Below are 57671 nucleotides of genomic sequence, written 5' to 3'. Positions count from 1 at the left end.
CAGCCACCCGCTTACGAAGACTTCGATCGTCCCAATGCGCTGGCTGGCCATCATCTGATCGACGTCGCCGCTTCGGCGTTGAGCCGGATTACCCGCAGCAAGGCAGCGGGCTCGCATTACTCGGCGTCGGGCGCGTTCCCGTTCGTCGCGGGCGTCGATGGTACGGGGCGTCTCGAAGACGGCCAACGTGTCTATTTCTTCGCCCCGCAAGCGCCGTTTGGCGCGCTGGCGGAACGCAGCCTCGTGCCCGAGGCAAACTGCATTCCGCTCCCCGATGCGATCGACGACGTCACAGCGGCCGCTATCGCGATTCCGGGCATGTCGTCCTGGGCCGCACTGACCGAGCGCGCCAGGTTTGTGCAAGGCGAGACGGTGCTGGTCAACGGCGCAACGGGTGCCTCCGGGCGACTTGCTGTGCAGATCGCGAAGCATCTCGGCGCCGGAAGAATCATCGCGACAGGCCGTAATCCGGCCAGCCTCGAATCGCTCAAACGTGCCGGTGCCGATTTCACGATCTCGCTAGAGCAGGACGAAAACAGCCTGAGCCGCGCCTTCGAATCACATTTTCGCCAAGGGGTGGACGTCGTATTGGATTACCTGTGGGGACCCAGCGCACGGTCATTGTTGATCGCTGCGGCAAAAGCATCGGCTGATGCTTATCCGGTTCGCTTTGTCCAGATCGGCGCGATTAGCGGTGCCGATATCCAGTTACCGGCGGCCGTGCTGCGCGCGACCGCGATCACCCTGCTGGGCAGCGGAATTGGCAGCGTGACTTTGCCTCGTCTCCTGCATGCGGTAAAAGAAGTGTTCAATGCAACGGTACCCGCCGGACTTCAGATTGCAACGGAGGCCGTGCCGCTTTCCGATCTGAACCTGCATTGGGGCAGCAGCGATAGCCAGGTCCGCACTGTCTTCACGCTCCGGTAGTTCCAGTTGTCGTTGCCGCGTCTCGATGCCCGAAGCAGACTACACTTGCCGTAAGCAAGGCAGACTACGGGCCACAGAGACCGGAGGAGACAAGATGGACCTGTTCATGTCGATGGAAGCGTTCGTGCGGGCCGCGGAAGCACAGAGCTTTGCCGGTGCCGCGCGCCAGCTGGGCGTCGCCAAATCGGTGGTGACCTCGCGCGTCAAGCAGCTCGAAGACCATTTCGGCGTGCCGCTCTTTCATCGTTCAACGCGCGCGGTACGCCTGTCGGAACTCGGCGAGACTTACTACCGTGAGTGCGCCGAGCTGGTCAACAAGGTCCACGATCTGTCCGGACGCTCGCGCGGCGATCCGCAGGCGCTCGCCGGCACGCTCAATATCCATGTTCTACCGGGCTTCGCGCTTGGGCATTTTTCGCAAACACTGATCGAATTCCGCGCCGCTTACCCACGCGTCGAGTTCGTCGTGACCGTCAATGACCGGGTGATCGATCCCGTACAGGAGGGCTTTGATCTGGCCTTGCAGATCTATCCGCCGGCGTCCAATTTGCTGGTGGAGCGGCGTCTCTTTCCCGTGCGTGGCGTGCTGTGCGCGGCGCCCGGTTATCTGAAGGAAGAGCCGGTGATCGAGACGCCGCTCGACCTGTTGCGGCACGATTTCGCCCGTTATTCGTACTACCCATGGGGCGACAAGTGGCCGCTGATGCGCGGCAACGAGTGCTTCGAAATCGCGCTGAATCCGGTACTTAAAACCAATAGCGTGCACCTGCTGCTCGAGTTCGCGCGGGCCGGTGCGGGCGTCGTCTATTTGCCGACGATGGTCGCCGCGGCCGATCTGCTCGAACGGCGCCTTGAACGCGTGCTGCCGGAGTACGCGGCGCCGCCGTTGTGGCTGTCGGCGGTCTATCCTGCCTCGCACCGCTCGACCACCAAGGTCAAGGCTTTCGTCGACTTCCTGCGCGCCCGCTATCTGCGCGAACCGCAGTGGGACAAGGCGCTCGGCATTTCACCGCCGGACGACGAGACCAAAAGCGTCGGCGAGGAGCTGGCCGAAGACTGAGAACCCCCGCAGAACCCGCGGGTTCTCCACCAGGTAGTTTCCCTGGCGCGATTTTGAAGCACCCATGGTTCGCGTTTCCCGACCCTCAGATCATTGCTGTTGCGCCTGCCGCCACTTAATCTTCGATCCAAGCAACGCATTCGCGGATTCGTAGATCAACTGGAGGCAGACATGCAAGAGACCTGGTTCGGTAGCCTGGACAATTTCCGCAAAGGCTCCATCGAAATCATCACGGGCAAACCGGAGCACTACGCGATGTCGAACGTATTCGACGTCGCAAGCCGCGCAGAGCCCTACGAGAAAGTCGTCGTCGGCAAGAATCTCAAGTACGTGATCGAGACACTGCGCGCGGAGGGTTCGTCGCCGTGGTTTGCTGCGTCGCACGATGAATTCGCGGTCGTGCTCGACGGCGAGATCGACATCTTTTTCATCAAGCCGTCGGACGGCCCGCTGGTCGACGCGCAGACCGAAGGCAGCGTGCGGCTCGAAGGCCAACCGTCGGGCCAGTCGATGGGTTATGTGCGGCTGCGTCGCGGTCATCAGGCCCTGCTGCCTGCGGGCGCCGCGTATCGCTTCGAAGCGAGGACGAAAGGCGTGCTGCTCGTGCAGACGATCCTCGGGCGCTATTCGGTCGAGAAGTGGGCCGACATCTGCATCCACTGATTCCCTCTACCGATCGATCCTCTACTGGAGCCCATCATGGACAAAGCCAGCACCCTGCAAAACGTCACCGCGAGCGAGGCAGACGCGGTGAGCGGTTATCGCACGTTCCGTCTCGGCGATTTCGAATTTAGCCGAGATGCTTATTTCGCCACCGTCAAATGGCCCGCGAAAGGCCAGATCCGCTCGCACCAGATGCATGCCGACGACTTCCTGCGCGCCATGATGCGCGACGTGGCGTGGGGTTTCTTCTACGGCTGGGTCAACTTCGACGAAGTGATCGGCACCCGCAATCACTACGGCAAGGTCGACATGTATGCCGGTGCGTACAACGCGAGTTTCAAGGAAGCCGGCGTCGATCATATGCAGCAGTTCGACACGCCGCTCATCATGGCCACGTTCAAGGCGATTCTGCGGGACTGGGTCAACGAAGGCTTCGATCCGTTCGCCGCGCCTGAAGAAACCGGCTCCGCGTTCGGCACGAAACATGGCGACAACATCTCCGCGATCGAGCGCACGCGGATCGCCACGAAGCGTATGCCCGGCCTCGAAGGCGATTCGCCATTGCGTGACGACTTGCCGGTCAATCGCCAGTTCGCCGATGTGGTTCAGGATGAACCCGAGATTCATGCAGAGCCAGGATTTGAGAGCGCGTTGCATGCGTTCAGCCTCTTCAAGTACCTGTCTCGCTCAGACGTGACGTGGAATCCGTCGGTCACGTCGGTCTGCCAGCAGAGCCTGTTCTGCCCGACCACCGAGGAATTCGTGCTGCCGGTGTTTCATGGCAACGACCGCGTCGAGTGGTTTCTGCAACTGTCCGACCAGATCATCTGGGACGTCGCCGATAAAGACAGCGGCGAGCCGCGTGCACGCATCACGATGAACGCGGGCGATATCGCCGCGATGCCGGCCGACATCCGCCACAAGGGCTATTCGCAGAAACGTTCGATGCTGCTGGTGTGGGAGAACGCCACGCCCGATCTGCCGAAGCGCTACGAAAGCGGTGAATTGCCGCCGTATCCGATCCAGATCTAACTCTCAGACATCCCCTCCGATCGTCGATCGAACGGCGCCAGACCGCTGGCGCCGCGGGGATTGTCACGTCCAAAGTTTTACTTGCGCGGGATTGACATGCAAACGCAACTCTTCATCGGCGGCCGCTTCGTGCCGGCTGCAAACGGCGAAACGCTCGCCTCCCTTAATCCGCACGACAACTCGGTGATTGCCGAAGTCGCGATGGCCGGACCCGCCGATGTCGACCGCGCCGTGGCGGCTGCGAAGGCGGCGTTTCCGAAGTGGAGCAATCTCGCCGCGATGGAGCGGGGGCGTTTGCTGCTCAAACTCGCCGACGCAATCGAAGCAAACGCCGATGCACTGGCGCGCCTCGAATCGCTCGATACTGGGCACCCGATTCGCGACACACGCAATCTCGATGTACCGCGCACGGCAGCGACGTTCCGCTATTTCGGCGGCATGGCCGACAAGTTCGAAGGCTCGGTAATTCCGGTCGAGCAGGGTTTTCTGAACTACATGACGCGCGAGCCGGTCGGCATTGTCGGGCAAGTGGTGCCGTGGAATTTTCCGCTGATGTTCACGAGTTGGAAGATGGCGCCGGCGCTTGCGGCAGGCAATTGCGTGATCATGAAGCCCGCTGAACTCACGCCGCTCTCGAGTCTCGCCATCGCCGAACTGATGGCGGAGGTTGGATTTCCAGAGGGTGTCGTCAATATCTTGCCGGGCCTCGGTCATGTGGCAGGTCAGTACATCGCCGAGCATCCGGAGATCAGCAAGGTCGCCTTCACCGGTTCGACTGCGATCGGCCGCAAGATCGTGCAGGCGTCGAGCGGCAATCTGAAGAAGGTCCAGCTCGAACTCGGCGGCAAAGGCGCGAACATCGTATTCGGCGACGCGAATATCGGTGCCGTTGTGCAAGGTTCCGCGTTCGCGATTTTCCATAATCAGGGGCAGGCGTGTATCGCCGGCTCGCGGATGATCGTGCACGAATCGATCGCCGACGAAGTGCTGGAAAAGTTCGTCGCGTTGAGCCGTACGATCCGGATCGGCAATCCGCTCGATCCCCTGACCGAAATGGGTCCGCTCACCTCGCGTCAGCATCGCGACCGCGTGCTGTCGTTCGTCGACGTCGCACGTGAACAGGGTGGCCGCGTGCTGGCGGGCGGCAAGGCGCCGGACGATGCCACGTTGGCGAATGGTTGTTATGTCGAGCCGACCATTGTCGAAGCGAAGCCGGAGCATCGCGTGTCGCAGGAAGAAGTGTTCGGTCCGTTCATGACGGTCACCACATTCCGCACAGACGAAGAAGCACTCGCGATCGCGAACGGCACCGAATACGGTCTCGGCGCGGGTCTCTGGACACGCGACCTGCAACGCGCGCATCTCGTGGCGCGCGAGATTCGCGCCGGCATGGTGTGGATCAACTGCTACAAGCGCGTGAGCCCCGCGTCTCCGTTCGGCGGTGTCGGCGCGAGCGGCTATGGACGCGAGATGGGTTTTGAAGCGATGCGCGAATACACGCAGCCCAAGTCGGTCTGGGTCAACGTGGATGCGCAGATTCCGCCTTACTACCCGCGCTGAACCGCCATGGAATCGTTCGTCTATAACGGCCTGCCGTCACGCGTGATTTTCGGTGTGGGCAGTCTCGACCAGCTCGATCGAGAGATCGGCTTGCTCGGCGCCATGCGCGCGATCGTGCTGTCCACGCCACAGCAGCGTGCCCAGGCCGAAGCGTTGGCGGCAGGTCTTGGCTCGCGGGCGACAGGCGTCTACGCCGAAGCGGTGATGCACGTGCCAATCGAAACCGCCCGCGCGGCCCGCGATTTTGCCGCGCAGGTCGGCGCCGATTGCGCGATCGCGATAGGCGGCGGTTCGACGACCGGACTCGGCAAGGCGATCGCGCTCGAAACCTCGCTGCCGATCATCGCGATTCCGACCACTTATGCAGGCTCCGAAATGACGCCGATCTACGGCCTCACCGAGGACGGCATCAAGAAAACCGGCCGCGATCTGCGGGTATTGCCGAGAACGGTGATCTACGACCCGTCGTTGACCACGTCGCTGCCGCCCGCGTTATCGCTGACGAGCGGCATCAATGCAATCGCCCACGCGGCCGAGGGGCTCTACGCGCAGGACACGAACCCGATCATTGCGCTGATGGCGGAAGAGGGTATCCGCGCGCTTGGTCAAGGTCTGCCTCGGGTGATGCTGAAACCGGACGATCTCGCCGCACGCGGCGACTGCCTCTATGGTGCATGGCTGTGCGGCGCCGTGCTCGGCAGCGTTGGCATGGCGCTGCATCACAAGCTGTGCCATACGCTCGGCGGCACGTTCAATCTGCCGCACGCGGAAACGCACACGATCGTGTTGCCGCACGTGCTCGCCTATAACCGTGAGGCCGCACCGGGGGCGATGAAGCGTATCGCACACGCGCTGCATGCCGACGACGCCGCGCAAGGTGTATTCGACCTCGCACGCGACAACGGTGCGCCTACCGCGTTGAAAGACATTGGTGTAAGCGCAAGCGATCTCGACCTCGCGCTCGATCTCGCGTTGAAGAACCCGTACTGGAATCCGCGGCCGGTTGAACGAACGCCGCTACGCGCGCTGCTGGAAGCTGCGTTCGAAGGCAGACGGCCTGATTAGCACGAACGCCCCCACTCATACAAAAAAATTCAGGAGACAACCATGGACGCATATTCCTTCGATGCGAAGCGCCGCCGCTTCGTCACACTCGCCGCGGGTGGCGCGCTCGCCGCGTCAACCTCGGCGTTCTCGCCGCTCGTCTTCGCCGCCGGCCCGCGCACGCTGAAAATCGGCTACGTGTCGCCGCAAACCGGCCCGCTCGCGCCGTTCGGTGAAGCCGACCGCTTCACGATCCAGCAGATGCAGACGACGCTGAAAAACGGCATCGTGATCGGCGGCAAAACCTATCCGGTGTCGATCGTCGTCAAGGACAGCCAGTCGAATCCGAATCGCGCCGGCGAAGTCGCCAACGATCTGATCCTGAAGGACAAGGTCGACATCATGCTCGTCTCCGGTACACCCGAGACCGCGAATCCGGTGAGCGATGCGTGCGAGCTGAACGAGATGCCCTGCGTGTCGACGGTCGTGCCGTGGCAGCCCTGGTTCTTCGGCAGAAAGGGCGATCCGAAGAAAGGCTTCCGCTTTACCTATCACTTCTTCTGGGGGCTCGAGGATGTGATCACCGTCTACACCGGCATGTGGCAAGCGGTGCAGACCAATCACAGTGTTGGCGGTCTGTTTCCGAACGATGGCGACGGCAACGCCTGGGGCGATGCGAAGCTTGGCTTTCCGCCAGTGCTCGCGCAGAAAGGCTTCACGCTGAAGGATCCTGGTCGCTTCCAGAGCATGACGCAGGACTTCTCCGCGCAGATTTCGTCGTTCAAGCAGGCGAATGCGCAGATCGTGACCGGTGTCGTGATTCCGCCCGATGCGAAGAACTTCCTCGTGCAGGCGCGTCAGCAAGGACTGAAGCCCAAAGTCATTTCGATCGGCAAGGCACTGCTGTTTCCCACTTCGATCGAAGCGCTCGGCGATCTCGGCGATGGCCTCTCCACCGAGGTGTGGTGGTCGCCTTCGCATCCGTTCAAGTCGTCGTTGACGGGACAAAGCGCGCGGCAAGTCTCGGACGACTACGAGCGCATCACGTCGAAACAATGGACGCAGCCGATCGGTTTCGCGCATGCGTTGTTCGAAATCGCCGTCGATTCGCTAAAGCGCGCGAAAGACATCGACTCGAATGAAGCGATCCGCGACGCAGTGGCAGCGACGAAGCTCGATACGCTGGTCGGTCATGTCGCATGGGGCAGCGGACCGGTGAAGAACGTCGCGAAGACGCCGTTGGTAGGCGGCCAATGGGTGAAGGGACAAAAGCATCGCTTCGATCTCGCCATCGTCAACAACCAGCTCGCGCCGAACGTGCCGCTATCCGGCCCGCTCAAGCTGATCGCGTGAATGTATAGCGGAGAGCGGTGATGAACCCAGTTCTAAGATTGACCGGCGTGTCGAAGCGTTATGGCGCGCTACAGGTGACCGACGACATCAGCTTCGCGGTCGAACGCGGCGAGACATACGGCATTCTCGGCCCGAACGGCGCCGGCAAGACCACGCTGTTCAACCTCGTTAGCGGTGACGTGCGGCCCGATCAGGGCAGCGTCGAATTCGACGGCGCGGACGTGAACCACTTATCGCCACATCGCCGATGCGCGGCGGGGATCGGCCGCTCGTATCAGGTGCCGCGGCCGTTCGGCGGCATGACGGTATTCGAAAACCTGCTGGTCGGCGCGACCTTCGGTGGCGAACTGGCCGAGCACGCGGCCTACGACGTCTGCATGGATGTGCTCGAACGCACGGGGCTCAAAGCGCGCGCCAACCAGTTGGCCGGCACGCTGGGGCTGTTGGATCGCAAGCGCCTCGAACTGGCCCGCGCATTGGCCACGCAGCCGCAGTTGTTGCTGCTGGATGAAATTGCAGGCGGCCTGACCGAACCCGAAACGCACGAACTCGTCGACGAGATTCGCCGCGTGAAAGAAGCGGGCGTGACGATCGTGTGGATCGAACACGTCGTACATGCATTGCTCGCGGTGGCCGACAGGCTGCTCGTCATCAACTTCGGCAAACGGCTTGCTGAAGGCCTGCCCGGCGCCGTGATGGACGACCCCGAAGTGCGGCGCGTGTACCTCGGACTGGAGGCGTGACCATGTCGGCATTACTGGAGACTCGCGCGCTGAGCGCGTTTTACGGCGACTTCCAGGCGCTGTTCGGCATCGACGTGACAGTCGCACCCGGCGAGGTGATCGCGCTGATCGGCTCCAACGGCGCGGGCAAGTCGACCTTTCTGAAATCGGTGGCGGGGCTGCTGCGCCCCCGTTCCGCCGGGCAGATCCTGTATCGCGGCGAGCCGATTGGCGGCGCTGCTGCGGCGAGCATTGTCGGCAAGGGCATTGCGCTGGTGCCGGAAGGGCGGCGTCTGTTTGCGAGCCTGAGCGTCGAAGAAAACCTGCTGCTCGGCGCATTTTCCAAACGGCCCGGCCGCTGGAACCTGCAAAGCGTCTACTCGCTGTTTCCGGCCTTGCGCGAGCGCCGTCACCATGCGGCCACGGCCTTGTCGGGCGGTCAGCAGCAGATGGTCGCGATCGGCCGCGCGCTGATGAGCAATCCCGATCTGTTGATGTGCGACGAACTTTCGCTCGGCCTCGCGCCGGTGATCGTGCGCGAGATCTATGCGGCGTTGCCCGCGATTGTCGCAGACGGCATGAGTGCAATCGTCGTCGAGCAGGACGTGCAACTGGCGCGCCGCGTGTCGTCGCGTTTCTATTGCTTCCAGGAAGGACGCGTGTCGCTGGCGGGCGTGTCGGCCGAGGTGTCGGACGAGGCCATCACACAGGCATATTTTGGAGCGGTCGCATGAACACGTTCATCAATATCGTCGTACAGGGCGTGCTGCTCGGCGCGCTGTATGGGCTCTTCGCGATGGGGCAATCGCTCGTATTCGGCGTGATGCGGCTCACCAACACCGCGCACGGTGATTTCATCGTGCTGCTGGTGTTCGTGCTGTTCGCCCTGACGAACTACGCGCATCTGCCACTCGCCGTGTCGCTGGTGCTGCTGCTCGTGATTGCGTTTGGTGCGGGTTACGCGGTGCAGTACACGATCCTCAATCGGGTGAGCAGCCGCGATCCGCTGCCTTCGCTGATCGTCACGTTCGGCTTGTCGATCGTGATCCAGAACGTATTGCAACAGGTGTTCTCCGCCGATCCGCGTTCGATCGCAACCGGCAGCTTCGAATCGAAGAGCCTCACGCTCGCGGGCGGTATCACGCTGGGCTATTTGCCGCTCGTCACTTTGGTCGTCACCACCGCTTTGGCTTTCGCCATGCAGTGGTTGTTCGGCCGCACGTCACTTGGCCGCGCGTTTCGCGCCACCTCGGATGACCGCGAGATCGTGCAACTAATGGGCGTCTCCTATCGCCGCACTTATGCACTCGCGATGGGCATCGCGTTCGTGCTGATCGCAGTCGCTGCCGCGCTGTATTCGATGCGCACCGCGGTGTCGCCGACCGATGGCCCGGCATTGCTGCTGTACGCGTTCGAAGCCGTGATCATCGGCGGGATGGGCTCGTTCTGGGGCACCTTCGTCGGCGGCATGGCGCTTGGAATTGCGCAGCAGGTGGGTTTTTACTTCGATCCCGGCTGGGGTATCTGGCTCGGCCACGTGGTGTTTCTCGGCGTGCTGGTGGCCCGGCCGCAGGGCTTGCTGCCCAAAACCGCATAGAGGCTCGATATGACGATGATGCATATGAACCGGCCCGCAGGGGGCTTCGAAGTGCGGCGCGCGACGCGTGCGAGCCGCGTGGCGATGATCGTGCTGCTGATCGTCGCGCTGGCGGTGGCGAGCGCGCCATGGTGGGCCGGGCGCGATGCGATGCGCGACTTCGTGCAGCTCGCGTCGTATCTGGTGTTCGCGTTGATGTGGAATCTGCTGGCGGGCTATGGCGGGATGGTGTCGATCGGGCAGCAGGCGTTCTTCGGCATCGGCGGCTATGGGATGCTGATTCTCGCCAACTACTGCGGGATCTCGCCGTTCGTCGCTGTGCCGATCGCGGCGGCAATCGCAACGGTCATCGCAATTCCTGTATCGATGGTGGCGTTCCGGCTCGAAGGCGGTTACTTCGCGATCGGCACGTGGGTGATCGCCGAAGTGTTCCGGCTGACGGTGGCGAACGTCTCGGTGCTGGGCGGTGGTTCGGGCACCAGCCTCACCGCGTTGCAGGACGTGCCGCGTGCGCTGCGTGAATCGCTGACGCTTTGGCTCGCGCTCGTTATCGTCGCGGCCGCGATCGGTCTGCTGTATCTGTTTCTGCGTTCCAAAGCCGGTCTCGCATTGACCGCGATGCGCGACAACGCCGTGGCGGCCAGCAGTCAGGGTGTCGACGTGAAGCGTGCACGCTTGCTCGTCTATCTGGTATCCGCGTGCGGTACAGCGTTGGCCGGTGGCCTGTATTTCGTCGGCAACCTGCGTATCTCGCCGGACGCGGCGTTCTCGGTGAACTGGACCGCGTTCGGCATTTTCATCGTGATGATCGGCGGCCTGGGCACGCTCGAAGGGCCGATTGTCGGCGCGCTGATTTTCTTTGTGCTCAACCAGTTCCTCTCCGACTTCGGCACCTGGTATCTGATCGGGCTCGGTGCGCTGGCGATCGTTGTGACGATGTTCTTCCCGCAAGGGCTGTGGGGCTTCGTATCGCGCCGCTACGGACTGCAATTGTTCCCCGTGGGACGCCGCGTTGTATTCGTCGATGCCGGCGCTTCTCAACAAGATTCACAGCAAGCTTCGCCGCGCGATGCATCGCCCGATTCCGTCGAAGCGCCGTCGGCTCCCCATCGCGCATGAGGTCGACAATGAACGACGAAACCATTCACCCCTTGACGCAGAACGTGCTCAGGACGTTTGCCGACTGCACCGATCCTCGACTCAAGCAGATCATGACCGCGCTGGTCAAGCATCTGCATGCATTTGCCAGCGAGGTTGAACTGACTGGCGAGGAGTGGCGCCGCGGCATTGAATTCCTGACGGCGACCGGCAACAAGTGCAGCGGCATTCGCCAGGAGTTCATCCTGCTGTCGGACACGCTCGGCCTGTCGATCATGGTCGACGCGATCAATCACGAGCGCGCAGGCGACACGACCGAGAGCAGCCTGCTCGGTCCGTTCTACCGCGAGGGCGCGAAGGATGAGGCCTTCGGCGCCAACATCGCGCGCACCGAAGGCGAGCCGACGCTGATCCACGGCCGTCTCGTCGACGAACGTGGCGCACCAGTGCCCGGCGCATTGATCGAGGTGTGGGAAACGGCCAATAACGGCATGTACGAAGGCCAGGATCCTGATCAGCCCGAGAGCAACCTGCGCGGCAAATTCCGTTCTGGACCGAACGGCGAATACGCATTCAGAACTATCAAACCAACCAGCTATCCGATTCCGACCGATGGCCCGGTCGGACAGATGTTGCTCGCGACCGGACGTCATCCGATGCGGCCCGCGCATATCCACTTCCTGATCGAGGCACCCGGCTACGAGACGCTCACCACCGCGTTGTATTCCGCTGGTGATCCGTATGTCGACTCCGACGCGGTATTCGGCGCGAAGCCTTCGCTCGTAATCGACTACGTGCCGAACCACAGCGCTTCGGCCGCGAAGGAATGGGACTTGCCGAGCCCGTTCTTCGAAGTCCAGCGCGACTTCGTGATGAGTCGACGACTCGCGTGAGGAGGGCAGGTCATGAATGCCGCAAGTCCCGAACCCCATGCGGGCTTTCTGTGCGCGCTCGACGATATCCCGGACGGCGGCGCGCTGGAAGTTGCCGCTGAGCAAGCCGGTGCCCCTGGCATCGTCGTGGTGCGCCGGGGTGATGACGCCTGGGCCTATCGCAACGTCTGCCCGCACTTTTCGATTCCGCTGAACTACGAGCCGAACACGTTCTGGGCTTACGACGCCGAATTGCTGATGTGCGCGCATCACAGCGCGATGTTCCGTTTCGAAGACGGTCAGTGCATCGACGGTCCGTGTCAGGGGGCGGCGCTCACGCGCGTTGCCATTCGTATCGAGCAGCGAAATATATTCAACAACGATGGAAGGGGACAAGCATGAACAAGACGAAGACGAAGCGCTTTTCGCTAGCAGGCTGCACGGTCGCGTTGATGGCGCCGGGTTTCGCAGGCGCGCAAAGCAGCGTGACACTGCAAGGCGTGATCGATGCGGGCGTCACCTATGTGAACAACCAGCATGGCGGCGCCGCGACGCTGTTCGACAGCGGCGTGCTGTCGCCGGATTTGCTGACCTTTAAAGGCAGTGAGGATCTGGGCGGCGGCAATAAGGCGATCTTCGAACTCACGTCGCAGTTCGATCTGGGCAGCGGCGCGACGATCCCCGGCGCAGGACAGCTTTTCAATCGCACAGCCCTGGTGGGACTCACCAACGACCGCTTCGGCTCGCTGACCTTCGGCAATCAGTATGACTTCATGTTCGAGACGCTGACGCTCGGACTGTATGACGGCGCGTTCCTGTTCGGCGGTATCTACGATTTTCGTCAGGGGCCGTTTACTGCGTTGGGCGTGCCGAACAATCCGACCGGTTCGTTCGACTTTGACCGGATGGCGGGCGCAACGCGTGTGGGGAACTCGGTCAAGTATCGCAGCCCGGATATATCGGGCTTCACTTTCGGCGCGCTCTTTGGCTTTGGTGGCGTTCCGGGTTCGTTCTCGGAAGACTCCACCATGAGCTTCGGTGCGAACTATGCGAACGGTCCGTTCGGCATCGGCGCGGCGTATGTCGAAGTGAAATATCCGCAACTGGGCGACGGTCACGACGGTATCCGCAATTTCGGGGTCGGCGCGCACTATAACTTCGGCAGCGTTCTGGCCATGCTGCTGTACACAAACACGAAGAATACGGCGAGTGGTGCGAAGATCGACGTGTACAAGGGCAGTGCGGCGTGGACGATCTCCGGGGCATGGACCCTCGGCCTCGACTATGCGTATATGAAAGGCAACGACGTGCTGCTGGACAACAAGGCGCAGCAGATCACCACGGCGCTGCAATACAGTTTCTCGAAGCGCACCACTGGCTATATTGAAGCGATGTATCAGCGAGCGGGCGGCGATGCGGCGGTGACGCGGGCGTGGATCAACGGTTTGTTGCAACCGGACGGTGCGGCGAGCAACCGGTCGCAGACGCTTGCACGCATTGGCTTGCGCACGAGCTTCTGAGGATGCGGCGGTTGTTTTTCAAGCAGACGTGTCATGTGGCTTCTGCGAAGCATTCATTGCCAATGCTGCTCTCAGAACAACTGTCTCTGCCCCGACACCAAGGTCGTAAAATCATCGCGCAATAACGGCAGAATCGCGTCGGCGACCGGTTGCAACTGCCGGGTCAGATAGTGTTCGTAGTCGATCGCCGAGCGCAAGGTTTCGAGCGGTTCTGGTCCGGCGGTTGTCATCACATAGCTGATCCAGCCGCCGTCCTGGTATTGCAGCGGACGCCCCTGTTGCCGGTTGAACTCGTCGGCCACACGAGCCGCGCGCACATGGGGCGGAACGTTGCGCTCGTAGTCGCCGAGCGAGCGGCGTAGCCGCTTGCGGTACACGAGTTGATCGTCCAGTTTTCCTGCCAGCGTATCGCGCACGTAGTCGCGCACATAGTCCTGATACGGCTGTTGCCTGAAGATTCGCCCGTAGAGTTCCTGCTGGAACTGCTGGGCGAGCGGCGTCCAATCAGTCCGCACCGTTTCGAGCCCTTTGTAGACGATCTCCTCGCCACCGTCCGGCAAGATAGTCAGCCCGGCATAGCGCTTCTTGCTGCCTTCCTCGGCGCCGCGAATCGTCGGCATGAAGAAGCGCTTGTAGTGCCGCTCGAATTGCAACTCGAGCGCGCTCTCGAGGCCGAAACGTTTCTGCAGATTCTGCCGCCACTGCGCGTTGATATGTTCGACAAGCGCCCGGCCGATGCGACTCGCTTCTTCCTCGCTATGCGCGTGCTTCAACCACACGAAGGTCGAATCCGTGTCGCCGTAAATAACCTCGTAGCCTTGCGCCTGAATGAGCTCACGCGTGGTGTGCATGATTTCATGGCCGCGCATGGTGATCGATGACGCAAGGCGCGGGTCGAAGAACCGGCAGCCTGTGGAGCCGAGCACGCCGTAGAAGGCGTTCATGATGATCTTCAACGCCTGCGAAAGCGGCTTGTTGTTCTCGCGCTTGGCGGTTTCGCGCCCCTGCCACACCTGGCCGACAATCGACGGCAAACAATGGCGGGTGCGCGAGAAGCGTGCGCCGAGAAAACCCGGCACCGATTGATCGTCGCCAGGATTGAGCATGCCTTCCACGAGACCCAGCGGGTCGATCAGAAAGGTGCGAATGATCGACGGGTACAGGCTTTTGTAGTCGAGCACCAGGACCGAGTCGTAGAGGCCGGGCCGCGAATCCATCACGAAGCCACCGGGGCTCGCGGCACCGGCTACGTCACCGAGATTCGGTGCAACGTAGCCTTGCCGATGCATCCGCGGCATGTACAGATGCGTGAACGCCGCGACAGATCCGCCGCTTCGATCCGCGGGCAGGCCGGTGACCGTCGCGCGCTCCAGCAAAAACGGTAGCAACTCGGTCTTCGCAAAGATGCGCGTGACCAGTTCGCAGTCTTTCAGGTTGTACTGCGCGAGTGCAGGTTTGTCCTCATCGAAGCGACGCTGGATTTCATCCATGCGCTGATACGGATTGTCGATCGACTTGCCTTCGCCCAACACCGTGCGCGAAACGTATTCGAGGCTGAACGAAGGGAAAGTCCACGTGGCGGAGCGCAGCGCTTCGATACCGTCGATGATCAATCTTCCCGCAGCGCCCGCGAAGAAATGGTTCTGCTTATGGCCATGCTCGCGCCATTCCATGACCGCGCCGCCGCGGCCGAGCCGTAATGGCACGCGATATTGTTCGGCATGCTGCTGCAGCACACGCAAATCGAACTGCACGAGGTTCCAGCCGATGATCGCGTCGGGGTCGTGCCGTTCCAGCCACGCGTTCAGTTTTTCGAGCAACTGCGCGCGGGTTTCGCAGTATTCGAGGTCGAAGTGGACGCCGCTCGCATCGCCGTTCGGCGGCCCCAGCATATAGACCTGGCGCTGCCCGCAACCTTCGAGCGCGATCGAATAGAGTTCGGCGTGCGCGCTGGTTTCGATATCGAGCGACACCAGCTTCAATGACGGCCGGTAGTTCGTGGCCGGCTTCAATTCGCCGTTCAGAAGCGGGCCGCCATGCTGTGCGTCGCCGGCGAACCACACCGGCGCGGTAATGAAGCGCTCCATCATGTAGCGCTCGGGCGGGAAGATGTCGGCCTCGTAGACATCGACGCCGCCTTGTTTCAGGCGTTTTTCGAAACCCGTTAATTGCCGGTATTGCGGGCAATAAAGCCCCATCACCGGCCGATGCTGGAAGTCGCACAGTTCGAGCGGGCGCAGATCGAGCGGCGCTTCGCGGCGCAGGATGGTTTCCGCTCGCTCGCGGTGGTCGGCCGGAATGAAGGCTACCGAAGGCTGAGGACGCAGGCGCACGTGACGGGGCCCGCCGTCTGTTGCCAGCCAGAAATCTACCTCCGTGCCGGCGGGGGTATCCCGCCAGTGTCGGGTCAAAATGAAACCCTGTTCAAGCTCAGTCAAACTTCCACCTCTAAACGGGCGTCATCGCCTGGCTCGATTTTACCGTTATGCGCTTTGGGCCGCGCCTCCGCCTTTTCGTGGCAGCGACGGGGGCGTTTCGTTCGCGCGACACGTCTGGATGCAGACCCGCCGCGTAGTCTGTATCATCGTTTGGCAGCGATTCCTTCGGCGCAAACCATGCGCCGGTCAAGTCTACTAAGAACGGAGTGAGCGATATGACGTTGAGCAAACTTGTTGTCGTGGTCGCGGTAGCTGCAACCAGCTTTGGTGCACAGGCGCAAGTCGCCGGCACGCAACCTTTGAGCGTCACGGTCGAACAGTCCAATGCGCTGCTGAGCGGCTGGAGCGTGAAGAAGAGCATTCTCGGTAAGGCCGTCTACAACGACCAGAACGAGAAGATTGGTTCGATCCGCGATCTGGTGGTCGCTCCCGACGGCTCGCTGTCTGCTGCCATCGTCTCCGCAGGTGGATTTCTCGGCGTGGCGTCGCATGACGTAGCGGTGCCGATCGCTGCGCTGGATATTCGCGGCGGGAATTTCTATCTGGCCGGCGCGACCAAAGATGCCTTGAAGGCGACGCCGGAGTTTCAGTACAACAAGGTTCAGGCGCCGCCGAAGCCTAAAAAGCTGACTGGCCAGTAATGCGTTAAGCCGGCGGATTCAGCGGCGGGGCTGCACCAGGCGGCTTCTGAATCACCCGGCAAAAGAAAACGGCGCTTGCGGCGCAGAACGGTAGCTGAATCCAAACCGTTTCACGCTTGCGGCGCCGTTTTTGCATTCAATTCGGCCCCCGTCGGGCCGCTGCTCACGCTTCCAACGCGAGCGTGGCGAACGTGCCCAGCCAGTGTTCGCCCATATAGTCGCCCGCCACATGCGGCAGGGCGCTTAGAAGATGCCGCTCGGCCGAATCGAACAGGGCAGTCCGACGCACGTCGCCGGCGGGCAGTGCGCGCGCCAGCGACCGCTGGCACCATGCACGGCTCAGATTCAAACCGTCCAGGTGCGCGATCTTGCCGTCGGTACGGTCGGTTACTGTGACGGGTTCGAACAGCGTGGCGGGTTTTTTCGCGCCGAGATCGGGCAGAAAGCGTCTGAACCATTCGACGAATTGCGCGGGCGGCAACACGCGCCGCATCAATTCCGCTTCCATCAGCGAAGGCGACAAAAACTCATCGCCGGCGGGCTCCCAGGCCTGACAGGCGACATCGTTCAGGAACCAGCGCTCCGCCGTATTTACCAGCAACGCCTCCAGCGATTCACGCGAAGTCTGCCGCGCGAAATCTAGCGTGAGCGCAAGTGCGAATGCCATATTGAAGTGCGTGCCGACGCGCAACGGGTAGGTCGCTTTCGGCAGAAATTCTTCGAAGCGGCTAACAAAAGTCGCGGTAAGCGGCGCAAAGACCTTGGACCAGCGCGCGGCCTCCGAGAGCTTCAACGAATGAAGTTGCGCGCTCAGCGCGAGCAGCCATGCCCATCCATACGGACGCTCGAAACCGCGATTGTGCGGCAGGTCGAGATACGCCAGTTCGCCAGCCACATTCGCTTCGGTGAAATGCTCGTCGACCACCGCAACGATGCGCGCTGCTTCAGGCAGATCGGGAAAACGGTCGAGCAGATGCAGGATCAACCAGTAGCCGTGCACGCATGAATGCCAGTCGTAGCTGCCGTAAAAAATCGGATGCAGGGCGCGCGGACCTTGCACGTCTTGCGGGCCGGCAAGCGAGTGGGTCAGCTTGTTCGGATACTCGCGCGTGAGGTGGGCGAGCGCGAGATTGGCGAATTTGGACGCGAATTCGGGCGTGAGTTGGACAGTCATCGGCGCCTCCTCAAAAGCGGAATGCAATAAGTACGACAGTATGATATTGACGACCGACAATAGTAAAGCAGCCGGTCGCCGCGCCCGGATCGGGCCATTCGGGCCATTCCGGCTTTTCAGTTCCAGCAGCGCGGCCGGCGCGATATTGAAGTTCGGCGCCGTCGGCGCCATCAAAGTGCCGCAAAAGCCGCACAGTACGCCGATCTATCCAGAAAATGAATACAGGCCATTCCAACATTTAATTTGTGGATATATCGGCGGTCCGATATGGTTCAACGATCCATTCCACACAAGACCATGCGGCGCAACGAACGCAACCCGATCAGGGCGCGCTGGATGCGTGCTTGAGTCCTGATTTGCAGAGGCCAGAACCATGTTCGACCGCGTATTCGTCAATGCCGTAGACGCCGACGGCAACCCGCTCAACCTCGCCGTGCGTGAGGGGCGCCTTGCGGCCATCGGTCCGGAACGTCCCGCGATCGGCGGCGCGGAAGTCGTCGATCTGGCCGGGCACCTGGTGTTGCCCGGTTTCGTCGACGGGCATATTCACCTCGATAAAAGCTTCGTTGGCGATCGCTGGCGTCCTCATCGTCATGTCACAAGCCTGCGCGAGCGGCTCGCTATCGAAAAGCAGGAACTGGCAAGCGCCGGGCCGATCGTCGAGCGCGCCGACGCGCTGATCCGCCAGGCTGCGTCGTTCGGCACCATTGCGATGCGCAGCCATGTCGACGTCGACGCGACGACGGGTCTAACCAATCTGCATGCCGTGATGGAAGCGCGCGAGAAATGGCGTGGCGTGGTGGATATCGAACTCGTCGCGTTCCCGCAGGCGGGCGTCGTGTCGTGTCCGGGGACGGCGGAGGTGCTCGATGCGGCAGCCCGTGAGGGTGCGCAGGTGGTGGGCGGAATCGATCCGACAACGCTGGATGGCGACGCCGATGGCCAGCTCGATATTGTCTTCGGCATTGCTGAAAAGCGTGGCGTGAAAATCGATATTCACCTGCATGAGCCTGAGCAGCAGGGGATCGATCAACTGCATCGCATTGCCTCGCGTACCCGTGCAGCGGGGTTGAACGGCCGGGTTTCGGTGAGCCACGCCTACGGGCTCGGCGACGTCGCACCCGAGGTGGTGGATCGTATCGCCGCCGCGCTTGCAGAAGCCGGTGTATCGATCATGACGAATGCGCCGGGCGACCGCGCGTTCCCGCCGATCCTGCAATTGCGCGCAGCCGGAGTGCGTGTGTTCACCGGTAATGACAACATTCAGGACGCGTGGTGGCCGTACGGCAACGGCGATATGTTGCAACGGGCCATGCTGGTTGGTTATCGCTCAGGTTTTTATACGGATGAAGAACTGGGCGTTGGGCTTCGCATGGCGACGGAAGCAGGCGCTGCGGTGCTGGGGAAAGGTGACTACGGATTGAAGGTCGGCAATGAGGCGACCTTTGTCGTCGTGAAAGCGCCGAATGCGGCCGCTGCCGTTGCTGCAGTACCGGCAGAACGTGCCATTGTTCGAAGCGGGCAATTCTGGGGCGATTCGTCCCGCTTGTTGTTTAAGGTCACGTCGGCAGGCGTGGGCTCTGTCGGCTGAGGTTGAAGTTGTTGTCGGGCACCGAGCCGGTGTCTGGAGCGGCTTGCGTCGTCGCAAGCCGCTCCACCCTCAATAATGGCTACCTCGCCACAATGTAGGCGGCGTTTCCAGCAAATGACGCAGCCCTGCGCGGTCGAACGCTTGATCCGCGGCCACCTGCACGCGCTCCAGAATGTCCCCTTCGTCGACCGACAACACCCGGTAGTTCTCCATCAGGACTTTGCCGCCGACCATCGTCATGCACACGTCGCCGGCATTCGCGAAGCAGGTGACGCGATGAACAGGCATATTCATCGGCATGAGGTGCGGCTTGAACAGGTCGACCAGAATGATGTCGGCCTGCTTGCCCACTTCGAGCGAACCGAGCTCGTGGTCAAGCGACAACGCCTTGGCGGCATCGATCGTGACCATTTCGAGCACCTTGCCGTGCGGCAGGACGTCCGGGTCACGAAAATGTCGACGGTGGTAATGCATGCATTGCCACATGTGGCGGAACATGTCGTAGCCTCGATCGGGCGCCGCGCCATCCGAGCCGATCGCCACCGTCACGCCGGCATCGATGAGTTCCGGAACCGGGCAACGTCCGATGATCGACATGATCGCGCTTGGGTTGTGCACGATCGAGGCGCCGGTTTCAACGCACGCCGCGATATCCTCGGAGGTGAGATCGATGGCATGCGACATGAACGACTTCGCGTTCAGCAGTCCCAGCTCGCGATGCGCGAAATCGAGCGAACCGGCGCGATGGCCGTCCTGCGTCAGACTTAGACCGCGCTCGCGGGCCAGCGCCGTGTAGCGCTCGGCCTGAAGCCGGACGCTGCGTTCGTGTGCCGCGTGCTCGGGATAGTGCTGCGGAGCGTAGACGGGCAGCGTCAACGCAATCTGGATACGGCCGTTGGCATCGCCATGGCATGCGTCGATGATCTCTTTGCAAACCTCATACATCTGCGCGAAATCGACGTCGCGCGTCACGCTGCCGTTCGCGCCGTGCCGGGTGTAAGCGCGTGGTTCGGGTGGCCGCGACGGACCGACCGCGACGATCGAACGTGTGCCCGTTTTAACCACCGCGTCGCAGTGACGCCGCGCGTACACGGGGTCGTCGACGCGCATGATCGAGTCCCCGCCGCCGAGCAGCGATACACCCGTTGTCACGCCCGCCTTGAGGCGCTCCAGCGCCGCAAGATGCGATTCCATTTCCCAGAACGTTTCGTCCGAGGCGCGCGTATAGATCGCCTCGCACGCCGCCGACCACGCATCGCCGTTCGCGCCGCCAATCGTCCTCAACATCGCGTGCCCGGCATGGGCGTGTGCATCGATCAGGCCTGGCAGCACCGCTTTGCGGCGCGCGTCGATTACGCGGTCTGCCTGGTATTGCTGCGCAAGCTCGCTTGTCTCGCCGACGGCGACGATGCGGTCCCCTTTGATGGCCACTGCGCCATCTTCGATAACGCGGCGTGTGGCATCGATTGTGATCACGCAGCCGTGCTCGATCAGGATGTCGACCTGTTGCTTATCGTTCATATGCCAATTCTTCTTGTGTCTTTTAAGGTGCTCTCGCACAGTTACGCGGCGTCGACCAGCGCTCCATTGCGCGCGACGATGCGTCCGTTTGCGATAACCAGCTTGCGTTTTGGCCGTGCAACCACGGCATGCGCGACGCACTCGGCATCGACCAGTACGAGATCCGCGCGTGCACCGATACGCAGGCCATAGTCGGCGAAACCGCAACCTCGAGCGGCAGCGTCGCTCACGCAGTCGAAGGCAATTGCGAGGTCGTCGTCGCGTCGCAAGTCATAGCGCATGCCGATCAGCATCGCGCGCTCGAGCATGTCCGGCACGCCATACGGCGACCAGGTGTCGCGAATGCCATCGTTGCCGCCGAAGATCGTGATGCCTTTGTCCCTGCAAACCTTGAGCGGCGGAACGGGACGAGACGGCGGCGCGCTGGTCAGAAGCGCTAAACGCAAATACGAGATCCGTTCGAGCAGCGCGTCGCGTTCACGTTCGGGCAATGCGCCGAGGCAAAATGCGTGGCTGACGACGACTTGCCCCTGCATGCCCGTAGCGGCAACGCGATCGAGCAGCAGTTTCAGCGTGAACGCGCCGACTTCACCGGGTTCGTGCAGATGGATGTCGATCGGCTTGCGATAGCGCTCCGCCAGCTCAAAGGTCGCGTTCAACGACGCGACGGGATCGCCGTCGATCAACGCAGGATCGAGCGCGCCGAGAACATCAGCGCCCGCAGCGAGTGCGCTGCCTAGCAGTTCGACAGTACCGGGACGGATCAGCATCCCCGATTGCGGAAACGCGACGATCTGCATGTCCAGCACATCGCGCATTGTCTGCCGCGTGCTGAGTACGCCTTCGATATAACGCAGGCCGGCGTCGGTATCCACGTCGACATGGGTACGCAGTCGCGTCGTGCCTGCCTGCACGAATGCCCGCGACAGTGTGAGCGACTGGCTGGCCGCATCGTGTCCCGACGTCTTGCGCCATTCGCGCTCGTTGCTGATCCGGTCGGTTAGTGCGGGTCCGACCTCGTTGCGATACCACGAGCGGCCCCAGTGGCTTTTATCGATGTGCGTGTGCCCTTCGACGAAACCCGGCAGCAGCAATGCGCCGCCGCCGTCTTCGGCCAGCACGCCAGGTTGCGCTTCGACATGCGGGCCGAGCGCCGTGATGCGGCCATCGGCGATGGCTACGGAAACCGCCTGGCCATCAGCCAGCCGGACGTTGGAAAGAAGAATAGAGCGAGTCATGGTGGTCATGCCGATTCGACGGAAGTGGCGATACGAGCCCGCAGCGCGCGCTGCGCGGCGCTGATCGCGATGAACACCACGGCATTGGCGAACAAGGCGACGAGGCCCGTGTTGATGGAGGTGAAGGCGATCGGTGCGGCCGGGAAAACAGTGGCCAGCGTCATGCCGCGCCAGTTCGCCAGCGCCAGCACGATTGCGCCCGCGAAGATGCCGCCGAACGCGGCTTCCCGGGTGCCGAACGGGCGCTTCAGGAAACTCGAGGCGAGCATAGGGACGAGTTGCGTCAGCAGGCTCGACGAGAAGATTGCGAGCGCAACGAAGTTCGAACCGCCACGCAGCACGAAGTAGACGACAACCAGCGTGAACAGCGGCAGCGCGATGCGTGCGACGCGCCCGACTTGCCGGTCACTCGCCTGCGGTGCGAAACCTTCGCGATAGATGTTGCGGGCAATCATCGTCGACGCATTGAGCATGATCAGCGAGCCTGGTACCAGTGCCGTCAGCAGACCGGCGCCGCCGACGATCCCGACGAACCACGATGGGAAAGTCTGCTTCACGAGCCGCAGCAGCGCGAGATCGGTTTGCGCGCCTTCGAGCCCATGCACGGTCAGCACCGCGGCGAAACCGACGAGAAACAGGAACGCGATCAACACCTGGTAGATCGGCATCAGCATGGTGTTCTTGCGCAGCGCAGACGCATCGCGTGCCACGTAGACGGCGGTGAAACCATGAGGATACAAGTAGTAGCCCAGCGATGTCAGCAGCAGTGTCGAGTTGTACCAGCTCAGATTGAAACCGTGCTCCGGCATACGCAGCAGTTCCGGATGGACGGCATCGATGCGCGCGAACATCTCGCCAAAGCCGCCGAAGTAGTGCAGCGGCAAATACGTGCCGAGAAAAATCGCAAGACCGAGGATCAGCACGTCCTTGAAGATCGCAATGCTGGCCGAACCGTGGATGCCGGAGACGCTCATATACAGGACCATCAGCGTAGCGCTGATCCAGATGGCCGTTTCCTGCGAGATCAGGCCATACGACATCTCGGAGACGATAATGCCGAGACCGCGTAACTGGATGATCAGCAGCGACACCATTGCGAAGACGGCCACCACCGACACCAGCACGCCGATGGCGCGGCTGTCGTACTTCGAAGCGAAATAGTCGGCGAACGACACAAGGCCGCGTTCCTTCGCATAACGCCAAATGAGGGGCAGCATCCAGTAACCGAATACGTATGCGAGGCAGCCGTACGACAGGATGTAGAACGCCGGCACGCCTTTGCTGTAGGTCCAGCCACTCGCGCCGAGAAACGAGAAGGTCGAGAACGCCTCACCTGCCATCAGCAAGAAGGTGAGCAGCGACCCGAAGCCGCGTCCGCCGACCGCCCATTGCTCCATGCTGAAGGTCTTGCCGCGCCGCGCGTACAGGCCGACCGCCAGCGCGAAGAGGGCAAACAGAACGATGATGACGAGTGCCGGGTTCATTGCCCACCTCCCGTCTGCTCGGCCGCTTGCGCCGCTTCGTCGCGTGTGTCGAGGCAATAGATGATGGCGAGGATGGCCGCCGTTGCAGCCATCCAGAACAGATTCCAGACGAGCAGAAACGGCAGGCCGAACAGGAGCGGCGTACCGGCGGCAATTGAGCCGCCTGAATAGATGCCGATGAATGGCAGCGCGGCTAGCAGAAAGCGAAGTTTCATGGGGTCGTTCCCGAGGTGTCTTGCGTGTCCAGTCAGAACTTCTGACGCAGGCCGGCGACGAACGCCAGTTGTGAAGTCGTCGACGAGGGCGCTGCGATGCCGTCGATCCACGCATGACCGATGCGCGACGAGGCGTTCTGGTAGAGGCCGTTCACATACACGTCGGTGCGCTTGGACAACAGGTACTGGAGACCGGCCGAGGCCTGGTGATAGTGTCCGCTGGCGTCGCCTTGCGACACCTGGGTGTAGGTGTAACCGGCGGCCGCGATCAGCGCGGGCGTCAGCGCGTAGCGCAGGCTTCCCTCGTAGTTGCCGAAGCGCAAGGCGCCACCTGCCGCCATGTTGAAGTCCGTGCCCGTGTAGAGCAGTCCGAGCGTGGCGGGCCCGATGGCATAGGTCGCGCCCGCGCCCCAGATCTGTTGACGCGTCGCGGCGCCGAGATGTGTGCCGAATACGGCGGCCGAAGACGCAAAGTAATTGTCGGATGCGACCGCGCCCGCCGCGCTGCTGGCGGGCTGATTCATACGTGCGTACGCCGCGCCGGCATTGAGTGGACCGTGCGTGTACGTCACACCCGCGCTCCAGCTATTGTTCGCAGCGAAGCCGGTTGCGTTCGAAAAGCCGTACATCAGGTTGGTTTGCAAGCCGGCGATGATCGGCGAGACGTATTTGACCGCGTTGTTGGTGCGGAACGTATTGTTGATGTCGTCGTTGTCGAACGGGTGGGTCGAATACTGGACCAGCGTATTGCTGATCTGGATCGAGCCAAGAATGTCCTGGACGGTGTTGTACTGGCGGCCCAAGGTCAGCGCGCCCAGCTTGTCGCCGCTCACGCCGACCCATGCCTGACGGCCGAACATCCGGCCGCCCTGGCCGGCCGCGCCGTTTTCGAGGTTGAAACCGTTTTCCAGCCGGAAGTTTGCCTTCAGGCCGCCACCCAGATCTTCCGTTCCGAGCATCCCCCAGCGCGGCCCGGACTCGTTGCCGGCCGTCGCCTGCCATGCCGAGTGGCCTTGCTGGTTGTTCGTGTAGGTCACGCCTGAATCGACGATTCCGTACAGCGTGACGCTGGACTGCGCACCTGCCGTGCCCACTAGCATCATGCCTGCGCCGATGCCTGCGAGTGGTTTTCTCCAACTTTTCTTCAACTGCGTTTGCTGCATGCCTGTCTCCGGGTATGTGTCTCGGTGTGGCGCTTTTTTCTGCCGGCACGGCGGCGTCATGCCGCGTTTCGCCCACATTCGAGTTTTTTGTCTGATGTCGACGCGGAGTAATCGGCCGTCGAGTGGCCACCGCTTCGACATCGCTTGATGTTATCCACGTCACCCAATATTCAAAAATTAAATGTTCAAATGCATATCAGTGCGAAATCGAATAGTATTGATTAGACGTATGCCCTTATCCGGCATGGCGGCGTCTGACTGGAGGCTCAATGAAACCCAACGCCAAAGCGCGTACACCGTTGTTCGATCTGGATCTGCTGAAGGCCATCGTCATGGTGGCCGATTGCGGCACCTTTACTGCGGCTTCCGCACGACTTCATTCCACGCAGTCCACCATCAGCCAGAAGGTGCGGCGTCTCGAGGATATGGCGGGGCACAAGCTACTCGAGCGGGGCAGTCGCGACGTGAGTCCGACCGATGCCGGCGAAACCTTGCTCGCCTACGCGCGCCGCATGCTTGCTCTCAACGATGAAATGATTGAAGCGCTCTCGGGCGCGACGGTGGGGCTGACGGTCCGGCTGGGCGTGCCGGAAGATTTCGTCGGCGGGCCGACAACCCATATGCTTGCCGCGTTCAACCGCAAGCATCCGCAGGTCAAGCTGGAAGTGACCAGCGGATTGAGCCGCGACCTGAGCAATAGCTACGATCGGGGCGATCTGGATCTGATTCTCGTGAAGCAACGGCGTAACAGCCGTGAGGCCGTTGCGTGCTGGCCGGAGCAATTGAGGTGGATCGACAGTGCGAAGAATCCTTCAATCCACCTTGATCCGATTCCGATCGTCGCGTTTCCGCCGCGCGGGTTATACCGTGACGACATGACCAACGCGATCGAAGGACTCGGGCGCCGCTGGCGGATGAGCTTTATCAGTTCGAGTTTGAGCGGAATCCAGGCAGCTGTTGCCGATGGTCTCGGGATCAGTCTGCTGCCCGCGCGCGCGGTGCTGGCGGATCACGCGGTGCTGACATCGAAGAGCGGGTTGCCTTCGATCGAAACCATGGATATTGCGCTGCTGCATCGTCCGACGGCGGATGCCGCTGTTAAGGAGCTTGCGCGCGCGTTGTCGCGGATGTTTGGGCCGCAGCGGCGATAACGTCTGCTTGGGTGCCTGCAGCAAGGTATTCAGCGATCGCCTTTTGCTAACATGCCAGGCAGAAGCCAGCAGCAGATTCTGCTGTTGGTGTGCGGACGAGCAACAGAGATTGCCGATGCGGTGGACCACATAAGTAACGGTTGCTGGGCGTGCCCAATAGACTATGTCTAGCTCACCAACCAACAGGAGGCGTTACTGTGAAACTGACCGACTTCGATACACTGACTTTCGATTGCTACGGCACGCTCATCGACTGGGAAACGGGTATTTTCGAGGGTTTGCGTCCGCTGCTCGAACGCGTCAACCCGCCGCTGACGCGGGATCAGGTTCTTGAAGCACACGCACGTCATGAGTCGTCGCAGCAGGCCTACACGCCGGCCAAGCGTTACCAGGAACTGCTGCCGATCGTGTACAAGCGACTCGCCGAGGAATGGCAGGTGCCTTTCACGTACGAGGAGTGCCTCGCCTACGGCAAGTCCATACGCAATTGGCCGGCATTTGAGGACTCGGCGAACGCGCTGCAGTATCTGAAGAAGCACTACAAGCTGGTCATCCTGTCGAACATCGACAATGACAGCTTCACGTACAGCAACGCGAAGCTTCAGGTCGAATTCGATGCGATCATCACCGCAGAGGACGTCGGCTCCTATAAACCGTCGCCGCGAAACTTCGAGTACATGTTGGACAAGCTGGAAAAGCTGGGTGAGCGCGGCATCCGGAAGGAGAAGATCCTCCACACCGCCGAGAGTCTGTTCCACGACCACAAGCCCGCGAACGCGTTCGGACTTGCATCGTGCTGGATCTATCGCCGCCATTCGCAAACCGGTTTCGGCGCAACGATGAACCCCGGTGAGCAACCCACTGTGAACTTCCGATTCAACAGCATGGCCGAATTCGCGAAGGCTCACCAGGAAGCGCTGCTGCAGAAGTAAGTAGTCGATAAGTTTACCGGCCTTTGTGCCGGTTTGATTTGCCGCGCCGGTGCGGGCGCGGCGAGTTCCGCGCAAGCCGGAACACCCCAGTTAAGGAGCCCTTCATGCGGCTGACGGATTTTAAGGCCCTGACGTTCGACTGCTATGGCACCCTGATCGACTGGGAATCGGGCATCGTCGCGGGCCTGTCAGCATTGGTCGCATCGCTTGACCCGCCACCGACGCGCGACCAGGTGCTGGAAGCGCACGCCCGCCACGAGTCATATCAGCAGAACGCTACGCCCGACATGCCGTACAACCGGCTGCTCGAGGTGGTCTACAAGCGGCTCGCGGAGGAATGGGGCGTCAGCTACACGCGCGAGCAGGCGGAGGCCTATGGTCGTTCGGTGCGCAATTGGCCTGCGTTCCCGGATTCGGCAAGTACGCTGCAGTATTTGAAGAAGTACTTCAAGCTGGTCATCATATCGAACGTGGACAACGAGAATTTCACATACAGCCGCGCCAGGCTGCATGTGCCCTTTGACGTCGTTGTCACGGCTGAGGATGTGGGAAGCTACAAGCCGTCGAGCCGTAATTTTGAATATATGCTCGACGTGCTGTCGAGACTCGGCGTGCGTAAGGACGAAATCCTGCACGTCGCGGACAGCATGTACCACGATCATGAGCCGGCCAACCGGTTAGACATTCGTTCATGCTGGATTCATCGGCGCTTCGAGCAGCGCGGGCTCGGCGCGACGATGCGCACATTCGCGGAGCCTTCTGTCGATTTCAGGTTCACCAGCATGGCGCAGTTCGTCAAGGCGCATCACGAGGAGCTTTCCCGCGTTTAGCGGGAAAGCCGGTTCGCCCGCCGATTCGAGAACAGAACGATATGAGCAACCGACCAAAACTCGACCGGATCGACATCAAGATCCTCGGCGAATTGCAGAGGAACGGCAACATCACCAACGCGAATCTCGCGGCCGCGGTCGGTCTTTCTGCGAGCCCGTGCCTGCAGCGCGTCAGGCGTCTTGAATCAGCCGGTGTGATTTCGGGCTACGGTGCGCACGTGAATGTCGCGAAAGTGACCAGCATCGTGTCAGTGTTCACGGAAATCATGCTGCATGATCATCGGCGCGACGACTTCGTGCGTTTCGAGGCGAACGTGCGCGATCTCGACGAAATTACCGAATGTCACCTGGTGAGCGGTGGGTACGATTACCTGCTCAAGTTCGTCGTCAAGGACATCGGTCACTACCAGGAAGTGATCGAACGCCTGCTCGACCGCAATCTCGGCATCGAGAAGTATTTCAGTTACATCGTGATCCGTTCGCCGTTCGTCAAGCACGGAGTGCCTCTCGACAAGTTGCTGACAGATGATGACTGAAGCTACGCAATTAGCGTGGTTGGAGCACTGGCCGATCTCACGTCTTAAAGCTCGAAAGCCTGCCTAGAACAACTCCAGAATCCGGTGATACATCATCCCGAGTTCCAGCGCCGGCCCACGTAATGCCGGGCCGCCCGGAAAGCGTGCGTGCCGCAGTTGCGCGAACAGATCGAAGGCCGCGGTCTCACCGGCCATAGCTTTCGCAATCACGCGCCCGGCAATCCCCGTCAACGCCACGCCGTGACCTGAAAAGCCCTGCACGTAGAAGTAGTTCGGATCGATCGAACCGAAATCGGGTGCACGATTGCGCGTTACGTCGACAAAACCGCCCCACGCATAGTCGATTCTCACATCGCCTAGCTGCGGGAACACGCCGATCATGCGCTTGCGGATTTCCTCGCCGAGTTGCACGGGCGACGCGCCGGTCGAACTCGCGCGGCCACCGAACAGCACGCGATGATCAGCCGACAGACGGAAGTAATCGAGGAAGAAGTTGTTGTCGCAAATCGCCTCACGTCCTTTGATCAGTGCGTCCGCGCGTGGCTGACCGAGCGGTTCCGTGGCGACAATGTAAGAGGCAATCGGCGCGATGCGCGCGGCCACTGGAGCCGGCAACACGTCGCCGATCGTGGCATTGCCGCATGCCGCGACGAAGCGGCAGCGTACCTCGCCATTGGCGGTCCGCACGACAGGCCGTGCACCACGCACGACTTCGATCACCGGCGAATGCGCAAACAGTTGTGCACCTTCACGACGTGCTGCATCGGCGAGACCGAGGCAGTATTTGAGCGGATGCAGATGACCGGAAAACGGATCGTAGACGCCGGCCAGATAACGTCGCGAAGCGACGCGTGAACGCACTTCATCGGTATCGAGCCACGAGAGTTTCGTATAGCCCCAGCGTTGCGACGCCGATTCCATCCACGAACGCAAATCCGGCACGCGTTTCGGTTTGGTGGCCACCGTCAGATAGCCGGCGGTGAAATCGCAATCAATGCCGTAGCGTTCAATGCGCTCGCGCACCAGAGCCACGCCTTCCACTGACATCGCCCACGCGGCGCGTGCGCCGTCGAGTCCGAGTTGCCGTTCGATGATCTCGTCTTTCGCGAAACCCACCAAGGTCTGCCCGCCGTTGCGGCCCGACGCGCCCCAACCGGGACGATGCGCATCGAGCACCACCACCGACAATCCGCGCGTCCGGCATTCCAACGCCACCGACAAACCGGAAAAACCCGCGCCAATCACGCAGACGTCGGCCTCCAGCGTGCCGTCGAGCATCGGATCGTCGGCCGGCGGACGCGTGGCGCTCGCCTCGTAGTAGGAGTTGGCGATCAGCGCATCGGCGCGGTGGTCGAGCGTGTTGAAGCCGGGAGTCGGTGCATTCATCAAAGCAGGTCCTTCATTCGATACCAGGCCATCGCAAGGACGAGGGCAGGGGTGCGCAGTGTAGCGCCGCCGGGGAAGTCGCGGTGGCGAATCTTGCCGAACAGATCAAAGCGCGAGGTCTGACCATCGATCGCTTCGGCGATCAGCTTGCCCGCGAGCCCGGTAGTGTTCACGCCGTGGCCGGAGAAACCCTGCGCGAAATACACGGTAGGCGATAGGCGGCCGAAATGCGGCGCGCGATTCATCGTAATGTCGACGAAGCCGCCCCACGCATAGTCGATTTTGACATCGTCGAGTTGCGGGAAAGTCTTCAGCATATCGCGGCGCATTGCTTCACCGAGGTTGCGCGGCGCGAAGGTCGAATAGCTGACTTTGCCGCCCCACAACAAACGATTGTCGGGGGCAGGGCGGAAATAGTCCAGCACGAAGCGGCTGTCGCACACGGCCGCTTTCGCCGGCATCAGCGCTTCGGCGCGATCGGGATCGAGCGGTTCGGTGGCGATCACGTAGGTGCCCACCGGCATGATCTTGCTGGCGAGATCCGGCGCGAGTTGGCCGAGATACGTATTGCAGGCGAGCACGACGAATTGCGCATTGACTTTGCCACGAGCGGTTTCGGCCACATGCCGGCCGTTTTCCTGGCGCAACGCGGTGACGCAACTGTCTTCGAAAATCCGTACGCCGGCCTCGCGTGCCGCGCGCGCCAGACCGAGCGTGTAATTCAGCGGATGCAGATGGCCGCTGTCCGCATCGAACAATCCGCCGAGGTAGCGCTGCGATTGAACATAGTTGCCGACGCCATCGGCGTCGACATAGCTGAAACGGTCATAGCCGAAACGCCGTTGCGCTTCGTCGCGCCATTTTTGCAGTGCATCCGTATCGCGCGGCTTGTTCGCCGCGGTCAGGTAACCGATGGTCAGGTCGCAGTCGATCTGATGCTTCGCGACGCGTTCCTTGACGATATCCAGGGTTTCGAGCCCCATGTCCCAAACACGCTTCACGTCATCCGCGGGCATGAACTTCGCGAATGTGTCGATATCGCAGGCAAAGCCGCCGATCAACTGGCCACCATTGCGGCCGCTCGCGGCCCATCCGACTTTCGATGCTTCGAGCACCGCGACCGAGTGACCGCGTTCGGCGAGGTTCAACGCAGTCGAGATGCCGGTGAGTCCGGCGCCGATCACGCAGACGTCGACGTTAAGCGTTTCTTCGAGTGGGGGATGGCGGGTGGTGTCGTTAGCGGTTGCTGCGTAATACGAGGCGACGTGAGGCTGGTTTGAGAATCGGAGCATAGGCAGAGCATGCAGAAGAGGCCTTGGCGCGTGGCCCGCGGTAAAGCCGGGCCACGCGATGAGGCGGGTCGTTTTAGAACGAGTAGATGAACTGCGTTGCGAGCAGGTCGTTGGACTTGCCGTACGAGCCGTCGTTCTTCAGGAACACCTGTTTGTTCGCCCAGTCGTGGCGGTATTCCACCTTGACCGTGATCTGCTGGGTCGGGTAGAACAACAGATCGAGCGAAACGTCCTGGCGGGTTGCGCCCTTGCACTCGAAGCCGAGACCGCCGTTGGCCTTCGAATTGGCGAGGCAGTCCGCGCCGATACCGAAGCCGTCGGCAGTGTCCATGCCGTTCGAATTCAACGCGATGCCACCGCCGCCGCCGCCATTCTTGCTGTCGACGAGCAGGTCGTAACGGGCGGTCACGCCCATACGGCCCACCACCGGCAGCGAGAACTTGCGGTGCGCGAGCAGCGAGAGGCCGTACCACTGTGCCTGGCCGCCGTTGAACGCGGCGTTCTGCTGCTGACCGTAGTCGAGTTCGGCGTTGTACTGCACGTCCGCCAGCGTGTAGGTCAGGTCGGCTTCGGTGAAGAAGAACGTACCGCCCGAGCTCGGCGCCTGACCGCCTACGCCGTAGCTGACCGCACCAGTGTTCGCATCGATCGCGCTAGGCAAGGTCTGACGGCCGATGTTGAACGAGCCACCCACATCCAGTGCGCTCGACCACGTGTAGTCGACTCGTCCCGTGAGGGTCGGGATCTTGTTGCTGGTCGTGATCGGATCGCCCAGCGCATTGGTGCCGACCTGCGTCGTCGCGCCAAACGTGCGGTACTGTTCGTTGCCGAGGAAGAACTTCCACGCCCAGTTACCCGTCGCATAGTTCGCGCCGATACCGATGTAGCTGCCCGGATCCGAGAAGTCGTACAACAGGTTGTGCGTGAGCGTCAGCATCTGGTTCGATTGCTGCACTTCATAGCCGCCGAAGCTCGGAATCAAACCGGCCACGAGGGTCGTGGTCGCCGTCAACGGCACATTGACCACGGCCGTGTTCAGGATGTTGTTGCCGATATCGCCGTGCTCGTTCGAGAGCAGCGTAATACCGTTGCCGCGGTTCGGCATCAAGGTGATCTCGGCCGACGGCGCCATCGGGCCGACACCGAAGGTCTTCTTGATGTCTAAGTACAGATCGCCGAACGTGCTGTTGAAGTAGTTGTAGCTACTTTCATGGTTCGCGAACAGGAACGACGAGCTGCTCTGCGCGCGGTTATACATGTAGGTCGGATCGATATAGCCCGTCACCGACAAGCCGGCGATCGGCCCCGTGTTCGCCGCGTCCACCAGCGAGTCGACCTTCAACTGCTGATTGGCGATCTGCTGCTTCATCGAATCGACCTGGTCGTTGGTCAGCGTCGCCTGCGCCTTGCCGTAATCCGGCGAGGAGATGTCGACCGGCGCCGCCACCACAGCCGGAGCCGGTGCCGCGGTGGCTGCCGCCGCCGCTTTCGGTTTGGACGCTACCTCGGAACGCAACTGCTTCACCTCCTTTTGCAGTGCGTTGAGCTGGGCCTGTAGCGCCTTGATCTGGTCGCTGGTGGCGTCTGCCATGGCAAGGCCTGGCAAACTCCCCGCCACCAACAGACAGATGAGCTTCTTTCTCATGCAAATTCTCCTTATTGGTCGTATTGCAAAAGGACTTCTTATGCGCGTGCCGTATCGAGCGACTTTCGTACGACGGCTTGTTGTGGTGCTGACGGTAACGGGTCGGCGGCTTCGGCGAGTGCGAACGCCATCTGCATGTCGCGGTTGCGCTTGCGCTCACGCACCTGCATCCAGCGGTTCACGCCGATCACGCCGATCGTCACCGTGGTGATGAAGATCGTGGCGAGCGCGTTCATTTCCGGATTCAGGCCAAGACGAACACGCGAGAACACGACGAGCGGCAGCGTGGTCGAACCGGGACCGGAGAGGAACGCGGAGAGCACGAGATCGTCGAAAGACAGCGTGAACGACAGCAGCCAGCCGGACATCAGAGCCTGCGAGATCAGCGGCAGCGTGATCAGGAAGAACACCTTGAAGGGCGTTGCGCCGAGATCGAGTGCGGCTTCTTCGAGCGACTTGTTGAGCTCCTTCACCCGCGATTGCACGATGATGGCCACGTACGAAACGCACAGCATCACGTGGCCGATCCAGATCGTGAAGAGGCCACGGCCCTTCGGCCAGCCGAGCATCTGTTCGAGCGCGACGAACAGCAGCAGCAGCGAGATGCCCTGAATCACTTCAGGAATCACGAGCGGCGCGTTGATCATGCCGGCGAACAGCGTGAAGCCGCGAAAGCGTCCGAAGCGGGCCAGCACGAAGCCGGCCCATGTACCGATCACCACCGATGCACACGCGGTCAGCAGACCGATTTTCAGCGACAGCCACGCTGCACTGAGCAGTTCGCCGTCTTGCAGCAATGCGCCATACCATTTGAGCGAAAAGCCGGACCAGACCGTAACGAGCTTCGACTCGTTGAACGAATACACCACGAGGCTGATGATCGGGATATACAGAAACAGAAACCCGAACGTCAGTACGCTATTGGAAAGCGTTCTATTTGGCTTGATCATTTCGCGCCCTCCAGTTCCTTGACCTGGTAGTACTGGAACACGGCCATCGGCACGAGCAGCAGTAGAACCATGGCGACGGTGACAGCGGATGCCATCGGCCAGTCCATATCGTTGAAGAATTCATCCCACATCACGCGGCCGATCATCAGCGTATCGGCGCCGCCCAGCAGTTCAGGAATCACGTACTCGCCGACCGCCGGAATAAACACCAGCAGACTGCCGGCGATAATGCCGTTCTTCGACAGCGGCAAGGTGATGCGCGTGAACGCGGTCCACGGTTTGCAACCGAGGTCGTAGGCCGCTTCGAGCAGCGTCAGATCCATCTTCACCAGGTGCGCATACAGCGGCATCACCATGAACGGCAGATACGAATAAACCATGCCGATATAGACGCCAATATCCGTGTGGTAGAGGCGCAACGGCGAATGAATCATGCCGATGGCCATCAGCGTGTGATTGAGCAGGCCGTCGTCCTTCAGGATGCCGATCCACGCATAGACGCGGATCAGGAACGACGTCCAGAACGGCAGCATCACGCCCATCATCAGCAGGTTGCGTTTGGTCGGCTCCGAACGCGCGATGTAGTACGCAATCGGGTAGCCGATCAACAGGCAGAAGAAGGTTGAGATTGCGGCCATCTTCAGCGAGCTGATGTACGTGGCGACGTACAGATCGTCCTGCAGCAGGAAGGCGTAGTGGCTCAGCTGCATGGCGAAGTGCACCATGCCGTCCTTGACCGTCACGAGATCCGTGTACGGCGGAATGCCCAGGCGCAGATCGGCGAAGCTGATTTTCAGCACCAGCACGAACGGCAACGCGAAGAACACGAAGAGCCACATGAACGGCACGCCGATCACGGTCGTGCGGCCCGAGGGCACCAGGAACGAGAGGCGTTTTTTCAGCGAGCCGAGCAAACGGCTGCCGGACGGCGCGCCGAGCGCCGCGGGGGAGGTAGTGGGATTGCTCATTGCGTCAGCACCACGCCGCTAGCCGGCGACCAGTAGACGAACACGTCGTCGTTATAGGACGGCGCACCTTCGCTCATGAGGTGCGAGCTGGAGAGATTCGACACGACCGTCTTGCCGCTCGGCAGGCGCACGTGATAGAGCGAATAGCTGCCCATGTACGCGACGTCCGAGACCACGCCGCGCGCCCAGTTGTGCGGCGTCGAGGGCTTGTCGAGCGAGACCTTCACGCGTTCCGGACGCACCGAGATGCCCACCGGCATGCCAAGCGGGCCGGTAATGCCGTGGCTCACGTAGATGCGCGATTCGAGGTCTTCGCTTTCCACGAAGATGTGGTCAGGTTCATCCGCGACCACGGTGCCTTCGAACAGGTTGGTCGAGCCGATGAACTCGGCCGAGAAGCGGCTATTCGGAAATTCGTACACCTGGCTGGGCGAGCCGATCTGCACGATGCGGCCTTCGCTCATCACGGCGAGGCGGCCGGCCATCGTCATGGCTTCTTCCTGATCGTGCGTCACCATCACGCAGGTCACGTCGACCTTCTCGATGATGTTCACCAGTTCGAGCTGGGTCTTCTGACGGATCTTCTTGTCGAGCGCCGACATCGGCTCGTCGAGCAGCAGCAGCTTGGGGCGCTTGACGAGCGAGCGGGCCAGCGCCACACGCTGCTGCTGTCCGCCGGACAACTGGTGCGGCTTGCGTTGCGCGTATTTGCTCATCTGCACGAGATTCAGCGCGTCGGCAACGCGTTCCTTGATCTCGTTCTTGGGCGTGCCTTCCTGCTTGAGGCCGAACGCGATATTCGCTTCGACGCTCATGTGCGGGAACAGCGCATATGACTGGAACATCATGTTGACGGGCCGCTTGTACGGCGGCATCGCGGCGAGGTCTTCGCCGTCGACGAAAATGCGGCCGGACGTGACCGACTCGAGCCCCGCGAGCATGCGCAGGAGCGTGGACTTGCCGCAGCCGGAGCTGCCGAGCAGCGCGAACAATTCATTCTTCGCAATGCTCAGATTGACGTTGTCGACAGCAGTACTGTCGCCGAATTTCTTCACGACATTTTCGATGCGAACGAATTCGTCCGATTTCGATTTTGTCGTCGGTGCGGGGCGGGCCATCTGGGTGGCGCCGGCTACGCTTGTTTGTGTCGTCGAGTTCATGATGTAACCATTCCTTGCGGATCGCGAGCGCAAGTGTCTCCATACGAGTCGCGGAAAGCGGCTCGCAAGATGCGCTGCGATCGGAAAACATGGGACTGCGCACAGATGGGACTTAAGCACGCAGGCTGACTACCGTTACTGCCATTCATGCGCTCAGGGTTCGAGCGATCCCTGAGCGCGGGATCGATTCTTTTTAGTTTGGCTTAATCAATGGCCGGTTTTAAGCTGCGCCCAAAGTCGATTTTCAAGGCGCAGAATGTCGGTGGGCATCGGTTTCATCAGTGTCATTTTGCTCAACACTTCATCGCCCGGATAAACGGTCGTGTCCTGTGCGACACCCGGAACGACGAACTGGCGCGCGGCCTTGTTCGCGGTCGGGTAGAACACTTCATTGGTAATCGCTGCGTTGACCTTCGGATCTTCGATGTAGTTGATCCACTTCAGCGCGGCTTCCGGATGCGGTGCGTCTTTCGGGATCACCATCACGTCGAACCACAGCAGACCGCCTTCCTTGACGTTCGAGAATTTCACCTGATACGAACGCTTGGCTTCCGCGGTACGGCGGCTGGCGATGCCGACGTCGCCGGACCATGCCACCGCGACGCAGATGTCGTTGTTAGCGAGGTCGTTGATGTAGCCGGACGAATTGAATTGGGTGATGTACGGGCGGACTTTCTTCAGCACTTCGAACGCGGCCTGATAGTCGGCGGGGTTCGTGCTGTTCGGATCCTTATGCATGTATTGCAGCGTCGCGGCGAACACGTCGACAGCCTGGTCGAGGAACGACACGCCGCAGCCTTTCAGCTTCGACAGATTGGCCGGGTCGAACACGAGGGCCCAGCTGTCCACCGGCGCATTGGCGCCGAGTGCCTTCTGCACGGCCTGGACGTTGTAGCCGATACCGTCGGTACCGTAAGCCCAGGGCACGCCGTACTGGTTGCCCGGATCGGCGTCGGAAATCATCTTCATCAACACGGGGTCGAGGTTCGACAGATTCGGCAGCTTCGACTTGTCGAGCTTCTGATACACGCCGGCCTGGATCTGCTTGGCCATGTAGTTCGACGTCGGCACCACGATGTCGTAACCGGAACTGCCCGCGAGCAGTTTGGCCTGCAAGGTATCGTCGCTATCGTAGTTGTCGTACTTGACCTTGATACCGTCCTGCTTCTCGAAGTTTGGAATCGTGTCCTTCGCGATGTAGTCCGACCAGTTGTACACATTCAGTTCCGTGTCGGCCGCAAGGGCCGGCGTAACCGACAACGCCGCAAAACCCGTGAAGGCGAGAAGCGCGGCCCCCGCGACCGCATGACGAAGATGACAAACGCTCATGGTTTTTTCCCTTGATGTGAAGAACCGGCATGGGCGCGTATCGTGGGTGTGCTCATGCCGGAACGAACTGCCGTTACGAAATTCCGAGTTGTTGTGCGGTCGCGTCGATGGCGTATTTGGCCTTCGCAACGATCTCGTCGATTTCCAGCTTGTTGATCACGAGCGGCGGCGACAGCAGCATCCGGTCGCCGGTGGCGCGCATGATCAGGTTGCCGTTGAAGCAGAAGTCGCGGCAGATCGTGCCGACTTCTCCACCATTAGCAAAACGCTTGCGTGCTTTCGGGTCTTCTGCGAGTTGCAGACCGGCGACCAGACCCGCGCCGGAGATTTCACCGATGATCGGGTGATTGGCAAAGGTGTCGCGCAGCTTCTTCTGGAAGTACGGACCCGTGTCGGTCTTGACGCGCTCGACGATCTTGTCGTCGCGTAGCAGCTTCAGATTGGCTACCGCTACTGCCGCGGCCACCGGGTGGCCGGAGTAGGTGAGGCCGTGATTGAAGTCGCCATTTTCGATGATCGCCTTGGCGACGCGATCGTGCAGACCGACCGCGCCCATCGGCACGTAGCCGCTTGTCAGGCCCTTGGCCAGCGTGATCAGGTCCGGTTCGAAACCGAAGTGCTGATGCGCGAACCATTCGCCGGTCCGGCCGAAGCCGCCGATCACTTCGTCGGCGACCAGCAGGATGTCGTACTTGCGGCAGATGCGTTGGATTTCCGGCCAATACGTCGAGGCCGGGAAAATCACGCCGCCCGCGCCCTGGAAAGGCTCACCGATAAAGGCGGCCACATTGTCCGCGCCGATTTCGAGAATCTTCGCTTCGAGTTGCTGCGCGCGGGCCAGAGCGAATTCTTCCGGCGTCAGATTGCCTTCTGCTTCGCCGAAGAAATACGGTTGGTCGATGTGCACGATGTTCTCGACCTTCGAGGGCATCTGTTCGTGCATGTAGCCCATGCCGCCCAGCGTGCCGCCCGCGATCGTCGAACCGTGATAGCCGTTCTTGCGCGAGATGACGAACTTCTTCGAGTGCTTGCCTTGCGTCGCCCAGTATTGGTGAACGATGCGCAGCACGGTGTCGTTGCCTTCCGAGCCGCTGTTGCAATAGAAGAAGTGGTTGAACGGTTCCGGCGCGAGCTCGGCGAGCAGGGCCGACAGTTCGATCACCGGCGGGTGCGTCGTCTTGAAGAAGGTGTTGTAGAAGGGCAGTTCCTGCATCTGACGGTACGCTGCGTCGGCCAGTTCCTTGCGGCCATAACCGACATTCACGCACCACAAACCGGCCATGCCGTCGATGATCTTGTTGTCGTCCGAATCCCACAGGTACACGCCCTGTGCCTTGACGATCACGCGGCTGCCGCTGCGATTGAGCGAACCCATATCCGAAAACGGATGGATGTGGTGCGCGGCGTCGAGCGCGCGGTATTCGGCGGTGCCGCGTTTCTGTTGTGTGGCTTGTGCGCTGGCGGCGGGTTGGGCCGGCTGCACGTAAGCGACTTCTTCTGTTCTGTAGCTCATACTGCCTCCAATTTTTTTGCGTTTGCGGGCGACGTCGTTGAAATAGATCTTAGACGTGCAGCAGCAAATGCCGGCGTTCCCACGAACTGATCACGCGGAAAAACGCTTCATATTCGGTTTCTTTCAGTGCGAGGTAGGCTTTGACGAATTTCTCGCCGAGTACTTCGGCGATCGGCTCGCAAGCGCCCATCAGCGTCAAACCTTCTTCAAGGTTGCGCGGCAACTGGTACGGCAATTCGTAACCGTCGCTGAGCAGCGGCTCAGTGGCTTCGAGGTTTTGCGTCATGCCGAGATAGCCGGCCGCGAGCGTTGCGGCAATCGCCAGATACGGGTTGCAGTCCACGCCCGGAATGCGGTTTTCGATGCGCCGCGCAGCCGGGCCCGAATGCGGAATCCGGAAACCCACCGTGCGGTTGTCGTAACCCCATGCCACGTTGATCGGCGCAGCCATGAAACGCGACAGGCGGCGATACGAGTTGATGTACGGCGCGAAAATCGGCATCAGTGCCGGCGTGTATTTCTGCAGGCCCGCGATATAGCCCGTGAAAAGCGTGGTGGGCTTGCCGTCCGGACCGGTGAACAGGTTGTGGCCAGTTTCTTCGTCCACGAGACTCTGGTGCATGTGCATCGCCGAGCCCGGTTCGCCTTCCATCGGCTTGGCCATGAAAGTCGCGTACATCTTGTGACGCAGCGCGGCCTCACGCACCGTGCGCTTGAACAGGAACACGCTGTCGGCGAGTTTCAGCGGATCGCCGTGCATGAAGTTGATTTCCATCTGCGCGGCGCCGACTTCGTGAATCAGCGTGTCAACTTCCAGTTCCTGGACTTCGCAGTATTCATAGATGTCTTCGAACAGCGGATCGAATTCGTTGACGGCTTCGATCGAGTACGCCTGACGGCCGGTCTCCGGACGGCCCGTACGGCCGATCGGCGGTTGCAGCGGCAGGTCGGGGTCCTTGTTCATGTCGACCAGGTAGAACTCGAGTTCCGGCGCGATGACCGGCTTCCAGCCCTTGGCCTTGTACAGTTCCAGCACGCGGCGCAGCACACGGCGCGGCGAGATGGCGACGGGCGTGCCGTCGAAGTGAACGCAATCGTGGATCACCTGGGCGGTCGGATCGACGGCCCACGGAATCATGCGGATGGTGCTGGCGTCGGGAACGCAGACCATGTCCGGGTCGGTGACGCCGGTGAGCGTGCCGTCTTCCGGATAGTCCCCTGTGACGGTCTGGATCATCACCGCCTGCGGCAAGCGCATGGATTCGCCGGATTCGAACTTGCTGCGCGGAATGATCTTGCCGCGTGCGATCCCGGCCATATCCGGAATGATCGCTTCGATTTCGGTGACGCGGTTCTTCTTCAGGAAGTCGTCGATTTCATGCATGGTTATTCTCTCAGTTTTGGTGCGCGACCGGCTCAGGCATGCGTGGCAGCGGCGGATGCCGCGCCATAGCCGGCCTTGGTGCGCATTCGATCGCGGCAGGCTTCGCCGAAGGCACGGAAGATCGCGGTGGAAAGCGCGTCGTTGGCATGCTTCCATTCCGGGTGCCACTGCACACCCAGCGCGAAGGCACGCGCATCTTTCACGCTCACCGCTTCGATCAATCCGTCCGGCGCGGTGGCTTCTGCCACCAGACCCACGCCCAGCCGCTCGACGCCCTGACCGTGCAATGAATTCACACGCGCTTCATTCGTGCCGCCCGCGAGGCGCTGCAACAAGCCGCCCTGCGCCAGCGTGATCGAATGCGACGGTGCGTATTGCACGTCGAGGTCGTCTTCCTTGTTCTCGCGATGGTCGTTCAACCCGGCCACCGCGTGAACGCTTTGATGCAACGTCCCACCGAACACCACGTTCATTTCCTGAAAGCCCCGGCATACCGCCAGCACCGGCACGCCTGCGGCGATCGCGGCGCGCAGCAGCGGCAGCGTCGTCGCATCGCGTGCGGCGTCGTGCAGCGTGCCCGGCGCGCTGGGATGGCCGCCGTAGCGGTGCGGCTCGACATTCGAATAGCTGCCGGTGAACAGTAAGCCGTCGACAGTAGCCAGCACGTCCTCGGTGGACTGACGCTCGCCGAGCGCCGGCAGCAACATGGCCAGTGCCTGCGAGCCGTCCACGATCGCGGCGATGTACTTCTCGCCGGTGACGTGCGACGGGTGGACTCCCATCATCGTTCTGTCGGCGCTGATGCCGACGAGAGGTTTGTTTCGCATATCAGATAGACGTGTATGTTCCCCGCGGGACGCGGCATGAACAACGTTAAACACGGCGCGGCAACATTCCGCAGCCGGACGCAAGGCGTCAGGCCACCGGGTAGTGCAGGCGGTCGTCGTCAGCGGGACGCGCCGCGCGTGGTAATTAGATGTGTCGTTCGATTCGGCCCGTTGCGGTGCGCAACTAACTAATCTGATCCGCATGAAGTGCATAGGCGGCAGACGGCACCGCACACGCACAAACGCATGGCTCAAGAGAGCGCGTTCACGCAAACGGACGAATCGAACGACGGAAAAGGGGGAGGCGCTACGGCAGCAGCGAGGCGACTTCGTCCGTGCGCACAGCAATGAAGGCGCGCGCGGAGATGGAGTTGTGACGTCGAACTGAACGGCGGGACAGGATCGTGAAGACGGACAGGAAGCGGCGGAACGCAAGGCTGCCGTTGCTGCCGTCGGCGATGGCGCCGTCAGCGCGAGGACAACTCGCCTGACTTCGATTCCATCTCACCAAAGGGCCTCGGACTCTCACGATTACACTCGACTAGCGACGTTGAAAGTATTGAACGCTTGCTCGAAAAACGCACAGGGCGTTTAAAGAAACATGACGCTGGGATGACCGTCTCTGACCGTTGCGAACCGGGTTCGCTGCGTCAGAAACACACGTTCGTGTTTCGTGACGTCGGCATGACGATCGCCTGAGAACCATCGTATACGAGCCAATAATGCCGTCAAATCATTTTTATAAAAGATTTATCAGGGCTTTCCCGAGGGTGTCCCTGGAATCCGGGTCATTGGGAACATTCGTTGCGCAAATCATATTTCGGAATCCTTTCAGGGTTTTCCCCAGCGGCGCAACGATTAAAGTGATTAGAATATTCAACACTCGCGGGCACACGTTGCCCGAGTCCACGCGCCCGATCGTCTCCCATGTCAGAGAACCTAGCGATGTCCATAGAAGTTGCGACCCGCCTGCAGTACATCCGTAAGAAGAATGGTCTGTCCCAGCGTGAGCTGGCGAAACGGGCGGGGGTGACCAACGGCACGATCTCGCTGATCGAACAGAACCGGGTGAGTCCGTCGGTTGGATCGCTGAAGAAACTGCTTGAGTGCATACCGATGAGTCTCGCCGAGTTCTTCACTTTTGAAGTGGAGGTGGAGCGCTCGGTTGTGTCGCGCCGCGCCGACATGCCGAATCTCGGCAATGAGTCGATCGAGTTCTATCTCGCCGGCTCCAGTGTGAAAGACCGCAACATGGGCATTCTGCGCGAGGTCTATCAGCCGCTCTCGGATACCGGGCCGGAAATGCTGGAGCACGAAGGGCACGAGGGCGGGGTGGTGGTCAGCGGTCAGATCGAACTGACAGTAGATGGCGTGACGTGGCTGCTCGACCCTGGTGACAGCTATTACTTCGAAAGCCGTCTACCGCATCGTTTTCGCAATCCCAGCGCGGAGCATCTCTGCGAGATCGTGTCGGCCAATTCGCCGCCCACGTTCTAAAGACTCCGCGCCAACGCGCCGCGACGCAGTTCCAGGCCGCTTGAAGTCGGAGCCGGCGTGCGTCGAGCGCATAACATTGAGGCATCCTGATGGACAAGAAATCTCTCGCTTTCTGGCAAGACAAAGCCGCTACGCTTTCGATTGAAGGCCGTGCGTTTATCGACGGCGAGTATCGTGACGCCGCAGGCGGCCGCACGTTCGACTGCCTGAGCCCGATCGACGGCAAGCTGCTTGCCAAGGTGGCTGACAGCGGTGCGGCGGATGTCGACGCCGCCGTGGCAGTTGCACGCCGCGCGTTCGATTCCGGTGTGTGGTCCGGCCTCAACCCTCGCAAGCGCAAGGCGATCCTTCTGCGCTGGGCCGCGTCGATCCGTGAGCATATGGACGAACTCGCGCTGCTCGAGACGCTGGACGCAGGCAAGCCGATCGCCGACACCACCTCGGTGGACGTGCCGGGCGCGGCCTATTGCGTCGAGTGGTTTGCTGAAGCCATCGACAAGGTCGGCGGCGAAGTCGCGCCGGCCGATCATCATCTGGTGGGCCTCGTCACGCGTGAGCCGATCGGCGTGGTTGCGGCAGTCGTGCCGTGGAATTTCCCGATCCTGATGGCGTCGTGGAAGTTCGGCCCGGCTTTGGCCGCGGGTAACAGCGTGGTTTTGAAGCCTTCGGAGAAGTCGCCCCTCACCGCGATTCGCCTCGCTCAACTCGCGCTGGACGCGGGCATCCCCGCCGGCGTGTTCAACGTAGTGCCGGGCGCGGGCGAACCGGGCAAGCTGCTGGCACTGCATCAGGACGTGGACTGCCTCGCTTTCACCGGCTCGACCAACGTCGGCAAGCTGATCATGCAATACGCCGGTCAATCGAACCTGAAGCGCGTGTGGCTCGAACTCGGCGGCAAGTCGCCGAACATCGTGATGCCCGATTGCCCCGACCTCGACCGCGCGGCGAATGCGGCGGCCGGCGCGATCTTCTACAACATGGGCGAAATGTGCACCGCGGGTTCGCGCCTGCTCGTGCACAAAGACATCAAGGACGTGTTCCTCGACAAGCTGATTGCCGCCGCGCGCAGCTATACACCGGGCAATCCGCTCGACCCGCAAACCTCGATGGGCGCGATCGTCGATAACGTGCAACTCGAACGCGTGCTCGGTTATATCGAAGCGGGCCGTGCCGAAGCGAAGCTGCTGCTGGGTGGTTCGCGCGTCAAGCAGGAGACCGGCGGCTTCTATATCGAGCCGACCATCTTCGAAATCCCGGCTTCCGGCGCGAAGGTTGCGCGCGAGGAAATCTTCGGGCCGGTGTTGTCGGTGATCACGTTCGACACGGTTGAAGAGGCGATCAGGATCGCTAACGACAGCGAGTATGGTCTTGCCGCCGCTGTCTGGACTTCGAACCTCACCACCGCGCATGAAGTGTCGCGCAAGCTGCGCGCCGGTACGGTATGGGTCAATTGCTACGACGAAGGCGGGGACATGAACTTCCCGTTCGGCGGCTACAAGCAATCGGGTAACGGCCGTGACAAGTCGTTGCACGCGTTGGAGAAGTACACCGAGCTGAAGTCCACGCTCGTTCGGCTGCGCTAAAGGATTCGCAAGCCAGCGCGGCGGCGTTTGAAAGAAACGCCGTCGCGTTCCCAATGAATCCGAGGCCGGACGTTGCGCGCATTACCTGGAAGCCCCGCGTGCGGCTCCGGCATGTTTAGGTATCAGGTCATCCCATGACTGAACTCGTTTATGGCGACGGCGCGATCCGTCGTCCATCGCTTTATGGCTCGTCGATCGAAAACACCTATGCGGGTGTGTTGTCGTTCATGCGCCGCAAGTACACCCGCGAACTCGACGGCGTCGACGTCGTGGTCTCCGGCGTGCCGCTCGATCTGGCCACCACCTTCCGTTCAGGCGCACGTCTTGGCCCGGCGGCGGTGCGCGCGGCGAGCGTGCAATTGTCGGAGCTGCATCCCTATCCGTGGGGCTTCAATCCGTTCGACGATCTCGCCGTGACGGACTACGGCGACTGCTGGTTCGACGCGCACAATCCCATGACGATCAAGGAATCGATCGTCGAACATGCGCGCACGATTCTGCGTTCGGACGCGAAAATGCTGACGCTCGGCGGCGATCACTACATTACGTATCCGCTGCTGATCGCGCATGCGGAGAAGTACGGCAAGCCGCTCTCACTGATCCATTTCGACGCCCACTGCGATACCTGGGCCGACGACAGCCCGGACAGCCTGAATCACGGTTCGATGTTCTACAAGGCGGTGAAAGACGGTCTGATCGATCCGAAGACTTCGGTGCAGGTCGGCATTCGCACGTGGAACGACGACTTCATGGGCATCAATATCCTCGACGCCGCATGGGTCCACGAACATGGCACGCGAGCAGCGGTGGAGCGGATTACGTCGATTGTCGGCGAGCGGCCCGCATATCTGACCTTTGATATCGACTGTCTCGATCCGGCGTTCGCGCCGGGCACGGGTACGCCGGTGGCGGGCGGTTTGTCGTCGGCGCAGGGGCTGGCCATCGTGCGCGGACTCGGTGCGTTGAACCTGGTGGGCGCGGATGTGGTGGAGGTGGCGCCCGCTTATGACCAGAGTGAGATCACGGCGATTGCCGCCGCGCATATCGCCTGTGATCTGTTGTGCCTTTGGCGGCAGAAGAAGGTCGCTGAACGCTAGGCACGTTCAATCGTCTTGAAGCGGCGCAGTGCAGGCGTTAGCCCATCGACGACGATCGATCGGGCTGACGCCGGCCTTCGCGCAAGCCGAGCGTGTAGACAACGAGCGCGCCGCTCATGATCGCCAGTTGCCACAGCAGCATGTCGCTGCCGCGTGCTTTCATGGCGAACCCGGCAATGAGCGGCCCCACGATCGAACTCGCGGTGAAGGTGAGTGATACCAGCCGCATGTTGCGCGTGAGCGATGCCTTATCGCTGCATGCCGCCGCGACCATGCCGAGTGTGATGTACGCGCTGTTCATGCCGCCGAGCAGCAGTGCGCTCGCGTCCGCGAGCCATGAGGCGGGCGCGGCGAGCGCGAAACCGCAGATCGCCAGCGTGCTGAGCGCGGCGCAGACGATCACCGTGGCCGCCAGGCCCGCGCGATCCGCAAACCAGCCGACCGGAAATTGCAGCGCCATGCCGCCGACACCGAATAGCGTGAGTAGCGTGGCCGTTTGTGTGGTGCTGAGGCCGCGAGCGTCGGCAAACAGCGGGAAGAGCCCATAGAGCGCGCCATCGCCGATGCCGCCTGCCGCGACGACCACCATGCCGAGGCTGACCATTGGGCCGATTGGGGCGCTTTTCGCTGCGCTGCCTGTTCGCGCAGGCCGTGCTGGTTTAACAGCAGCGGGCCTGTCGTCCGACGCAGTCAGCCACAGCGGAAGGGCAGCCGCAAACGTGAAGGCCGCGCCGGCCGCGAACGTAATCCGCCCGTCGACTGCACACCACACAGCCAACGCCGGACCGATGACACCGGCGCTGGCAATCAGCGCTTCGTGCACGCCCACTACACGTCCGCTCGACTCAGCCGGCACGAGCCGATAGAGCCACGTTTCATTGGCGATCCAGCGCAATCCAATGCCGAGCCCTGTCAACAGACCGGGCACGAGCCACAACGGCCACCACAGCGCATTCATCGTTGCGAACGCAAGCACTGTGGCGGCGAGACCGAGCGATACCGTGCGCTTCGCACCGATCCGCTCCATCAACCACGGCGCGATCAACAAGCCGGCCAGCATGCCGGTCCATTGCGAAGCGGAGAAGAGGCCGGCGCGCGGTGCGTCGAGGCCACGCTGCGCGAGCCACACCGGCAGCACCATGAAGCCGATGCCGAACTGGCCGATCTGCGAGAGCGCCGAGACCGTGGTCAGTGCGGCGATCGCCGGCCAGCGCACCGGCGCGACGGTATTCATGTGCCGCTCCGCGCAGGCATGGGCAGACCCTGTTCGCGGCATTCGACCGGGCAGCCGGCTTTCAGGCAGGGGCCGTCGTCGCAAAGGCGGCACAGTTGCATGGCGTGCGCCGGATCGCGGGTTTCATTCCACAGGATCTTGATCAGCAGGTTTTCGAGCACGTCGCGTTCGCGCTCGTCGAGCTGCCCGACGATGCGTTGGAGCATCTGGTCGCGTGCCGTTTGCAGGCGTTTGGCTTCACGCTTGCCGGAAGCGGTCAGGGCAAGCGCGACGGAACGTTTATCCGTGCCGGACTTCTTTTCGACGAGGCCGGCCTCCACCAGGCCCGCTACGGCGCGGACCGCGGCCGGATGCGAAAGATCGACCGCCTCGCGTAATACTTCAATGGATGAATCGGGATATTGACCGACCGCGTTGAGCATGGCGCGGGCAGTGGGGCCCGCGAGCGCGGCCACGGTAGGCTGCGCGTTCATCTCGTCCGTGACCAGCAGGGCGAGCACGCCAAGCAGGTTTTCTGTGCGCTGCGTCATAGCAATACCTCAATGTGTGCAACGTGCATATATGCATAGTGCACACATTGAAGGGGATGCGCAAGCGGTTTTTATTTCCGGCTCGTTATGCTCGGGCGGGCGGGGTTCAGGCACCTGCTGTCACTTCGCCAATCGTGCCCGCACGGTGTATTCGCCCTCGTTGCCCTCGTCTTCCGCCATATGGGCCATCGCCGTCTCGAAGTCGGGCGGCAGCGGCTCGACCGGATAGCCGCGTTTTTCCCACGCGTCGAGGCCGCCCTTGAGCGCGCGGACGTGATGGATATTCTTTCGATGCAGCTGATTGACGATCCGCTTGGCCGTCGCCTCGTTAGGGCAGACGCAGTAGACGACAATTGGCCGCTTCAGCAAGTCGGGATGCAGGGGCTCGGGCGAATCGAGGTCCAGCAACTGCGCGCCCGCAATCCGGTGCGATTCTTTCGCGCGGATGCTGTGCGGCCGGGCGTCGAGGATCAGTGGCGGCTCATTGGACCTCATCATTTCGTCGAGCTGGTCCGGCGAAATGCGTATATGCGCGAGCCAGCGGCGAAACTGCCAGCGGCGCACGTAGCGATAGACGAGCACGGCGAGGAAGATCGCCGCGAACGCGTCGAAAATCGTTCCACCGTGATGGCGCACGAGCAGAACGAGTTGCACGATCTGATCGTCAAGCGCGGCGCCGCCGATCACCCACACGCTGGCCCACAGCATCGCGCCGACAAAATCCCACAGCAGAAACACGCCGACGTTGATTGGCGTGGTGCCGAGCAGCGGCGCCGAGATCAGTCCGAGCCCCGGCAGGAATTTGGCGACGGTCAGAATCGGCGCGCCGTACCGTTCATAGGTATTGCGTGCGACGCGGACGGTGGTGTCGAGCGAGAGTGAGAAGCGCACCAGTTGATTCAGCAAGCGGCGGCCGTAGGCTCGTCCGGTGAAGAACCATAGCGAGTCCGCCAGCAGCGTGGCGCAGACGGCGGCCCCAATGACGCTGGCGTAGGAGGTTTGTCCCATGGCGGCCATGGTTCCGCCGAGGATCAGCATCGGCGCTGCGGGAATCGGCAAGCCGAGTTGCGTGACGAGGACGCTCATGAATACGGCCCACACGCCCAGCGAGGGTGGAATAGCAACCGGAAAATGCCACACAACCACGCTCCTGTTGATGCAGTGAAGGGATCTTGAACAGTCGGCGCCCGGACCGCGTGCGTTGTGAACACGTCATGCGTGGCCGGTTCCTGCCGGTCAGCGGCTGACTGCATGGCTCGGTCAGCTGGCCCGCGGCACGAACGCATCAGCACGCATTTCGGATTTAAGCACAGGTTGACGAAATGGCGCTGCGGGGCGGGCTGAGTACCCGCAAAAATTTAAGGGAATGGAGCGATTGTCCGTGTTGCGGCGCCCTGTGCGGCCTGTCCCTGCCGCCGCCCAGCACAGAGCAAAACGCCAGATTGACCGGGACGGCAGCGGGTCGAAGTTCGCTACAATCGTCGTGCACATACAGATACAACGGAGACACAACATGGCAAACCTTCAGCCGATCAGCCGCTATCCCGTGCCTGAGCCTGACGCGTGGCCGGACGACATCCGCGCCCGCATCCTCGAAGTGCAGGAGAAAGCCGGTTTTGTCCCGAACGTATTTCTGACGCTGGCGCACCGGCCGGATGAATTCCGCGCTTTTTTTGCGTACCACGACGCGTTGATGTTGAAAGAGGGCGGCCTCAGCAAAGGCGAGCGCGAGATGATCGTCGTCGCGACGAGCGCTGTGAATCAGTGTCTGTATTGCGTGGTCGCGCACGGCGCGATTCTGCGTATCTATGAGAAGGCGCCGCTGCTTGCGGATCAGGTGGCCGTCAACCATCGCAAGGCGGATATCACGGCGCGTCAGAAGGCGATGCTCGACTTCGCGCTAAAGGTCTGCCGCGAATCCGGCACGGTCGACGATGCCGATTTTCAGACGCTACGTAAGCATGGCTTTTCGGATGAAGACGTGTGGGATATCGCGGCCATCACAGCATTTTTCGGTTTGTCGAACCGGATGGCCAACGTCATTTCAATGCGGCCGAACGACGAGTTCTATCTGATGGGCCGTGTGCCGAAAGCGGCGGCGGACGCGCCGCGAAAATAGCATTGGAGATGCGAGTAGCGGACCCGCGGTGCGTGCGGATACCTGCTTTCGCAGGCTCGCTCGCACCGGACCCTTCACGCAGCCGCCGGCTCGGACCGGATTGCTGGCGTGCTGACGGCCTTGTCGTCGATCGGGAAGTGCAGCATCGCCGCGACGAGTCCTGCAACGACCGTCGCTTCCCACAGCAGCGAATACGACCCGGTCAGATCGAACACCAGGCCGCCTAGCCACGCGCCGAGAAACGAGCCGATCTGGTGGCTCAGAAAGCAGACGCCGAAGAGGCTGCCGAGGTGCCGAGTGCCGAATACTTTCGCTACGAGTCCGCTCGTCAGCGGCACGGTCCCGAGCCAGGTCAGCCCCATCACCGCCGCGAAGATCACGACCGAAGCGGAGGTCTTCGGCAGCAGAAAAAACGCGCCGATCGTCGCGCTTCGAATGAGGTAAAGCCAGCCGAGTACATGGTGCTGGCGGAACCGGCCGCCGAGCCATCCGCATCCCCAACTGCCTGCCATATTGAACAGGCCGATCAGCGCGAGCGCTGTGGCGCCAAGCCCGACAGGCATATGGCACAGCGTCAGATACTCAGGCAGATGGGTGGCGATGAACGCGAGCTGAAATCCACAAGTGAAGAAGCCGAGCGTCAGGAGTCGATAGCCCCGATGCCGGATCGCCTGTGCGAATACCTTGCGAAGCGGCGCAGCGGGCGGCTCCTGAACCTGCATGCCGACACTCGCGCGCCGGTCGAGCACCATGCCGAGCGGCGCGATCAGCAGCATCAGGAAGGCCAGCACGAAGAGCGAGGTGGCGATGCCTGAGCTGAGTCGAATACTCTGCACGAGCGGGATCATCAGCACCTGTCCCGCCGAGCCGCCTGCGCTGACGAGACCCATCGCCATGCTGCGCTTTTCCGGAGAAGCGATGCGGCCGACTGCCGGCAACACCACGCCGAACGTCGTGCAACTCACGCCGATGCCGACCAGCAGACCCATCCCGACAATCAGCATCGGACCCGATGGCGCAACCGCCGCGACGCCCAGGCCCGCGGCAAACGTCGTCGCGCCGAACGCGACCACCGGCGCCGAGCCATAACGGTCCGCTGCCGCGCCCGCGAACGGTTGCGCGAAACCCCATACCAGGTTGTGCAGCGCGATGGCGAAAGCGATCAGCGTAACGGGCAGCCCGCGGTCGAACGAGAACGGCCCGATGAAGAGACCGAAGGTCTGCCGGATGCCCATGGCGGCGCTCAGAATCAGCGCGCCGGCGATGATCACGAGCGTCGTTTGACTCACGGGGATGGCGAGGCGTTTGCTATTTGACGTGGACATGGTTCTGATCTCCTTGGACACCATGGTCGCAGCGAGCGTCAGAAGCGGCAAAAGAAAAGATTTTGACGACGGGTGAGCGCCGCTCACCTGTCCAGACAGAGGGTGGGCAGGGTTTAGTGGTCGGCGCGGTGCAATTCCGAATCGGCAGCAGCGGGTGGATTGGCGAACGGTTCAGCCTCGCTGAGCAGCCACCGTTTGAAGTCGGACAGTTCCGGGCGATTCTCCGCGCTATCCGTGTTTTGCGCGCTCACCAGCCAATACGCCGTGGAAGAGTCAATCGTTTGTGGGCTGGCCTCGACGAGTGCGCCGCTTGCGAGATCGCGGTCGACCAGCGGCCGTCTGCCGAGCGCGACGCCGAGGCCCATGCTCGCGGCTTCGAAAGCGAGCTGGATCGTGTCGACACGCAAGCCGTCGTTCAGGTCGATGCCGTCGATAGCCGTCCCATCGATGGCGACCCCGTCGAGCCACGCCTGCCAGTCCTCGCTCGCCGAGTTCACGTGAATGAACGTCGCGTGACGCAGATCGACGTTGCCATGCGCGTCGCGCAGATTGTCCACGTACGCCGGGCTGCACACTGGCACCAGGCGTTCGCCGAACAGACGCGTCCACGCGGTCCCCGCGACCGGAGCGCGGCTCAGGCGAATGGCGAAATCGAAACCGTCGACGGGAAAGCCGACCTGACGGTGCGAGGTATCGACGGTGACGTTCGCAGCCGGCCAGCGTGCGCGAAAGGCGGCGAGGCGCGGCAACAGCCAACGCGAGGCAAGCGTAGGCGCGCAACTCAGCGCGATCGGGCGATTCGCGCGGTGGTTCGGCAGGCGCTGCGTGCCGATCGCGATCAGCGAAAACGCTTCGGATACGTACGACAGATAGTCCGCGCCCGCCGTCGTCAGCGAAATTCCGCGCGGCTCGCGCACGAACAGTTCGACGCCGAGCGATTGTTCGAGGCCGACGATGCCGTGGCTAATCGCGCTCGGCGTGACGCTCAGTTCCGCGGCGGCGAGCTTGAAACTCTGATGCCTGCCGGCCGCTTCGAAAAAACGAAGCGCGGGCAGAGGAGGCAGACGAAGCGGCATAGGGCATCCTCAAAGGCGGCGCGGCGGGCATCGTGACGGTGCAAAAGTACGCCGGCGCGCGCATGCTGTTTTGGGAAAGGATACCTTGCAATGAGGGTTCGATTACCGCCGCGGACGGGCCAGCAAAATATTTCGCTGACGTTGTCGATTCGCCGGCATGCCGTTCGTCGTGGCTATATAAGGGCAAAAGATGCGCTCGCAGCCGCGTCGCGCCATGCCGTGCCGCTATCGCGCCCTTAATCCTTGTTACCGCAACAGGAGGTGGCTGATGAATGATGTAGACCCATCTGCACAAGCGTTGAAACCGGCCCGGCTGCTGGCCGAATCGCCCGCCCGCTTTCCTGGCGAGAGCGCCGAATATCGCAGCGCGCGCAACGACCTGCTGGCCGAAGAAATCGAATTACGCCGTCACATCGAACGCGTGGCCGCGCAGCGCCGTGCGCTGCCGCCCGGCGGTATCGTGCCGCAGGACTATCTCTTCGAGGGGGAGGCGGGCCCGGTGACGCTATCCGAAATGTTCGGCGCGCATGACACCCTCGTCACCTACAACTGGATGTTCGGCCCGCAGCGCGAGCGCCCCTGTTCGATGTGCACTTCGCTCCTGAGCGCGTACGACGGCGAAATGCCCGACATCTTGCAACGCGTGGCTTTTGCGGTGATCGGCCGCTCGCCGATCGACAAGCTGGTGGCCTTCAAGAAAGAGCGCGGCTGGCGGCACCTGCGGCTGTATTCGTCGGGCGGCAATACCTTCAACCGCGACTACGCCGCCGAAGTTCCGGATGGCGGCGACAATCCCGCCTTCAACGTGTTCACGCGTTCAGCCGGTACGGTGCGGCATTTCTGGGCCGAGGAAATGGGACCGTCGACGGCGGACCCGGGTCAGGATCCGCGCGGCGCCCCCGATGTGATGCCGATCTGGACGGTGCTCGACATGACCCCCGGCGGCCGCGGCAGCGACTGGTATCCGGAGTTGGAGTACGACACTGCGCCGCGTTAGTCGTGCGGTTTCATGCAGGTGTGCGGTGCGCCTGAAGTGCTGATTCGCACGAGGTAGGGGATGAGGGCTCTACGTCTCGACGACGTCACCCTGCCCGAGCATGGTCTGCAAATAGGCCGGGACGGCGCTTGCCCGCATCGGCCTGCCGAACAGATAGCCCTGCAGCGCGCGAGCGCCCAGCGCCTTGACGACGTCGGCTTGCGACGACGTCTCGAGTCCTTCCACGATGCATTCCAGTCCGAGGTTTCTGCACAGATCGAGCACCGACTTGACGATCTTCTTCGACGCACTATTGGAATCCACGTCGGTCATGAAGCTGCGGTCGATCTTGATCGTATCGAAGGGCAGGCGATGCACGTAGCTGAGGCTCGAATAGCCGGTGCCGAAATCGTCGAGCGAGACACGGCAGCCGGCTTGCTTGATCATCGTGAGAGAGCAGTGGGCCTGCTCGAAATCGCGCGTGACCGCGGTTTCCGTGATCTCGAAGTTGACGTGATGCGCGGGCACGCCGCTCGCCAGCACGATATCGACCAGGCGGCGAGCGCGCGGCGAAGTCGAAATATCGATCGCGGAGAGATTGAACGACAGATAGAGATCGGCCGGCCAGCGGGATGCTTCGTCAAGGGCTTTGCGCAGCAGCACTTCGGTGACGCGCAGAATCAGATCGGTACGCTCGGCAATCCGAATGAATTCCTCTGGCCTGACCGCGCCTAGCCGCGCGTTGTGCCAGCGCCCGAGCGCTTCCATGCCGATGGTACGTTGCGTGCGCACGTCGTAGATCGGCTGAAACTCGAGGAATAGTTCGGACTCCAGGTCCGCATGGCGGAGTTCCTGCGCGACGAGACTCGAGCGCCGGATCCGCGTCTCATGTTCGGTCGAAAAGATTACCGGCGTGCCGCGGCGGCTTTCCTTGCCGACGTACAAGGCGGCGTCCGCGCGTTCGAAAACCTGCTGCACTGTCGTGCCCGCTTCAGGAAACGCGGCCCAGCCGATTGTTCCGGTCAGTTCGGCGACATTGCCGGCGACCCGATAGGGCTGGCCGAGCGTTTCGCAGATGCGCTCTCCCAACTCGACGAGCGTCTCGTTCGGCAGTTTGTGCTGGGCCAGCACGCCGAATTCGTCGCCGCCCAGGCGCGCGAAGAAGATGCCGGGTTCCGCGAGCGCCAGCAAGCGCACGCCGACTTCCTGCAGCACGAGGTCGCCACTTGCATGTCCGTAGATATCGTTAACCTGTTTGAAGCCGTCGAGATCGATCAAGCCGACATTGAAACCGCCACCGGCTGCGGGCGTCTGTTCCGATAGCGCGCGCAGCGAGGCAAAGAAGCTGCGCCGGTTGGGCAGATCGGTCAGGCTGTCGATGCTCGCAAGTCTGAAGTTGTCGTCGCTGAGTCTTTGCGTTTTTTCCTGGCTTACCTGCAATTCGCGCTGCGCGTGCACCACGCCGGCAAAGGTCCGGTAATACAGCTCGATGATGAAGGCGAGTGCGAGGCCGACCAGGGTCATGTCGACGGCCATCGCGATGAACACTGGCGAGCGCGTGGAGACCAGGTACGCCGAAAAGCTCAGGATAACGATTGATAACAGAAGCAGGGCGGCCGCCCGCAGGTGCATCAGGCAGAACACGCAGCCGACCAGTGTCGTTGCCATGTAAAACGCGACCTGAGCCTGCTCATAGGCTGAGCCGTAGGGAAACAGTAAGAGTGACCAGCTGCTGAAGGCGACGGCGAAGATGCCCGCGAGCCAGATCAGTTTGCGCAGTTCCGGCACGGCCTTGTCGTGCGTCAGAACCCGGTGCCGGATACGCCACCAGCGCACGCAACGGATGACGCACAGCGCGCAGAGCGCCCCGGGGAAGTAGATGGACAACCACGCCGGCGCCGATCCCAGGTGCGTGACGGCCACGGCCATCGTGTTGACGATGAGGATGAAATAAAGCAGCGGTATCTGGCGGCCGAATGCCTGAAGTTGCGAGCGCACGAGTTCCGGGTCGCCTTCCGCGACCGATAGCGCTTCCCTCAATCTGGCTAACCGAACCATGCCCGTCCCTGTAACGTTTGCGCCGCACACGCAGCTTTGTATATCGGCAACGTCGGCGAGACCTTGAGGGAATTCTCAGCGGAAATAAATCAGGCGTGTTGAATGAGCGGTAAATACACCCTGCGAGCGAGTCGCTGATGAGTCATTTGTGCCGCGCCGACCCGCGTCACGCAGGCGGTATCGCCGGCTGCTCCGGTTCCCCAAGACCATCCGGCGAGCGCCACGCATGTTGCAATATGGCGAATTTTCATTGTTTTATTCTTCCCGGATTTTTATTACTGGGCGTAGCGTGGTGCTGAATCGTCAATTTTTGCGATTCCCCATAACATCGTAAAAAAGCATGGTGGTAGCCGGTTTGCCGCCGCTAAATCACTGAAATTGCAACGGATTGTGATACGCCGCGGAGCGCCGTAAAGCGGGAGAAATGCGTAAGCGCGCGATTCTTATAGCACTTTGGGACAAAAAAACGTCAAATTGCCGCTGGGCGGGCGATACAAGGCTTACATCCAAGGTTTGCGCGAATGCGCGCCTATGCGTTAGTGTGTCGGTCCCGGCGCAACAGATGTGGCGCCGGTTCCATGATTACCATACGGGAAGTGCTATGAACAAACAGGAACTGATTGATGCAGTCGCCGCAGCGACGGGCGAAAGCAAAGCGGCCACCGGCCAAACCATCGACGCTATCGTCGAAGCGGTGACCAAAGCCGTGGTGGGTGGTGATACGGTGCAACTGGTCGGTTTCGGTTCTTTCTCGACCGGCGCGCGCGCAGCACGCGTGGGTCGCAATCCGTCGACCGGTGCAGAGATCCAGATCGCCGCAGCCAAGACGGTGAAGTTCACCGCCGGCAAGGCATTCAAGGAAGCCGTCAACGCGTCGTAATGCAACGCGCCTCGCGCTGGAGCATCCACGTGCGCTGTTTTAGTGCGCGGTGCCCGATGCATCGGGCGTGAGGAAACACGCGCTGCCCAACACCGGTGAGGGTGTTCTATCGGTGATTGGTGCGGCGCGTGTGGTGCTTATGGTGGTGTTGTTTGCTTCAGATTTGCGTCGTGCACGCTCGCGTTCCAGCCTTTATTGATGCTCATCGTGATGGTCATCGGACGGTTACTGGAAGCGCGAGATCGTGCAGGCCGCGTCGGCGGGTTTCAGCCCGCGCGTCGTTTCTGGGTCGCTTCGGCCAGCGTCTCGAGCGCCGGTTCGGTTTGCGCCCAGCTCACGCAGGCGTCCGTAATCGATACGCCGTGACGCAGCGGCACACCGGTCTTCAGATCCTGACGACCTTCTTCCAGATGACTTTCGAGCATGACGCCGAGAATGCGGCGCTCGCGCTGCGAGAGTTGTTGCGCCAGATCCTGCACCACCTCCAGTTGACGCAAATGCGATTTGCCTGAGTTCGCATGTGAGCAGTCGATCATGACCTGCTCGCGCAGGCCTGCCGATTTGAGCACTGCGCAGGTTGCATCCACGGACGCGCTGTCGTAATTCGGACCTTTCTTGCCGCCGCGCAAGATCACGTGCGCGTCGTCATTGCCACGCGTCTCGAAGATCGCGGCCATACCCATCTTGGTCATACCCATGAACGCATGGCTTGCGTGCGCCGCGACGATGGCGTCCGCGGCGATCTGTACGCCGCCGTCCGTACCGTTCTTGAAGCCGATCGGGCAGCTCAGCCCCGATGCAAGCTGCCGATGACTCTGACTCTCCGTCGTGCGCGCGCCGATCGCTCCCCAAGCGACCAGATCCGCGATGTATTGCGGGCTGAGCAAGTCGAGAAATTCGGTGGCCGTGGGCAAGCCGAGACCGTTGATGTCGAGCAGCAGTTGCCGTGCGAGACGTAAGCCCTCGTTGATGCGGAAGCTGCCATCGAGACGCGGGTCGTTGATATAGCCTTTCCAGCCTACCGTTGTGCGCGGCTTCTCGAAGTACACGCGCATGACGATCAGCAGATCGTCCTTGTAGGTCTGCGCCGCGACCTTGAGCTTGCGGGCGTATTCGATGGCCTGGTCGTGGTCGTGAATCGAACACGGGCCGACGATCAGCACAAGCCGGTCGTCGCGGCCATGCAGAACATCGGCGATTTCCGCGCGGGTTTTCTCGACGAGCGTCTGCACCGACGGCGGCACAGGCAATTCATCCTGCAGCAGGGCAGGGGAAATCAGCGGACGTACCGCGCCGATGCGAACGTCGTCGATGCGCGTGGTGTCCTGGGTGGCGTCGGCCGAGCCGACTTCCTGATCGTGCAAAGGATTGTCGATGGCGCTCAAAATAGTCTCCCGGACCTTGGATGTTGGGGTGGTCTCACCGCCCGATGGGTGAGTGTCGATGCGTCGATTCGCTGCCGGGATTATGACACTCGCGCGTGTGAGCCGGATGACCGTTATTCGAGGCGTTCGATCAGCGCCATGGCGGCGGCCGGATTGCGTTCCTTGAAGCCGCTGATGACGTAGAGGTAGACGTCGCGCGCCGTGGTTTTTGCGGGGGCTGCGGCGGATGTTTCGAGGTCGTCCGGTGTCGTGCCCGCGGCGAGTTGGCGGGCGCGTTCAACCCAGGCGTCGAGGGCCTTGGTTGAATAGCCTTTGGCTTCCTTGTCGCTTGTACCCATGATGCGGGCGTAGACGAATGGCGCGGTGATGTCGGCGATTTGCGGGTAGTCGCTGTCGGCTGCCAGCACGATGGCGACTTTGTACTTTCTGGCTAGCGCGATGAATTCGGGGGTCTTGAAGGTGTCGTTACGGACTTCGATGGCGTGCCGTAGTTTTTGCCCTTCGATGCTGGCGGGCAGCAGTTTCAGGAAGGCTTCGAAGTCTTCGGGGTCGAACTTTTTGGTGGTAGCGAATTGCCAGTTGATCGGGCCTAGTTTCTGTTTTAGCAGTAGCACGCCGCTGGCGAAGAAACGTTCGATGGTTTCGTTCGCGTCGGCCAGGACTTTTCGGTTTGTTGCGTAGCGGGGGGCTTTTAGCGAGAAGACGAAATCTTCGGGGGTTTCCTGATACCACTTTTCGTAGCTTGCAGGTTTTTGCAAGCCGTAGAAGGTGCCGTTGATTTCTATCGATGTGAGGTTTTGGCTCGCGTGTTGGAGCTCGCGGCTTTGTGTCAGGTCTGACGGGTAGAAGGTGCCTCGCCAGGGGGCGTAGGTCCAGCCGCCTATGCCGATTCGGATTTTGCCGGGTTTCGGGGAGGGCATTTTTTTGAGCCTCTTGAATGGTGGCTTCGCCGGGAGAGGTAGGGTAGCGCATTTTAGGGTTTTTGCCTTCGCGGCGCTTTTTGTCTGTGTTCCTGGTTTTTGTGTCTTGTTCTGGCTTTCGTGCCTTTCCTTGTTTTGTTAGTGGTCTATTAGTGTTGCCCCTGTGCGGGGCGGC

General features: G+C 61.6%; 52 protein-coding genes and 1 pseudogene (1 of these 53 running past the window's edge). 26 read left to right on the top strand and 27 right to left on the bottom strand.

The window, feature by feature from the left end:
* The 14 genes from M0D68_RS15175 to M0D68_RS15110 all read left to right on the top strand — a co-directional run.
* Nucleotides 1–927, top strand: partial view of a zinc-binding alcohol dehydrogenase family protein gene (locus tag M0D68_RS15175; RefSeq protein ID WP_211706931.1) — the 3' portion only. Its footprint begins 30 nt before the window's first position; 927 of the gene's 957 nt are visible here — the last part of the coding sequence; its start codon lies beyond the left edge, outside the window; its stop codon occupies nt 925–927.
* A gap of 94 nt (nt 928–1021) precedes the next feature.
* Complete coding sequence (locus tag M0D68_RS15170) at nt 1022–1987, top strand: LysR family transcriptional regulator (RefSeq protein WP_093645125.1); 966 nt, start codon at nt 1022–1024, stop codon at nt 1985–1987.
* A 171-nt stretch (nt 1988–2158) separates the two neighbouring features.
* Entirely contained in the window at nt 2159–2650 is a 492-nt protein-coding gene (locus M0D68_RS15165) for a hydroxyquinol 1,2-dioxygenase (protein ID WP_211706930.1), read from the top strand.
* 36 nt (nt 2651–2686) lie between these two features.
* A complete protein-coding gene (locus tag M0D68_RS15160) occupies nt 2687–3682 on the top strand; it encodes a hydroxyquinol 1,2-dioxygenase (RefSeq protein WP_211706929.1) in 996 nt (331 codons plus the stop codon).
* A gap of 96 nt (nt 3683–3778) precedes the next feature.
* Complete coding sequence (locus M0D68_RS15155) at nt 3779–5242, top strand: aldehyde dehydrogenase family protein (protein ID WP_211706928.1); 1464 nt, start codon at nt 3779–3781, stop codon at nt 5240–5242.
* 6 nt (nt 5243–5248) lie between these two features.
* The gene (locus M0D68_RS15150) at nt 5249–6307 is read left to right on the top strand and encodes a maleylacetate reductase (RefSeq protein WP_211706927.1); all 1059 of its coding nucleotides are present in this window, start codon (nt 5249–5251) and stop codon (nt 6305–6307) included.
* 42 nt (nt 6308–6349) lie between these two features.
* The gene (locus M0D68_RS15145) at nt 6350–7639 is read left to right on the top strand and encodes an ABC transporter substrate-binding protein (protein WP_266210973.1); all 1290 of its coding nucleotides are present in this window, start codon (nt 6350–6352) and stop codon (nt 7637–7639) included.
* Between the two features lie 20 nt (nt 7640–7659).
* Complete coding sequence (locus M0D68_RS15140) at nt 7660–8382, top strand: ABC transporter ATP-binding protein (protein WP_211706925.1); 723 nt, start codon at nt 7660–7662, stop codon at nt 8380–8382.
* Between the two features lie 2 nt (nt 8383–8384).
* Nucleotides 8385–9095, top strand: coding sequence for an ABC transporter ATP-binding protein (locus M0D68_RS15135; RefSeq protein ID WP_211706924.1), 711 nt, complete (start codon nt 8385–8387; stop codon nt 9093–9095).
* Nucleotides 9092–9958, top strand: a complete 867-nt coding sequence (locus M0D68_RS15130) for a branched-chain amino acid ABC transporter permease (protein ID WP_200620395.1) — start codon at nt 9092–9094, stop codon at nt 9956–9958. Before M0D68_RS15135 ends, M0D68_RS15130 begins: the two co-directional genes overlap by 4 nt.
* 9 nt (nt 9959–9967) lie before the next feature.
* Nucleotides 9968–11077: a branched-chain amino acid ABC transporter permease gene (locus M0D68_RS15125; RefSeq protein ID WP_244869786.1), complete on the top strand. Its 1110-nt coding sequence runs from the start codon at nt 9968–9970 to the stop codon at nt 11075–11077.
* A gap of 8 nt (nt 11078–11085) precedes the next feature.
* On the top strand, nt 11086–11949 hold the full coding sequence (locus M0D68_RS15120; protein WP_244869785.1) for an intradiol ring-cleavage dioxygenase: 864 nt from the start codon (nt 11086–11088) through the stop codon (nt 11947–11949).
* A 12-nt stretch (nt 11950–11961) separates the two neighbouring features.
* Entirely contained in the window at nt 11962–12330 is a 369-nt protein-coding gene (locus M0D68_RS15115) for a Rieske 2Fe-2S domain-containing protein (protein WP_211706922.1), read from the top strand.
* Nucleotides 12327–13448: a porin gene (locus M0D68_RS15110; protein WP_211706921.1), complete on the top strand. Its 1122-nt coding sequence runs from the start codon at nt 12327–12329 to the stop codon at nt 13446–13448. Before M0D68_RS15115 ends, M0D68_RS15110 begins: the two co-directional genes overlap by 4 nt.
* Before the next feature lie 71 nt (nt 13449–13519).
* On the opposite strand, the gene M0D68_RS15105 is transcribed toward M0D68_RS15110, so the two are convergent.
* Nucleotides 13520–15886 carry a DNA polymerase II gene (locus tag M0D68_RS15105; RefSeq protein ID WP_211706920.1) on the bottom strand — a complete coding sequence of 789 codons (2367 nt, stop codon included), beginning with the start codon at nt 15884–15886 and terminating at the stop codon, nt 13520–13522.
* A 215-nt stretch (nt 15887–16101) separates the two neighbouring features.
* Here M0D68_RS15105 and M0D68_RS15100 point away from each other — a divergent pair, with 215 nt between their 5' ends.
* Nucleotides 16102–16527 (top strand): PRC-barrel domain-containing protein, encoded by a 426-nt coding sequence (locus tag M0D68_RS15100; RefSeq protein ID WP_054041262.1) that lies wholly within the window; start codon nt 16102–16104, stop codon nt 16525–16527.
* A 163-nt stretch (nt 16528–16690) separates the two neighbouring features.
* Here M0D68_RS15100 and M0D68_RS15095 read toward each other — a convergent pair whose 3' ends face one another.
* The gene (locus M0D68_RS15095; protein ID WP_093645177.1) at nt 16691–17701 is read right to left on the bottom strand and encodes a DUF2891 domain-containing protein; all 1011 of its coding nucleotides are present in this window, start codon (nt 17699–17701) and stop codon (nt 16691–16693) included.
* An 84-nt stretch (nt 17702–17785) separates the two neighbouring features.
* A pseudogene (locus M0D68_RS15090) lies at nt 17786–17872 on the bottom strand (hypothetical protein); the annotation flags it as partial.
* Between the two features lie 202 nt (nt 17873–18074).
* On the opposite strand from M0D68_RS15090, the gene M0D68_RS15085 reads away from it, so the two are divergent.
* Entirely contained in the window at nt 18075–19292 is a 1218-nt protein-coding gene (locus M0D68_RS15085) for an amidohydrolase family protein (RefSeq protein WP_211706919.1), read from the top strand.
* A gap of 69 nt (nt 19293–19361) precedes the next feature.
* Here the strand turns inward: M0D68_RS15085 and M0D68_RS15080 are convergent, their stop codons facing one another.
* From M0D68_RS15080 to M0D68_RS15060, 5 genes are read right to left on the bottom strand one after another with little or no spacing between them, the layout of a single operon-like run.
* Nucleotides 19362–20813, bottom strand: coding sequence for an amidohydrolase family protein (locus M0D68_RS15080; RefSeq protein WP_266210974.1), 1452 nt, complete (start codon nt 20811–20813; stop codon nt 19362–19364).
* Nucleotides 20814–20854: 41 nt separating this feature from the next.
* The gene (locus M0D68_RS15075; RefSeq protein ID WP_211706917.1) at nt 20855–22051 is read right to left on the bottom strand and encodes an amidohydrolase family protein; all 1197 of its coding nucleotides are present in this window, start codon (nt 22049–22051) and stop codon (nt 20855–20857) included.
* A 5-nt stretch (nt 22052–22056) separates the two neighbouring features.
* Nucleotides 22057–23535, bottom strand: coding sequence for a sodium:solute symporter (locus tag M0D68_RS15070; protein ID WP_093645097.1), 1479 nt, complete (start codon nt 23533–23535; stop codon nt 22057–22059).
* A complete protein-coding gene (locus M0D68_RS15065) occupies nt 23532–23750 on the bottom strand; it encodes a DUF3311 domain-containing protein (RefSeq protein ID WP_093645095.1) in 219 nt (72 codons plus the stop codon). Before M0D68_RS15065 ends, M0D68_RS15070 begins: the two co-directional genes overlap by 4 nt.
* Nucleotides 23751–23782: 32 nt before the next feature.
* On the bottom strand, nt 23783–24913 hold the full coding sequence (locus M0D68_RS15060; RefSeq protein WP_211706916.1) for a porin: 1131 nt from the start codon (nt 24911–24913) through the stop codon (nt 23783–23785).
* A gap of 269 nt (nt 24914–25182) precedes the next feature.
* Here M0D68_RS15060 and M0D68_RS15055 point away from each other — a divergent pair, with 269 nt between their 5' ends.
* From M0D68_RS15055 to M0D68_RS15040, 4 genes are all read left to right on the top strand, one after another.
* Complete coding sequence (locus tag M0D68_RS15055; protein ID WP_093645091.1) at nt 25183–26064, top strand: LysR family transcriptional regulator; 882 nt, start codon at nt 25183–25185, stop codon at nt 26062–26064.
* Nucleotides 26065–26261: 197 nt separating this feature from the next.
* The gene (locus tag M0D68_RS15050; RefSeq protein ID WP_211706915.1) at nt 26262–26996 is read left to right on the top strand and encodes a haloacid dehalogenase type II; all 735 of its coding nucleotides are present in this window, start codon (nt 26262–26264) and stop codon (nt 26994–26996) included.
* A 104-nt stretch (nt 26997–27100) separates the two neighbouring features.
* Nucleotides 27101–27826, top strand: a complete 726-nt coding sequence (locus tag M0D68_RS15045) for a haloacid dehalogenase type II (protein ID WP_211706914.1) — start codon at nt 27101–27103, stop codon at nt 27824–27826.
* Between the two features lie 41 nt (nt 27827–27867).
* Complete coding sequence (locus M0D68_RS15040; RefSeq protein WP_211706913.1) at nt 27868–28362, top strand: Lrp/AsnC family transcriptional regulator; 495 nt, start codon at nt 27868–27870, stop codon at nt 28360–28362.
* 63 nt (nt 28363–28425) lie between these two features.
* On the opposite strand, the gene M0D68_RS15035 is transcribed toward M0D68_RS15040, so the two are convergent.
* The 11 genes from M0D68_RS15035 to M0D68_RS14985 all read right to left on the bottom strand — a co-directional run bounded on the left by M0D68_RS15035 (nt 28426) and on the right by M0D68_RS14985 (nt 41324).
* On the bottom strand, nt 28426–29748 hold the full coding sequence (locus M0D68_RS15035; RefSeq protein ID WP_211706912.1) for an FAD-binding oxidoreductase: 1323 nt from the start codon (nt 29746–29748) through the stop codon (nt 28426–28428).
* On the bottom strand, nt 29748–31040 hold the full coding sequence (locus M0D68_RS15030; protein WP_211706911.1) for an FAD-binding oxidoreductase: 1293 nt from the start codon (nt 31038–31040) through the stop codon (nt 29748–29750). Before M0D68_RS15030 ends, M0D68_RS15035 begins: the two co-directional genes overlap by 1 nt.
* 73 nt (nt 31041–31113) lie before the next feature.
* On the bottom strand, nt 31114–32685 hold the full coding sequence (locus M0D68_RS15025) for a DUF3138 family protein (RefSeq protein WP_211706910.1): 1572 nt from the start codon (nt 32683–32685) through the stop codon (nt 31114–31116).
* Between the two features lie 38 nt (nt 32686–32723).
* On the bottom strand, nt 32724–33635 hold the full coding sequence (locus M0D68_RS15020; protein ID WP_211706909.1) for an ABC transporter permease subunit: 912 nt from the start codon (nt 33633–33635) through the stop codon (nt 32724–32726).
* Nucleotides 33632–34603, bottom strand: a complete 972-nt coding sequence (locus M0D68_RS15015; RefSeq protein WP_200561981.1) for an ABC transporter permease subunit — start codon at nt 34601–34603, stop codon at nt 33632–33634. The genes M0D68_RS15020 and M0D68_RS15015 overlap by 4 nt, the downstream gene beginning before the upstream one ends.
* Nucleotides 34600–35721 (bottom strand): ABC transporter ATP-binding protein, encoded by a 1122-nt coding sequence (locus tag M0D68_RS15010; RefSeq protein ID WP_093645173.1) that lies wholly within the window; start codon nt 35719–35721, stop codon nt 34600–34602. Before M0D68_RS15010 ends, M0D68_RS15015 begins: the two co-directional genes overlap by 4 nt.
* A gap of 249 nt (nt 35722–35970) precedes the next feature.
* Nucleotides 35971–37092, bottom strand: coding sequence for a polyamine ABC transporter substrate-binding protein (locus M0D68_RS15005; RefSeq protein ID WP_093645074.1), 1122 nt, complete (start codon nt 37090–37092; stop codon nt 35971–35973).
* Between the two features lie 73 nt (nt 37093–37165).
* Nucleotides 37166–38605 (bottom strand): aspartate aminotransferase family protein, encoded by a 1440-nt coding sequence (locus tag M0D68_RS15000; RefSeq protein ID WP_211706908.1) that lies wholly within the window; start codon nt 38603–38605, stop codon nt 37166–37168.
* A gap of 49 nt (nt 38606–38654) precedes the next feature.
* Nucleotides 38655–39989 carry a glutamine synthetase family protein gene (locus M0D68_RS14995; protein ID WP_093645070.1) on the bottom strand — a complete coding sequence of 445 codons (1335 nt, stop codon included), beginning with the start codon at nt 39987–39989 and terminating at the stop codon, nt 38655–38657.
* 32 nt (nt 39990–40021) lie between these two features.
* A complete protein-coding gene (locus tag M0D68_RS14990) occupies nt 40022–40816 on the bottom strand; it encodes a gamma-glutamyl-gamma-aminobutyrate hydrolase family protein (protein WP_093645068.1) in 795 nt (264 codons plus the stop codon).
* A gap of 307 nt (nt 40817–41123) precedes the next feature.
* Nucleotides 41124–41324 (bottom strand): hypothetical protein, encoded by a 201-nt coding sequence (locus M0D68_RS14985; RefSeq protein WP_236062552.1) that lies wholly within the window; start codon nt 41322–41324, stop codon nt 41124–41126.
* A gap of 437 nt (nt 41325–41761) precedes the next feature.
* Here M0D68_RS14985 and M0D68_RS14980 point away from each other — a divergent pair, with 437 nt between their 5' ends.
* The 3 genes from M0D68_RS14980 to speB all read left to right on the top strand — a co-directional run bounded on the left by M0D68_RS14980 (nt 41762) and on the right by speB (nt 44993).
* Nucleotides 41762–42313, top strand: coding sequence for a cupin domain-containing protein (locus M0D68_RS14980; protein ID WP_054042828.1), 552 nt, complete (start codon nt 41762–41764; stop codon nt 42311–42313).
* A gap of 89 nt (nt 42314–42402) precedes the next feature.
* Nucleotides 42403–43896, top strand: coding sequence for an aldehyde dehydrogenase (locus M0D68_RS14975; protein ID WP_211706907.1), 1494 nt, complete (start codon nt 42403–42405; stop codon nt 43894–43896).
* Between the two features lie 134 nt (nt 43897–44030).
* Nucleotides 44031–44993 (top strand): agmatinase, encoded by a 963-nt coding sequence (gene speB / locus M0D68_RS14970; protein WP_093645064.1) that lies wholly within the window; start codon nt 44031–44033, stop codon nt 44991–44993.
* A 37-nt stretch (nt 44994–45030) separates the two neighbouring features.
* Here the strand turns inward: speB and M0D68_RS14965 are convergent, their stop codons facing one another.
* The 3 genes from M0D68_RS14965 to M0D68_RS14955 all read right to left on the bottom strand — a co-directional run bounded on the left by M0D68_RS14965 (nt 45031) and on the right by M0D68_RS14955 (nt 47897).
* Nucleotides 45031–46227: an MFS transporter gene (locus tag M0D68_RS14965; protein ID WP_211706906.1), complete on the bottom strand. Its 1197-nt coding sequence runs from the start codon at nt 46225–46227 to the stop codon at nt 45031–45033.
* Nucleotides 46224–46757, bottom strand: coding sequence for a MarR family winged helix-turn-helix transcriptional regulator (locus M0D68_RS14960; RefSeq protein WP_211706905.1), 534 nt, complete (start codon nt 46755–46757; stop codon nt 46224–46226). Before M0D68_RS14960 ends, M0D68_RS14965 begins: the two co-directional genes overlap by 4 nt.
* Nucleotides 46758–46877: 120 nt before the next feature.
* Nucleotides 46878–47897, bottom strand: a complete 1020-nt coding sequence (locus M0D68_RS14955) for a VTT domain-containing protein (RefSeq protein WP_211706904.1) — start codon at nt 47895–47897, stop codon at nt 46878–46880.
* A gap of 373 nt (nt 47898–48270) precedes the next feature.
* On the opposite strand from M0D68_RS14955, the gene M0D68_RS14950 reads away from it, so the two are divergent.
* Nucleotides 48271–48876: a peroxidase-related enzyme gene (locus M0D68_RS14950; RefSeq protein ID WP_211706903.1), complete on the top strand. Its 606-nt coding sequence runs from the start codon at nt 48271–48273 to the stop codon at nt 48874–48876.
* 74 nt (nt 48877–48950) lie between these two features.
* Here the strand turns inward: M0D68_RS14950 and M0D68_RS14945 are convergent, their stop codons facing one another.
* Nucleotides 48951–50201 carry an MFS transporter gene (locus M0D68_RS14945; RefSeq protein ID WP_211706902.1) on the bottom strand — a complete coding sequence of 417 codons (1251 nt, stop codon included), beginning with the start codon at nt 50199–50201 and terminating at the stop codon, nt 48951–48953.
* Between the two features lie 113 nt (nt 50202–50314).
* A complete protein-coding gene (locus tag M0D68_RS14940; RefSeq protein ID WP_211706901.1) occupies nt 50315–51277 on the bottom strand; it encodes a LysR substrate-binding domain-containing protein in 963 nt (320 codons plus the stop codon).
* Between the two features lie 268 nt (nt 51278–51545).
* On the opposite strand from M0D68_RS14940, the gene M0D68_RS14935 reads away from it, so the two are divergent.
* Nucleotides 51546–52274 carry a DUF899 family protein gene (locus M0D68_RS14935; RefSeq protein ID WP_200621169.1) on the top strand — a complete coding sequence of 243 codons (729 nt, stop codon included), beginning with the start codon at nt 51546–51548 and terminating at the stop codon, nt 52272–52274.
* 69 nt (nt 52275–52343) lie between these two features.
* Here the strand turns inward: M0D68_RS14935 and M0D68_RS14930 are convergent, their stop codons facing one another.
* Nucleotides 52344–54311 carry a bifunctional diguanylate cyclase/phosphodiesterase gene (locus M0D68_RS14930; protein ID WP_211706900.1) on the bottom strand — a complete coding sequence of 656 codons (1968 nt, stop codon included), beginning with the start codon at nt 54309–54311 and terminating at the stop codon, nt 52344–52346.
* A 601-nt stretch (nt 54312–54912) separates the two neighbouring features.
* Here M0D68_RS14930 and M0D68_RS14925 point away from each other — a divergent pair.
* Entirely contained in the window at nt 54913–55191 is a 279-nt protein-coding gene (locus M0D68_RS14925; RefSeq protein WP_006049832.1) for an HU family DNA-binding protein, read from the top strand.
* 266 nt (nt 55192–55457) lie between these two features.
* On the opposite strand, the gene M0D68_RS14920 is transcribed toward M0D68_RS14925, so the two are convergent.
* Nucleotides 55458–56576: a 3-deoxy-7-phosphoheptulonate synthase gene (locus M0D68_RS14920; protein WP_093645047.1), complete on the bottom strand. Its 1119-nt coding sequence runs from the start codon at nt 56574–56576 to the stop codon at nt 55458–55460.
* A gap of 113 nt (nt 56577–56689) precedes the next feature.
* Nucleotides 56690–57496, bottom strand: a complete 807-nt coding sequence (locus tag M0D68_RS14915; protein WP_200652198.1) for a DUF72 domain-containing protein — start codon at nt 57494–57496, stop codon at nt 56690–56692.
* Between the last annotated feature and the right edge of the window lie 175 nt (nt 57497–57671).

This window comes from Paraburkholderia sp. SEWSISQ10-3 4 (genome assembly GCF_030464785.1).
GTDB lineage: Bacteria > Pseudomonadota > Gammaproteobacteria > Burkholderiales > Burkholderiaceae > Paraburkholderia > Paraburkholderia aspalathi.
The sequence above is the reverse complement of the archived record's forward strand: the minus strand, read 5'-3'. Positions and strand labels throughout refer to the sequence as shown.

Excerpts from the sequence above, each read along its gene's own strand:
- M0D68_RS15170 (WP_093645125.1), top strand. The coding sequence starts at position 1,022 with ATGGACCTGTTCATGTCGATGGAAGCGTTCGTGCGGGCCGCGGAAGCA.
- M0D68_RS15165 (WP_211706930.1), top strand. The coding sequence starts at position 2,159 with ATGCAAGAGACCTGGTTCGGTAGCCTGGACAATTTCCGCAAAGGCTCC.
- M0D68_RS15160 (WP_211706929.1), top strand. The coding sequence starts at position 2,687 with ATGGACAAAGCCAGCACCCTGCAAAACGTCACCGCGAGCGAGGCAGAC.
- M0D68_RS15155 (WP_211706928.1), top strand. The coding sequence starts at position 3,779 with ATGCAAACGCAACTCTTCATCGGCGGCCGCTTCGTGCCGGCTGCAAAC.
- M0D68_RS15150 (WP_211706927.1), top strand. The coding sequence starts at position 5,249 with ATGGAATCGTTCGTCTATAACGGCCTGCCGTCACGCGTGATTTTCGGT.
- M0D68_RS15145 (WP_266210973.1), top strand. The coding sequence starts at position 6,350 with ATGGACGCATATTCCTTCGATGCGAAGCGCCGCCGCTTCGTCACACTC.
- M0D68_RS15140 (WP_211706925.1), top strand. The coding sequence starts at position 7,660 with ATGAACCCAGTTCTAAGATTGACCGGCGTGTCGAAGCGTTATGGCGCG.
- M0D68_RS15135 (WP_211706924.1), top strand. The coding sequence starts at position 8,385 with ATGTCGGCATTACTGGAGACTCGCGCGCTGAGCGCGTTTTACGGCGAC.
- M0D68_RS15130 (WP_200620395.1), top strand. The coding sequence starts at position 9,092 with ATGAACACGTTCATCAATATCGTCGTACAGGGCGTGCTGCTCGGCGCG.
- M0D68_RS15125 (WP_244869786.1), top strand. The coding sequence starts at position 9,968 with ATGACGATGATGCATATGAACCGGCCCGCAGGGGGCTTCGAAGTGCGG.
- M0D68_RS15120 (WP_244869785.1), top strand. The coding sequence starts at position 11,086 with ATGAACGACGAAACCATTCACCCCTTGACGCAGAACGTGCTCAGGACG.
- M0D68_RS15115 (WP_211706922.1), top strand. The coding sequence starts at position 11,962 with ATGAATGCCGCAAGTCCCGAACCCCATGCGGGCTTTCTGTGCGCGCTC.
- M0D68_RS15110 (WP_211706921.1), top strand. The coding sequence starts at position 12,327 with ATGAACAAGACGAAGACGAAGCGCTTTTCGCTAGCAGGCTGCACGGTC.
- M0D68_RS15100 (WP_054041262.1), top strand. The coding sequence starts at position 16,102 with ATGACGTTGAGCAAACTTGTTGTCGTGGTCGCGGTAGCTGCAACCAGC.
- M0D68_RS15095 (WP_093645177.1), bottom strand. The coding sequence starts at position 17,701 with ATGACTGTCCAACTCACGCCCGAATTCGCGTCCAAATTCGCCAATCTC.
- M0D68_RS15085 (WP_211706919.1), top strand. The coding sequence starts at position 18,075 with ATGTTCGACCGCGTATTCGTCAATGCCGTAGACGCCGACGGCAACCCG.
- M0D68_RS15080 (WP_266210974.1), bottom strand. The coding sequence starts at position 20,813 with ATGAACGATAAGCAACAGGTCGACATCCTGATCGAGCACGGCTGCGTG.
- M0D68_RS15075 (WP_211706917.1), bottom strand. The coding sequence starts at position 22,051 with ATGACTCGCTCTATTCTTCTTTCCAACGTCCGGCTGGCTGATGGCCAG.
- M0D68_RS15070 (WP_093645097.1), bottom strand. The coding sequence starts at position 23,535 with ATGAACCCGGCACTCGTCATCATCGTTCTGTTTGCCCTCTTCGCGCTG.
- M0D68_RS15065 (WP_093645095.1), bottom strand. The coding sequence starts at position 23,750 with ATGAAACTTCGCTTTCTGCTAGCCGCGCTGCCATTCATCGGCATCTAT.
- M0D68_RS15060 (WP_211706916.1), bottom strand. The coding sequence starts at position 24,913 with ATGCAGCAAACGCAGTTGAAGAAAAGTTGGAGAAAACCACTCGCAGGC.
- M0D68_RS15055 (WP_093645091.1), top strand. The coding sequence starts at position 25,183 with ATGAAACCCAACGCCAAAGCGCGTACACCGTTGTTCGATCTGGATCTG.
- M0D68_RS15045 (WP_211706914.1), top strand. The coding sequence starts at position 27,101 with ATGCGGCTGACGGATTTTAAGGCCCTGACGTTCGACTGCTATGGCACC.
- M0D68_RS15040 (WP_211706913.1), top strand. The coding sequence starts at position 27,868 with ATGAGCAACCGACCAAAACTCGACCGGATCGACATCAAGATCCTCGGC.
- M0D68_RS15035 (WP_211706912.1), bottom strand. The coding sequence starts at position 29,748 with ATGAATGCACCGACTCCCGGCTTCAACACGCTCGACCACCGCGCCGAT.
- M0D68_RS15030 (WP_211706911.1), bottom strand. The coding sequence starts at position 31,040 with ATGCTCCGATTCTCAAACCAGCCTCACGTCGCCTCGTATTACGCAGCA.
- M0D68_RS15025 (WP_211706910.1), bottom strand. The coding sequence starts at position 32,685 with ATGAGAAAGAAGCTCATCTGTCTGTTGGTGGCGGGGAGTTTGCCAGGC.
- M0D68_RS15020 (WP_211706909.1), bottom strand. The coding sequence starts at position 33,635 with ATGATCAAGCCAAATAGAACGCTTTCCAATAGCGTACTGACGTTCGGG.
- M0D68_RS15015 (WP_200561981.1), bottom strand. The coding sequence starts at position 34,603 with ATGAGCAATCCCACTACCTCCCCCGCGGCGCTCGGCGCGCCGTCCGGC.
- M0D68_RS15010 (WP_093645173.1), bottom strand. The coding sequence starts at position 35,721 with ATGGCCCGCCCCGCACCGACGACAAAATCGAAATCGGACGAATTCGTT.
- M0D68_RS15005 (WP_093645074.1), bottom strand. The coding sequence starts at position 37,092 with ATGAGCGTTTGTCATCTTCGTCATGCGGTCGCGGGGGCCGCGCTTCTC.
- M0D68_RS15000 (WP_211706908.1), bottom strand. The coding sequence starts at position 38,605 with ATGAGCTACAGAACAGAAGAAGTCGCTTACGTGCAGCCGGCCCAACCC.
- M0D68_RS14995 (WP_093645070.1), bottom strand. The coding sequence starts at position 39,989 with ATGCATGAAATCGACGACTTCCTGAAGAAGAACCGCGTCACCGAAATC.
- M0D68_RS14990 (WP_093645068.1), bottom strand. The coding sequence starts at position 40,816 with ATGCGAAACAAACCTCTCGTCGGCATCAGCGCCGACAGAACGATGATG.
- M0D68_RS14980 (WP_054042828.1), top strand. The coding sequence starts at position 41,762 with ATGTCCATAGAAGTTGCGACCCGCCTGCAGTACATCCGTAAGAAGAAT.
- M0D68_RS14975 (WP_211706907.1), top strand. The coding sequence starts at position 42,403 with ATGGACAAGAAATCTCTCGCTTTCTGGCAAGACAAAGCCGCTACGCTT.
- speB (WP_093645064.1), top strand. The coding sequence starts at position 44,031 with ATGACTGAACTCGTTTATGGCGACGGCGCGATCCGTCGTCCATCGCTT.
- M0D68_RS14965 (WP_211706906.1), bottom strand. The coding sequence starts at position 46,227 with ATGAATACCGTCGCGCCGGTGCGCTGGCCGGCGATCGCCGCACTGACC.
- M0D68_RS14960 (WP_211706905.1), bottom strand. The coding sequence starts at position 46,757 with ATGACGCAGCGCACAGAAAACCTGCTTGGCGTGCTCGCCCTGCTGGTC.
- M0D68_RS14950 (WP_211706903.1), top strand. The coding sequence starts at position 48,271 with ATGGCAAACCTTCAGCCGATCAGCCGCTATCCCGTGCCTGAGCCTGAC.
- M0D68_RS14945 (WP_211706902.1), bottom strand. The coding sequence starts at position 50,201 with ATGTCCACGTCAAATAGCAAACGCCTCGCCATCCCCGTGAGTCAAACG.
- M0D68_RS14940 (WP_211706901.1), bottom strand. The coding sequence starts at position 51,277 with ATGCCGCTTCGTCTGCCTCCTCTGCCCGCGCTTCGTTTTTTCGAAGCG.
- M0D68_RS14935 (WP_200621169.1), top strand. The coding sequence starts at position 51,546 with ATGAATGATGTAGACCCATCTGCACAAGCGTTGAAACCGGCCCGGCTG.
- M0D68_RS14930 (WP_211706900.1), bottom strand. The coding sequence starts at position 54,311 with ATGGTTCGGTTAGCCAGATTGAGGGAAGCGCTATCGGTCGCGGAAGGC.
- M0D68_RS14925 (WP_006049832.1), top strand. The coding sequence starts at position 54,913 with ATGAACAAACAGGAACTGATTGATGCAGTCGCCGCAGCGACGGGCGAA.
- M0D68_RS14915 (WP_200652198.1), bottom strand. The coding sequence starts at position 57,496 with ATGCCCTCCCCGAAACCCGGCAAAATCCGAATCGGCATAGGCGGCTGG.